Source organism: Chitinophaga sp. (genome assembly GCF_035538455.1).
Lineage (GTDB): Bacteria > Bacteroidota > Bacteroidia > Chitinophagales > Chitinophagaceae > Chitinophaga.
The window spans coordinates 57,672-115,342 of sequence record NZ_DATLKJ010000037.1 but is presented as its reverse complement, the minus strand read 5'-3'; the positions used below and the strand labels follow the sequence as shown (position 1 = coordinate 115,342).

The following is a 57,671-nucleotide window of genomic DNA, read 5'->3' as shown; positions in this document are numbered from 1 at the left end:
TACAGGTATTAGTAGTAACCGTCTGGTTCTACATCGTGTTCTTTTTCATCCCTGATGCGCGTCCCAGGTTTAAACCCGGCATTGTGGGGGCATTGGTAACAGGGATATTGTTTACAGCCGGGAAGCTGCTGCTGCGTATCTTACTGAATTATAGCAGTATCAATACTATTTACGGCGCTTCTGCATCCACGGTGCTCTTGTTGCTCTTCATGTTCTATTCTTCGATGATCTTTTATTTTGGCGCAGCCTTTACACATGCCTGGTCTGCACGAAGGGGAATGCCGGTGGTGCCGCTGCCGAATGCGGGGTACTATGAGGTTACTACGGCTACTGCTGACAGCAATATGCTCAAAGAGAGCTAAAGGCCGGTCAAAGGCCAGTCAAAGGCCAGTTTAAAGCGCACTAAGGATCATTATTCAGGTGAGAAGCCGGTCATAAAAAACTTCCCGGATGGGCTAATCCGGCATATCATTTTCTAATTTTTGTTGTTATTTTTCCATTCTCAACATTATTAGTAGTTTTAGACGGGCATAGCCTACTAACTTATCTACCGGTGAGCAATAAGGAGAAGTATACCATAGCAGAAGTTTATGAACTTTATTGGAAAGAACTGTACATTGCTGCATATCGTCGCCTGCAATCTCCGGCTGACGTGGAAGATGTGCTACATGACCTTTTCCTTGCATTATTGCGCACCCCCGAAGTAATGGAACGGGACGGTTCTATCAGGGCTTATCTGCATCAGTCGCTCAAACACCGGATTATCGATAACTATCGTAAAGCACGGGTAAGACCCCGTCCTGAAGATGATACCGCCATGCAGGAAGAAGTATCGCCCATGAGCAGTGATGCCTCTCTCATTACCCGCGATATGGAAAAACGTGTAATGGAAGAAGTGAACCGGATGCCGGAAAAAATGAAAGAGATCTACCTGCTCAGCCGCCGGGATCATCTTCCTAATAACCAGATTGCCCATCATCTCAATATTTCGCTGCAAACCGTTAAAAACCAGATCAGCAGCGCTTTGAAGCGCGTGAAGACGGTGCTTTCCAATAACGGGTAATAGGCCCCTCAAAATTTTTTTTTCGCTCACATAGTACTCCCTTCTTTTTTCTGCGTGTATCAAGGTAAACGCTTTATAGTGGATGAAACTTTACTGGAGCAACTATTGGCTAAATACCACCAGGGAACTATAACTCCTGAGGAACAGCAACAGCTGGACAACTGGTATGCCTCTTTTGACGAAGTTCCGGCTACGGAGCCTTTCCGTAATGCCCTGGATGAAGTTTCCGCCAAAGAGCGCCTGCAGGCCAGGATTATGCAGTCCGTAGAGGGAGAGCAGCCGGTCGGGATCCGGCGTATGCGCCACCGCTGGCTCTACAGTGCCGCCGCGGTGCTGCTGCTCATTACAGTGAGCATCCCACTATATCGCTGGCTTAACAAACCTCGTACAGTCGCTCCTGTTATATGGCAGGAGGCATCCGCAAAGGCAGGCCGCATGGTGGCCATGACCCTTTCTGATGGCAGCCGCGTATGGCTTAATGCTTCATCATCGCTGCGTTATCCTGCCGCTTTCAGTGATAGCTCCCGTGAAATATGGCTGACGGAAGGAGAGGCATTTTTCGATATTGCACCTGACAACAAGAAGCCATTCATTGTACACAGCGGCAAGCTGGCGGTACAGGTGTTGGGCACTTCCTTTAATGTGTGCGCCTATACACAGCTGAAGCGTGTGAGCATAAGTGTGGCTACTGGTAAGGTACAGGTACAGGAAGCTGCAAAACCGCTGGGAATACTGATTGCCAGCCGGCAGCTGAACTGGGACCGTGAAACCGGCGCCACCGAAATACAAGACTATGATGCTTCCCGCGTTGGCACCTGGAAAGATGGGCTTATCCGACTTGATGGCGCCTCTTTCAGCGAACTGGCTGTAACGCTGAAGAATATATACGGCTACACGCTTACTACATCAGCCAGACGCCTGCAACAGGCTTCCTATACGGCAACTTTTAAGAACACCGGTCATATTACTGACGTTATGAAAATGATATGCAGAATGCAACAAGCTAACTATGAGAAAAAAGACAGTGTTATCGTAATATATTAATCAACCACATATCATCCCGTAAACAGAACAGGAGCTGGTGGCACAGCTCCTGTTGAAAAGTGTTACAGCATTCACCTCTGGTAAAGGTTCATGAATGACTGTGCATTTAAAGGGCCTTTTATTACCATTTAAACTCATCAAATGTATGAAAAAAAACCTTTGGGAATTTACCAGGCAACTTATGAGAGTCTCTACAATTTTCTTGGGAATTATGGTGCTGTCAGCAGGGCTGTTACAGGCGCACACCGGTAATGCCCAGCGGGTAAAAGGCATCCGTTTAAGCATCTCTTTCAACCACCAGTCGCTGGCCGCCGCCATCAGCGCCCTGGAAAAAAATACCCGTTTATCCTTTGCTTACGACAAAAAGAAACTGGAGCAACTGAAAGCGCCGGATACGGCCTTCAGCAACGCTCCGCTGGACCGCATCCTCAACCGGCTGCTGGCCGGAACTGTCTACTCATATGACGTCATCAATGACAATATTACTATCGGCCGCGATTTCAGCAAAGTAATGGAACGGGCCAAACCGGGTCTGCTCACGGGCCGCATCATCGATGCCGCTAATGGTGAAGAGCTCCCCGGCGCCTCTATCCGTTTGAAAGAATCCGGGAAAGGCATCGTTGCAGATGCTTCCGGGAACTACCGGCTGGAAGGTATTGTCCCCGGCAGATACACACTGATTGCCTCTTCTGTGGGATATGAGCCTTATTCGAACACCATCAATGTGGAAGAAGGTGCAGAGTTGACTCTGAATATCCAGATGAAAGTGAAGAATAACCTGACAGAAGTAGTGGTAACGGCACTGGGTCTGAAAAAAGAACAGACCACACTTGCCTATTCTGTAGCTACCGTAAAAGGAGAAGACTTCACCAAGGCGCGTGAGCCGAACGTGGCTTTCAGCTTGGAAGGCAAGGTGGCCGGTGTAAATGTGGTGAAGCCTGTTTCCGGCGCTATGGGCTCCAGCAGGGTTGTGATCCGTGGTAACGGTTCTATCTCAGGTAATAACCAGCCGCTGTATGTAGTGGATGGTGTGCCGCTGGTAAATAATACCTATGGCCAGTCTTCCGTATACTACGGCGGTTCCGATGGTGGTGATGGTATCTCCAGTATCAATCCTGATGATATTGAAACCATGTCGGTACTGAAAGGAGGACCTGCGGCAGCTTTGTACGGCGCCCGCGCAGCCAACGGCGTTATTCTCATTACTACCAAAAGCGGTAAGTCGCGCAAGGGACTAGGCGTGGAATACAATGGCAGCTATACGCTCGACAAACCGCTGTTCTACAATAAGAAAGATTTTCAGTATGAATATGGCCAGGGTACCGGCGGCATTGCTCCTAAAGATGCTGCCACAGCAAGAGCAGTAGGCCCTTACAGCTGGGGTGCACGTCTTGATGGTTCGCCGGTGATGCAGTTTGATGGGGTGGCAAGGCCTTACAGTGCTGTGAAAGACAATGTGAAGAACTTTTACAACAATGCCAATACATTCACCAACAATGTCTCCATCTATGGCGGCAACGAAAAAGTGAATGCGCGCTTTTCTGTAGCAGATCTCAACAACCACGACCTGATGCCTAACTCCAGCCTGCGCCGCCAGAACTATACACTGCACGCCAACGCCGTGCTGGCAGATAAACTCACAATGCAGGTGAACGCCATGTTCGTGCATGAGAAAGTAAGGAACCGTCCCTATTCCGGTGACTTTTCCTGGAACCCTCACATGGCCGTGCAGCTGCTGCCTACTAACCTCGACGTACGTACGCAGAACCGCCGCGTGGATGATAAAGGAAAAGAATACCTTTTTTCAGATAATATCTATTTTGCTAACCCCTACTTTATGGCTTACAACAGGCTCAGTTCTGACATCAAGAACCGCCTGATCGCTTCTGCTGACCTGAAGTACAACATCACCAACGCATTGTATGCCCGCCTGCTTACCGGTACAGATATGGCCTACCGCTATTCTGAAGGCATCAACCCGGAAGGCGGCGCCATCGCACGCCCCAGCATCGGCGTCAGCCAGCGGTTCGATAATGAGTTCAATGCTCAGCTACAGGTTGGATACGATAAAGAGTTCGGTAAGGACATTTCCCTCAGCGCTTTTGTAGGGGGTAATATCATGAAGAATGTGAACAGCACCACCAGTGCCGGTGGTTCAGAGTTTATCGTTCCTGGATTTTATGCAGTGAATAATACGAAGACATTATCCCGCGGATACAGCAGGTATGAAAAGGAATTCAATTCACTGTTCGGATCTGCCGAAATTGGCTTCCGCAAATATCTCTACCTGACTGTAACAGGACGTAACGACTGGTTTTCCACACTTAACCCGAAAACGAACAGCATCTTCTATCCTTCAGTGGGTATGAGTTATGTGTTATCGCAGTCGGTGAAACTACCTTCCTGGGTTACCTATGCCAAGCTGCGTGCTGCATGGGCCAAAACGGGTAACGATGCCGACATCTCGCCTTATTCACAGGCGCTTTCCTATGGCTTCGGCAATACCTACCTGGGACAGCCTACAGCTTATGTATCTTCTTCCGCCATTCCCAATACCAGACTGCAGCCCTCTGTATCACGTTTAGTAGAAGGAGGCTTCGATGCCCGCTTCCTGCAAGACCGCTTAGGACTTCAGTTCACCTGGTATAACCGGTATACTACCAATGACATCCTCACTTCACAGATCAGTATCACTTCCGGCTTTAACAGCGTAAGACTTAACGCCGGCGAGATGCGCAATACTGGTGTGGAAATCATGTTAACCGGAACGCCGGTACGTCATGGTAAACTGAGCTGGGATATGTCTCTCAACCTCGGTTATAATAAAAACAAAATACTGGCACTCGTAGATGGACAATCTTCCATGGTGCTGCAACAGAGCCGCCCAGGCCTGTACAGTGATGGCGGTGTGCCTGCCTATATCGCTGCCAAAGTGGGTGAGCCGTTTGGTATCATCACCGGCACTACCTACAAACGTGATGCAAACGGTAACATAGTCTTCAATGCACAGGGCTATCCTGTGAAAGGTGACATCGTAACACTGGGCAACAGCGTGCCTCCGCTGACAATGGGCCTCAACAACGATTTCCGTTATGGCAGGTTCTTCGCCAGCGTGCTGATAGATGCGAAGTTCGGCGCTAAAATTTCTTCCGGTACCAACAACCTGGCATATGAGAAAGGCTTACTCAAATCAACACTGGAAGGCCGCGAAACTGGTATCACCGGTAAAGGCGTAACAGAAACGGGAGATGTTAACAAAGTGACAGTATCCGCTGAAAGCTATTACAAATGGGTGGCTAACAGTATCGCGGAGGAGTTTGTATACGACGCCAGTTTCGTAAAATTACGCCAGCTGGTGATAGGCGTGAATCTTCCGCACTCCTGGCTGAGCCGTCTCAAGATAAACGATGCCAGCCTCTCCGTTGTTGGCCGTAACCTGTGGACTATCTACAGCAAGGTGCCGCTGGTAGATCCTGAATCCACTTTCCTGAACGGTAACATTCAGGGGCTTGAAATGCTTTCCCTGCCTGCTACCCGCTCTTTTGGTGTGAACCTTAATGTTAAGTTCTAAAAACCAGTGATCATGAAACGCAACTACTTCAAATATATCGTCGCCTGCACTTTGCTGACTACCGGTGTCGCTTGTACGAAAGATCTCGAAGACATCAATAAGAATCCGAATACGCCGGAATATGTAACGCCGGATCCGATTTTTACCACCATACAGATGAACACACCGGGCCTGGAATCTGTAAGACGTGGCAGTATTGGATTTTGTATGATGATGGTACAACAGACCGCTACCATCAAAACCGATGATCTGCAGGGCGACAAATACCTGCAGAGTGATAACGCTGGTACTACTTTCTACGACACCTACAACGCACAGGCCAGGAACCTTTCCACCATTATGGCCGACGTGTCGAAATCGCCGGACAATATCAACCGCTATGCTGCCACCCGCATCTGGCGCGTATTGGTAATGCACCGTCTCACCGATCTCTATGGCGCTATCCCTTACAGCAAAGCCGGAAGAGGATACATTGATAATATCTACACACCTGCATACGATAGTCAGTCAGAGATCTACAGCGATATGCTGAAAGAACTGGATGAAGCGGCCCAGTCTTTTGATGTCAACAAAGCGACCTATGGTACTGCGGATGTGGTATATCAGGGAAAGATACAGCAGTGGAAGCGCCTGGCATACTCACTGATGCTGCGCCTGGGCATGCGCCTTTCTAAAGTAGACGCGAATCTTGCGCAGACATGGGTGAAGAAAGCCATAGCCGGTGGCCTGATGCAGGGTAATGAAGACAACTGCAAGCTGCAACATGAAGGCCCCAACCAAGAGCAATCCAATCCTATCAGTTACTCTTTCTTCAAATTCAAACTGGTGGAACTGGGTGATATCAAAATCAGCAAAACCTTCCTGAACTTCCTGTTGCAAAGCAATGATCCCAGGTTACCGGTGTATATGTCGCTGCCCGGTGGTAACAGTGTTGTAGCGAACCAGAAGGGCCTGCCTAATGGACTCGACGCCAACTCCTTCCAGGCTTATCCCGGTGGCAATGATCTGTCTACTTATTCTACTTTCAACGTGGGTAAGATCTTGCCATTGTCAACGCCTTCTTTCATGCTGACTTATGCAGAAGTGGAACTGATGCTGGCGGAAGCTGCCGTGCGTGGATGGATACCAGACAATGCTGCTGATCACTATAGCAGGGCGGTTACCGCCTCTATGCAACAGCAGAGCGCTTACGGTGTTACCATTGATCAGAATGCTATCAACGGCTATCTGCAGAGTGGCAAACCTTTTCCAGCATCCGGCACAAATGAACAGTTGCGTGTGATCAATGAACAATACTGGGTAGCTACTTTCCTCAATGGTATTGAATCTTATGCAAACTGGCGCAGGAGCGGTTTCCCGGCACTCACACCGGTTAATTATCCGGGTAATGCCACCAGTGGCGTGATACCACGCAGGCTTACCTATCCGCAGAGTGAGTATAGCGATAATGGCAAAAGCGTGAAGGATGCAATAGTAAGACAAGGTGCAGATACCTACCTGACGAGGGTTTGGTGGGACAAACAACAATAACGTACAAACTTTTTATACAGATCAATTCGATACTCCCTATGAAAACTACATTATAACGTGCAAGTAAACACAAACTTAACAACAGAGGCTAATTATCCAGTTAGCCTCTTTTTTATTGGCGTTTTTTATTGCGCCTGTTTAGTGCCGGTGAAAGTGATCACGCTTTTCGGAGGTACTTTCACATCAATAGAGCCATCGGCATTGGCAGATTGCGGAATACCCTGCTGCCAGCGGGAAGCGCCTGTTGCAGTGAGATAAGAATTGAGCGTAGCTGCTTTGAAGCCTTTAAGCTGCAGATGGCATACAGTAGTATCAGCAGTAGTGTTGGTGGCAACGATACTGAAGTTGCTGGTCTGCGGATCTTTGTAGGCGGACAGCATTACATTGCTGCTATTACCGGCAACGTCTATACGAACATAACCCGGACGTACATAACGCGTGTACTGACCCATTACATCATATGTTTTGGGATACTCGAGCGTACCGTCGGCGGCAGTGCAGATCAGCGCTTCGTTGTTGCGGATTGCCAGCATACCTAACCAGTAGATGAAAGCGTTCACATTGCACTCAGCCATGAACTTGTGCATGCTGGTAGCGAATGCGATTCCTTCTGTCATGGTGTTGTTGTACACACCATTGTCGTCGGAGATTTCGGTCATCCATACGGATTTACCGGCGGTGCTGAAGCTCCATGGGGCGGGGCGCTGGTTATAGGTTGGGTTGGAACCGCTAACAATACGGTCTGCAATTTCCAGATAACCGTGGCCTGCGAAGATGTCGGTATTGCTGGAATTGATGCCGGACAGGAAGCTGTTGGCTGTACCCCATGCAGCGTTTTCGCTGGCGATGATCTTGGTGGTGTTGAGGCCTTTGCTATTCAAAGCAGGACGCAGGTTGTTGTTGATGAACTCACCAAGGTGGCCGGAATCCCAGTAGGACGCATCCCAGTCTGATATTATGTTCTCTGGCTCGTTGGTAGGAGAGATGGCATAGAAATTCACACCCTGGTCTTTGTACGCCTTTGCGAAGCCTGCAAGATAGTTAGCAAAGTTAGATGAGCAGCAGTTGAAGTTCAGACCGTTGAACCATTTGGCGTCAACTCTGGGGCTGGTCTTCATGTACAGGGGCGGTGTCCAGCAGCTGGCGATAGTGATGGGTACTTTGTACCTTTCCTGTACCTTCTTCAGGATCCACAGCTGGCCCAATTGTTCTTTCTGATCATCGTTGAGTGCTTTGTAAGTGGCACTGGCAGGATCTACAGTGATGTCAACGTTTGCAGGCTTGATTGTAACAGTGCCTGTCTGTGCATCAAAAGGATAGGTGTGCAGCACTTTGCCGCGAATGATATTGAGCTGCAGACCGCTGTTACCGAAGAGGCGCTCCATAATGGTGTCTCTGTTGGCTGATTCAAAGAACGGAGTGATACGGCCGCCGAACGTACCAAATCCTTCAATACGCTGATAGGTTTTGTCCCAGTCCAGGGTAAGGGTTTGCGTTGGCGCGGCAAGGGCCGTGCCGGCAAGTACAGCGCGGTTTTTGGTCAGGTCTTCGCCTGATTTCGAGCAGCTGGCAGCCATCGTCAGGGCTGCTGCAGCAATGCAGAGTTGCTTCAGGTGTTTTTTCATTTTGTTGGGTTTTATGAAGAGAGTAATGAAAAACTAAATAGGTATTGCACGCGTTAATACTTGTTCACTAGCGTCTGTTCACTGTTTCCGACCTGGGCGCAAGATCAGCTTTTTAAGATTTGTTTAGTGGAATTAATAATTAGTTAACTATGATTTTACATGGGTCAGTATTACAATTGGCCCTATGCTTAGTGTGATGAGTCTGATATGTGATGGCGATATTTCAGGTTGAAATCTTCAATTATAAATTAATCAAAATAATTAACATAAATGCAATTTATCTTCGTTCGTCAACAGAAAAAAGTAAAGTAAATTATATTGCGCTCATCATCATAAAAGTAAAAATATACAGTCATGGAGGATTTAAAGCAAACTGCTGCAAAGGCTGTATTGGCCTATATTACACAGGGGGCCACCATTGGCTTCGGCGCCGGCAGTACTATTGGTTATCTCATCACTTATCTTAAGGAAGAACAGATGCTGGCAGAAAGTATTACTACGGTAACATCTTCCTACAGTACCCGCCAGCTGTTGCTGGAGCATGGTTTCCGCGTGAAAGAGGCGGGTGATGTGGTGCATCTCGATCTCTACTTCGACGGCTGTGATCAGTTTGATACGTCCCTGAATGCTCTTAAAAGTGGCGGTGGTATCCATACCCGCGAAAAGCTATTGGCGGCCATGGCGACGAAGTTTATTATTATCGGCGATGGCGCCAAATATGTACCACAGTTGTATACCACCTTCCCGGTGGTGATAGAGGTGATACCGGAAGCTGTGCCCTTTGTACTTGCGCAAGTGAAGCGTGTGTACCCCGCTGCCAATCCTGTGATCCGCCTGAGCAACAAGAAAGACGGCGCCGTGATCACTGAAAATGGTAACCTGCTGATCGATATCTGGTTTAGTACTTTCCCGCCATTGGAGAGCGTGAACCCGCAGCTGAAGAGTATTCCGGGTGTACTGGAAACATCGCTGTTTTACAAAATGGCACATGCGGCTGTCATTGCAGGAAAGAAAGGCGTGGAGGTAATTACTGCTTAATGTGTAGCCTGCCGCAGCGGATTCATCAGGTATTTTGTACAAGTAGATGAGCAATATCGGCAGGAATAATTTATTTTACAGATACGAACCATCAAACGACGCGTATGAAACAGGCATCTGTTGTATGTTATGGGGAAGTGCTGTGGGATATTTTCCCCGGCTCGGCCAAGCCGGGTGGCGCTCCTATGAATGTGGCATATCACCTGAACAAGCTGGGGCTGCAAAGTCATATGATCAGCAGGGTCGGTAATGATGACCTTGGCAGACAACTATTGCAACAGCTGCAGCACTGGAACATCTCTACCCAATGGTGTCAGCAGGATATTCAGTATCCTACCGGCACTGTACTGGCAACAGAGGGCGCTGATCATGAAATGAGCTACGATATTATTAAGCCGGTAGCCTGGGATTATATTGAATGGAAGGATGAACTGGACCCGTTGCTGAAACATGCGGATGCGCTGGTGTTTGGCAGTCTCGCTACCCGGAATGAAACGTCGTATCATACGTTGTTGTCACTGCTGGAAATTTCGTCTTTCAGAATCTTTGATATCAACATCCGTCCTCCCCACAGTAACATCGATATAATAAAACTTTTACTCGCAGAAACGGACCTGGTGAAGATGAACCTGTCTGAACTGGAGCTGTTGTTGTGTGAAGAAGGTATCTCGGCTGCGAGCATCACCGAAGGGGCACAGAAACTCCTGGAAAAGTATGAATTCTCCGGTATGATTATTACTAAAGGCAGTCAGGGTGCTATGTTCCTTGATAGCACCACTTTCTGTGAACGTCCTGCTTACCAGGTCACGGTAAAAGATACCGTTGGCAGTGGTGATGCTTTTCTTGCCGGCTTTTTGTCCAGGTACCTGCATGGTAATATGGCAGAACCAGCCATGGACTTCGCCACAGGTCTCAGTGCATTTGTAACCACACAGGAAGGGGCTTGTCCTGACTACGAGCCTGCACAGCTGCCACAGTTGTTTGCCTCGTTGGCGTAACACGAATAGTTTGAATTTCGTAACTTCGTTGTATGCCAAAAACAGAAACACTTCAGGAATTCTATCAGCACAAAATGAACTGGCTCCCCGATAATCTCCAGCAGGAGATAGGCCATTTCAATATCTTCCGGATAGGGGACTGCATCAGCTCAGACGGAAGTATGAGAGTGAGCTACAGCCGCCGCGATTTCTATAAAGTTGGCCTGGTAACAGGGCATAACCTGTACCACTATGCCGACAAGTCGGTGGAAATAACAGGCCCTACGCTGACCTTCTTCAGCCCGCTCGTACCTTATGCCTGGGAGCCGCTTTCCACTGATATCAACGGCTATTTTTTTATCTTCCGTGAATCCTTTTTTACACAGGGAGGCCGGAATCATTTTACAGAGCTGCCCATGTTCCAGCCAGGTGGCAAGCCTTTCTATGTGCTGAACGATACGCAGAAAGAAGAATTAAGTCAGTTGTTTGAGAAGATGCTCCTGGAAATAAAAGGGGACTATGCCTATAAATATGACTTGCTACGCAACTACGCGATGGAAGTAATACACTATGCCCTGAAAATGCAACCCTCTGAAACGCTTTACCAGCATGCGAATGCGAATACGCGCCTTACTGCTGTATTCTCAGAGCTGCTGGAACGCCAGTTCCCGATAGAAACGCCGTCACAGCGGCTGGGATTAAAGTCTGCCGGCGACTTTGCCACGAACCTGTCGGTACACGTGAACCACCTCAACAGGGCCGTCCGCGAAACCACCGGTAAAACCACCAGCACCCACATTGCCGAACGTGTGGCTACAGAGGCCAGGGCCTTGTTGAAGCACACCAACTGGAATATCTCCGAGATTAGCTACTGCCTTGGGTTTGAGGAGCCTGCCCATTTTAATAACTTCTTTAAGAAGCATACGCATCAAACACCCTCCGCTTTCCGGGTTGTTTGATTTTTGCAAGTATTGGTTTGAATGGGGTAATAACGGATATGCCTGGTTGCTCTAATTTTGTTGCATCAAAAACAAACAGATTATGAGCACCCAAAAAGTATGGTTTATAACCGGCGCCTCCAGAGGCCTGGGCCGTGACCTTGTACACCAGTTATTATCAGCAGGATACCGCGTAGCCGCCACTTCACGTAATATAGAAGATCTCCGCAAAGTGGCCACCGGCGATAATTTCCTACCGCTGACAGTAGACATTAAAAATGAAGCCAGCGTTGCGAAAGCAATAGACGATACCGTAAAACACTTCGGACAAATAGACGTAGTAGTCAATAATGCAGGCTACGGACTTGTTGGCGCGCTGGAAGAACTCAGTGATAAAGAGTCCCGCGACGACTTCGATGTGAACGTATTCGGTACACTCAACGTTGTCCGCAAAGCAATGCCTTACCTGAGAAAACAGGGTTCCGGGCATATCTTCAACATTGCCTCTATTGCCGGATTTACTGGTAACTTCCCCGGATTCGGTATTTACTGTGCCACCAAATTCGCTGTACACGGGTTTTCTGAGTCCCTCTATGCAGAAGTAAAACCATTCGGAGTACATGTTACCATCGTGTCACCCGGATACTTCCGTACAGACTTCCTCACGTCTCATTCCCTTGTTACGCCTGCAAGTGAGATTGCTGAGTATGCATCAGTACGTGAAGTACAACGCGCACACCAGCTGGAGATCAGCGGCAACCAGGCCGGTGACCCTGTAAAAGCTGCGCTGGCCATGATTAAAACAGCTGAAACTGAAAATCCGCCACTGCACCTGTTCCTGGGCGAAGATGCCTTTAACTTTGCTTTCCAGAAAATGAAAGATGTGACTGCTGACCTGGAAGCGTGGAAGGAAGTGAGTATTTCAACAGCTAATTAGGTTTTAGGTATTAGCCATTAGGAAAATGCAGCGAAGATAATAGTTCATCTTCGCTGCATTTTCCTAAAGGCTAATACCTATTCTAATTCTATATTGAACTCTTTCGTTAGTACCAGTTTCCCGCTCTTTTCCTCTTCACTCCCTGGTATGCGCCAACCTTTGATCCTGGCGGTTTTGCCTTTGGTAAGCAGATCAGCGATCTGTTTGTCGGTGAGTTTTTTCCCCATGATCTCGAAGGGAACTTTGAAGCCACATACTTTGAAGTTGGCGCAGCCATATGCGGTACTACCTTTCTTCAGCTGATGCTCTTTACACTTCGGGCATTGCTGTTCCTCAATTGTTACGGGCGCGGCTTTAGGCTTAGGCTCCTTTTTAGGTTTGACCTCTTCCGGAGGAGTGTCCGGGGTAATGGTAATGGTTTTATAGCTGGCGGTTTTCACTTCTTTGGTGAGATCTACTACCATTTGTATTAACTCGTCCTTGAAGGTGTCCATAGCATACTCGCCTTTTTCAATCAGGCGGAGTTTGCGTTCCCACTGACCGGTGAGTTCCGGGCTTTTAAGCAGTTCGGTCTGGATGGTATCAATGAGGTCCATGCCGGTTTGAGTGGCATAGATATTCTTTTTTTTCTTGTCGATGTATTTACGGCGGAATAGTGTTTCGATGATGTTGGCGCGTGTGGAAGGGCGGCCGATGCCATTGTCTTTCAACAGCTCGCGCATGGCTTCATCGTCTACCTGTTTGCCGGCTGTTTCCATGGCTCTCAGCAGTGAGGCTTCTGTAAAGGGTTTGGGCGGAGTGGTTTTGCCCTGGTGAATACGGGGCGTATGCGGACCGCTTTCTCCGACTACGAAGTCAGGAATAAATTTCTCTTCTTCTTCACCCTCTTTCTTGATGCTGGTATCGTTAGCATACACTTCTTTCCAGCCTGGTTCAATGATCTGCTTACCTGTTACTTTGAAAGGCACTTGCCCTACCTTTCCCAGTACGGTAGTGTTGGAGATCTTACACTCCGGGTAGAAGGCAGCAATGAAGCGGCGTGCTATCAGGTCATAGATGCGTTTCTCCTCGAGCGGGATACCACCGGGATGTACGCCGGTAGGAATGATGGCATGGTGATCCGTTACCTTTTTATCGTCGAAGACGGTTTTGAGTTTGGGAATGGGCTTGGCCAGTACCGGCGCTGTGAGGGCGCTGTAGGGGGCCATGTCCTGTAAGATGCCGGGTATTTTCGGATGCAGATCTTCGGAGAGGTAGGTGGTATCTACGCGGGGGTAGGTGACCAGTTTTTTCTCGTAGAGGTTCTGTACATATTTCAGGGTATCATCGGCAGTGAAGCCGTATTTTTTGTTGGCATCCACCTGTAGGGCGGTGAGGTCGAACAGGCGGGGATTACCTTCTTTGCCGTCTTTCTTTTCGAAGGAAGTGACTTCAAAGGGATGTTCTTTCAGGTAGGCCAGTCCTTTTTGTGCTTTGTCCACACTGCCGAGACGGTCTATCGCGGCGGTGAATTCCGTTTCGCGGTAAATGGTCTTCAGTTCCCAGTAATCTTCTGACACAAATGCGTTGATCTCTTTCTGCCGCTGTACAATCATGGCGAGTGTAGGTGTCTGTACTCTGCCGATGGACAACACGGTTTTCCCAACCGCGAATTTCTTGGTGAACAGCCGCGTAGCGTTCATGCCCAGCAGCCAGTCGCCAATGGCGCGGGCGCTGCCAGCGGCATACAGGTTATTATATTGTTCGCTGTCTTTCAGCTGTTGAAATCCGTTACGTATAGCCTCTTCCGTTAGTGAGGAGATCCAGAGCCGTTTGACAGGGACTGTACATTTGGCTTTCAGCAGTACCCAGCGTTGTATCAGTTCGCCTTCCTGGCCGGCGTCCCCGCAGTTGATCACTTCTTCACATTGTTGTACGAGTTGCTCAATTATCTGGAACTGTTTCTTTACACCATCGTTTTCTATCAGCTTGATACCAAAGCTGGGCGGTATCATCGGCAGGTCTTCCAGGTGCCAGTATTTCCATTGATCGTAGTAATCGTGTGGCTCTTTCAGTGTACAGAAATGTCCGAAAGTCCAGGTTACCTGATAGCCATTGCCCTCATAATAGCCATCCCTGCGCTGTTTAGCGCCGATTATTTCAGCTATATCCCTGGCCACGCTTGGCTTTTCTGCAATGCAAACTTTCATACGGTTTTGAAATCGACTAACAAATATCGGATAAAAATTCAACTGTGATTTCTTTGATTTTTTTGATTATTCTGATGAGCGAAGAATAACACGGATAGTTGCCGGGATCAGTCTTCAAACAGTTCATCCACCCCGCTCTTCGCTCATCAGAATAATCAAAAAAATCAAGGAAATCATAGTTCTGACTTCTATGCTGCCTTGCGAGAAATACGTATCTTGCTGGTTATGTTGTCTGCCAGTGATATTGTCATCGTGGGAGGCGGACTGGCGGGGTTGACGAGTGCAATTCACCTTTCCCGTTCCGGCCTGCGCGTTACACTCATCGAGAAGCACCAGTTTCCTAAGCATAAAGTTTGCGGAGAATATATCTCCAATGAAGTGCTGCCATATCTTCAGTGGTTGGGGGCAGACCCTGCCGTGTTGCATCCGGCGGCGCTGACCCGTGTGGAAGTAAGCGCGGTGAATGGACAGGTACTGTCATCACCGCTGCCGCTGGGTGGTTTCGGGGTGAGCCGGTATACGCTGGATTATTTCCTGATGACGAAAGCAGCTACTGCTGGCGTGACCTGCTTAACAGATACTGTTACGGATATTTTTTATGAAGACGAACAGTTCAGCGTACATACGGGCAACCACGGCGTGCTTACCTCGCGTATTGTACTGGGTGCTTATGGAAAGCGTGCAGCGCTTGACCAGCGGCTTGCAAGGGAGTTTGCCCGGAACAGGTCTCCCTGGTTGGCAGTGAAAGGCCATTATGAAGGTGCGTTCCCGGAAGGCCTGGTAGCACTGCACAACTTTCATGGCGGCTATTGTGGCGTATCCCGGATAGAAGACAATAAACTCAATATCTGCTACCTGGTGAATTATGAAACATTCCGCAGGTATAAGAACATTGAAACCTATCAGGAGGAAGTGCTGTACCAGAATGTGCACCTGAAGCGGATATTCGAGAACAGCCGCCTGTTGTTCGAGGCGCCGCTCACGATCAGTCAGGTGTCTTTCGAAGAAAAAACAAAAGTGACGGATCATATTCTGATGATGGGAGATGCCGCGGGACTGATACATCCGCTTTGCGGCAATGGAATGGCGATGGCTGTTCATAGTGGTAAGATCGCTGCGGAAGGAGTACTACGCTTCTTTAACGCCGATGGCTATACGAGGGCGCAGCTGGAAAATGATTATATTAAAGCCTGGAACCGGCAGTTCAGAACGAGGATGCAGGCAGGCAGGCTGCTGGCAGGCTTGTTCCTGAAAGACCGGTTGTCGGCTTTGCTGGTGCAGGGACTGGCTGCTGTGCCGGGCGTATTGCCTATGATTATCAGGCAGACACATGGTAAGCCAATAAACGTATAAAAAAGCTATGGGACAGGATATAAAAGAGCGGATACTTGTACCGGAGATCATGGACGACTTCGAGATGGAGGGAAGCTTGCTGGAGAATGCGCTGCGGAAGATTGTCCGGATCAACCGGTTGCTGGGGGGCAACCGCATTACGATACGCGGTGTATCTGCATTGATGCGGCAAGCGCCAGACCGGGAAGTAGTGATCACGGATATAGGTTGCGGCAATGGTGATATGTTGCGGGTACTCGCTGACTATGGCCGCCGGAAAGGATGGAAGCTGCGGCTGGTTGGTATAGATGCCAACCGCTTCACCGTACAGTTGGCAACGGCATTGTCTGCCGGTTATCCGGAGATCAGTTATCATTGCATGGATGTGACCAGTGAAGCGTTTGATGATATGCACACAGACATTGCGCTGTTCACGCTCACGCTGCATCATTTCACAGACGACATGATCATCCGCCTGATGCAACGCACGCAGCGGCTGGTACGTATAGGCGTTGTGGTGAATGATTTGCAGCGCAACATGCTGGCTTACCGGCTCTTTCAGCTGATATGTTTCCTGTTCAGGGTCAACAGGATGACGAAGGCCGATGGCCTCGCCTCCATTCTCCGGGGATTCAAAAGAAAAGAATTACTGCTGTTGGCACAACAGCTCAACATACAACATTACAGTCTTCGCTGGCAATGGGCATTCCGTTACCAATGGATAATATCGAATCTATGAGTGTTAAAGTTCAGTCGGTCGCAAAAGCACTGCCAGCCCATACCAGGCATATTGATGAAGTAATGCCCTTTCTTGATTTATGGCTTTATGGCCAGGAAGAGCGTTTTGCGCGCAAAGTGAAGAAGATCTTCGAAAATGCAGGGGTAGACAGGCGTTACTCCATCATGTCACCGGAAGAAATCTTCAACAACGCTTCCTTCGAAGAAAAGAATAATCTCTACATACGGGAAATGACCGTCCTGGGGAAATATTGCCTGGAAGACGCTTTAAAGAAAGCGAATCTGCAACCTGCCGATATTGATTTTATCATCACGGTGAGTTGCACCGGCATCATGATTCCTTCGCTGGATGCTTACCTGATTAATGAGTTGCAGCTGCGCCAGGATATTGTGCGGTTACCGGTTACAGAGATGGGCTGCGCAGCAGGGATCTCGGGGATGATTTATGCATGGCAGTTCCTGAAAGCCAATCCTGGTAAACGCGCCGCCGTTGTGGCGGTAGAGTCGCCCACCGCTACCTTCCAGCAACATGATTACTCGATGGCTAATATTGTGAGTGCTGCTATATTCGGCGATGGCGCTGCTTGCGCCATATTATCATCACATGATACCGATAGCGGGCCGGCCATTACCGGTGCAGAGATGTATCATTTCTATGGCGCCACCCACCTGATGGGCTTTGACCTTACCAATAGCGGCCTGAAGATGGTGCTGGATGTAGAAGTACCGGATAGGATTGCTGAACATTTCCCGGATATTGTGCATCCCTTCCTGGCGCGGCATGGACTAGAGATTGCAGATATTCAGCATCTCATCTTTCATCCCGGGGGAAAGAAGATCATTCAGACGGTGGAAGCGTTGTTCAATGATCTCGGGAAGAATATTGAGGACACCAAGGAAGTATTACGCTTATATGGCAACATGTCGAGCGCCACGGTGTTATATGTATTGGAACGTTTCCTGGACCGGCAGATACCGGAAGGGGACAAAGGGCTGATGCTGAGTTTTGGTCCTGGATTTTCTGCACAAAGAATATTGTTGCAATGGTAAGCGAATTTGCACAACATCATTACTGGGCCGTTATACTGGGCGGCAGCAGTGGCCTTGGGCTCGCGGCAGCACAGAAGCTGGCGGGGCATGGCATGCATCTCTGTATTGTACATCGTGATGCCGGTGTGGAAATGGAAAAGATCAATGCTGCTTTTAACGACCTGCGTATAACAGGCGTGCAGGTAATTACTTTCAATGCGAGCATTGTCAATGAAGAAAAGCGGAACGAGATATTGGAAGAGCTGCGGCAGCACATGGGTAGCCAGGGCAGGGTGCGGTGTCTGTTACACAGCGTGGCGAAAGGCACACTGAAAACGATGGGTGCTGACGATGACGCTTTGCAGACCGATGATATTATGCTCACAATAGAGCACATGGCAGTAAGCCTTTACAGCTGGACACAGGCATTGCTTGCGGCACAGTTGTTTGCGATGGATGCAAGAGTGTTGTCGTTCACCAGTGAAGGCAGCAGCAGGGCATGGAAACACTATGCCGCTGTATCGGCAGCCAAGGCTGCATTGGAAGCGATCACCCGCAGTATGGCACTGGAGCTGGCTCCGCATGGCATACGTGCCAACTGCATACAGGCTGGTATTACAGACACGCGCTCCATGCGTATGATACCCGGCAGCGAGCAGCTGGTGGAGTTTGGGCAGCAGCGCAATCCTTTTCAGCGCCTCACCACACCCGAAGATGTGGCGGATATTGTATACCTTTTATGCAAAGACGAAGCCGCATGGGTGAACGGCGCGGTTATTCCCGTAGACGGCGGAACACATATCAGCTAAATGATGACAGCAACAGCCATACTGGAGCGCCTGCCCTACAGCCATCCTTTCCTGTTTGTGGACGGGCTGGATCATGTTGATGCAGATAAAGTAACGGGGCATTTCACTTTCAGGAAAGACATGGAAGTATACAATGGGCACTTCAGGGATTATCCCGTTACACCAGGCGTATTGCTCACAGAAACGATGGCGCAGATAGGTGTGGTATGCCTGGGTATTTATCTGATGGGCGATGATATGCCGCATCATGCCTTTGCGCTGACATCTACTGAAGTGGAATTTTTACTTCCGGTATTACCGGGGGAGAAAGTAACCGTAACAGGTGAGAAAATATATTTTCGTTTTGGTAAACTGAAGTGCAGGGTGATGATGCAAAATGAAGCCGGAGAGGAAGTTTGCAGTGGTATCATTGCCGGTATGATCATAAACAGAAAAGATGCATAGCAGGGTAGTTATAACAGGACTGGGTGTGGTAGCGCCTAACGGCACGGGGTTGGAAGCATTCCGTGATGCCCTGCAACAGGGCGTTTCAGGTGTGCGTCATGACCCGCGGATGGAGGCATTGCAGTTTGCCTGCCAGATAGCCGGAGAGCCACAGGTACCTGAATCATTGCAGCAGCAATACTTTGATGCGTTGGAGCTGCGCGGCTTCAACAGCGGGGCGATACTGTACGGTGTTATCGCCGGTATGGAAGCGTGGACTCACGCGGGGTTACCGGTATCGGCCACTCCTGACTGGGATACCGGTGTTATCTTCGGCACGGGTTCTTCCGGTGTGGATAAACTGAGAGAAGCTATTTACAAGGTAGATGAAGGACAGATACGTCGTTTAGGTAGTACCGTTGTGGCCCAAACGATGGCCAGTGGTATCAGTGCCTGGCTGGGAGGCCGGCTGGGAGCGGGTAACCAGGTGACGACCAATTCATCTGCCTGTACCACCGGTGCAGAAAGTGTGCTGATGGCATACGACCGCGTAAAGGCAGGCAAGGCAACGCGTATACTGGCTGGCAGCACTACGGATGGCGGTCCGTATATCTGGGGCGGCTTTGATGCTATGAAGGTATGTACATACAAAAGTAATCATGATCCTGCGGCAGGTTCCCGTCCGATGAGCGCGTCAGCGGGCGGCTTTGTGCCAGGCAGCGGCGCCGGCGCTATGGTGGTGGAATCACTGGAGAGCGCCTTGTCGCGCAATGCGGTTATCTATGCAGAGATTGCAGGTGGTCATATCAATTCCGGCGGGCAACGCGATGAAGGCAGCATGACGGCGCCCAACAGCATTGCCGTACAGCGCTGTATACGCGAGGCTATCCGCGAGGCAGGCATTGCGCCGGAAGATGTAGACGCTATCAATGGCCACCTTACGGCCACCGGTAAAGATGCTACTGAGATTATCAACTGGAGTGAAGCATTGGGGCGCAGTGGTATCAACTTCCCTTATGTGAATGCCCTGAAATGTATGATAGGGCATTGTTTAAGCGCCTCCGGCAGTATAGAGCTGGTGGCGGCAGTACTACAGCTTCATGAAAACTTCCTGTTTCCCAACATCAACTGTGAAGACCTGCACCCTGAGATATTGCAGGTGATAGATTCCTCCCGGATACCACAGCAGCTGCGATACACAACGCTGAATGTCATCGCAAAGGCGAGCTTTGGGTTTGGCGATGTAAATGCCTGCGTGATATTGAAGAAATATGTGCCCTGATAATACCGGCAATACGACAAACAGGAAATCTTATCTTGTAAGGTTGCTCATACGCTTATAACTGGCCTTTGACCACGCTTTGGTTACCATTTAAGTGCGCTTTTAATACCTATGAGAATCGACTGACAAGCGAAGGAGAAGCCTGAGAAAGCACCCTGTTAAAAACTTGGCGCCTTTAGGTAATATTGGTAAATTGGTATAAGACGTTGTTGTTTAAACCCTTATCCCATGGCAAAGATAGATTTAGACGTCAGACCGCCCTTTATAGGGACTGTTGGCATTCTCTGTATCTACGAGATGCATGGGAGATATTATATGCGCGTAAAAAGCGCTCTTACCGGCAAAAGGGTAAAGAAAGACCCGGCTTTCCGCAAAACAATGGAGAATGCCGGTTTATTGGGTGTAGCGTCGAAAATGGCTTCGGGTGTATACCGGCAGTTGCCTCAACAACAAAAGATACATGCCTTATACCGGCAACTTACCGGAAGAGCCTTTCAGCTGCTGCGGGAAGGTATACACAACGATGTTATTATTGCAGAGCTGTTGAAAATGTGCCAGCCGGTAACACCTGTAAAACAGGTATGTAAATCAACTACCCGTTGTAAGCCATTACCTGCCTTATGGCGATGTGGTAATGAGGTGGCTGGTTTCCGCTGCGGAGACAGACGTATGGTGCGTATGCGGATACTGGAATTGTCCAGTAACAAATCAGGCTATTTACAAAGGATAACAGATGATACGTAGTGATTAAGTTTATTTACGTTGACGTCTTATCTGCTGCTTCTTTTGGTTTTAAATGGAGGATCGATATGCTTTATACTATCGAACCTCAATTACTATGATATTAAGTTGTTCTTATTGTTTGTAACCTTAATGAATAACCTGTTTATTTTTTACAGAAGAAAGTTAATTTTACCCCTGAGATTGTGTGACCATTGTTTTAACATCAACCCGATTGTCTCATCTCCATAGATTATCAACATTATATTTTATTTTCAAATTAACATCATGAAAAAATTACTATTTATCTCCTTTATCCTTGTAGCTTATCTGCCTTCATTTTCCCAGAAATGGGGTATAGATAGTTCCCGCACGGAAACCCGCGATGATGCCAGTCTGCAAGGCAATGCCGGCGCTGTTTCCGGCTTCTTTCAGACGCTCAATCCTATGAATTATCCGCCGGGAGCTAACGGCTGGTGGCATCTGCTGGATGTGCGCCATAGCAATGCGGCCAGTAATTTCAGTATGCAATTTGCTGGCAGTTTTTTTGATCAGAATCTGTATTTCAGGAAAATTGCGAATAATCCTGCGCAGAAATGGTCGAGGATATTGTTAGAAACAGATGGAAAAATGGGCATCGGGACTACTGTTCTCCGCGCACAACTGGACATGAAATTTACAAACGCCAATGTTCTTTCCAGTATACTGGGAAGAGTTGCGGAAGGAGATGCCGATGGCGATGGTACCTACCTGGGTGTTCGTACATTGAATACACAACCGGTGGATGTTGGTACCTTTTCTATTGAGCATGGATTTTATGGAATGGTGAACAACGCCATCACCTTTCACCGTGGTCTTGCTAAGCAGGGGGGCTTCATGAGCTTTTCCACCAATAATGGTACTGAACAGATGCGTATTGACCCCTGGGGCAATGTGGGCATTGGTACTAAAAAGACAAACGGCTACAAATTGGCTGTTGAAGGTGCTATCGGTGCACGCAGGGTAAGAGTGACGCAGGAGTCATGGGCGGATTACGTTTTCGATCATACCTACCAGTTGCCTTCTTTACAGGAAGTGGAAGCTTATGTGAAAACAGAAAAACACCTGCCAGGTATTCCTTCTCAAACAGAGATCAGTCGTGATGGTCTTGATCTTGGCGATATGCAGAAGTTGCAGATGCAGAAGATAGAAGAACTGACACTGTATGTAATAGAATTGAATAAAAAACTGGAAGCGCAGCAACAGTTGGTTGCTATACAGGCAAAGGAATTGAAGAAACTGAAAGAGAAACGTTGATAGGAGGCCGCGAATGTTTTCAAAGTACCGCATATTACGGTACTTTTTTTATGCGCACATTCAGTGTGCATGGCATCATTAATTTGCTTCTAGTTGTTTATAACCTAAATGAATGTCTATGATAGTAGTAAAAATTGATGACTTGCGTACTACTGCAGGAACCTCCGGAGCCACCTGTGATGTGCTCGGGTATTATCTGGCAGAAGATGGTGGCGGTGGCCATTTTTATTGGGATGCCAATTCCACGGAAGCTGATAACAACGGTACGGTTATTAGTGGTCCCGGTGGAACCGGGAGATGGAAAAGAATATATACCGGGCCGGTGAATGTGAAATGGTTTGGCGCTAAAGGAGATGATACCTTCGATAACTATTCCGTGTTTCAATATGTTTTCAATCATTTCGGGAATGTAATTGTACCGGCAGGAGCTTATGCCGTGAAGAATACCGTTGTAATAGGAATTAACCTGGATGTGAGAGGAGAGCGGGGAACGGTTATCTCGCGGCGATTCGAAGATAAAACTAACGGTTCACCGGTATTTCAGAATGCAGGTAAAGTAAGTATTACGCTGGATAATATAGGCTTTAACGGAAACAGAAACCGTGGTACAGATGAATGGCTTGTTACAAAGGATTTTCAGGGGAAGAGCAATTTAATTATTAAGTATGGGTATTACTTTATTTACTTTAATGATACAAATGTAATAACGATCACTAACTGCCGCTTTAGTGAAATCAACGGGACTGCCTGCACATTGATGAAAGCCCGCAAGATCTATGTAAGCAATTCTATATTCGAAGGATGCGACCGTACCGGTGTGCAGGTACTTGCTGGCGAGCCTGCTCCTGGGGATATTTACGGCAGTAATGAGCATGTTGAAGTAACAGGATGTACGTTTGCGAACATTGGTTATCTCCCCAATACATTTACAATAAGAAAAGAACTTGATAATGGTCAGGTAACAACAGAAGTCGTCTCTTTTAACGGCCCGGAGCAATACCATCATCAATTTGGTGACGGTTTCTACGGCGATGGGATCAGTATATTTGTCAATAACAATACCTTCCTGAACATCAGCAGAGGGGCCATCGTGTGTGAGCGCACATGGCCGGAATATCAGGCCAGGTACATCGTTTCGGATAATTATATAGAGCATGATCATCCTAACCTCAGATGTAACAATCCATCAGCGTCCATCTGGTGTGAATGGCAAAACAGTGCTACTATTCATAATAACAGGATGGTATATAAAAGACGCTCGGATAAAGAATATGGCTATGGTATTATGATCGCGCAAACTCCTTCGAATCCTTACAAGGTTCCTAAGGTGATTCCGGACAGAAGCCTGAATGAGTGCTTTAACAATGAAATTGATGCTATCCAATATAACAATACGCTTTCGGCGGGAATTGTAGATTTGTCTAACGACTATAAATATTCCTATATAAAGGGAAATGTTGTGACCGGTGATGTGCAGGTCGCTATTTATCTTACTAATTTTGAAGATGGATATGGTGAAGAGCTGGCTGTATGCCAGAATAACATCAATGTAAAAGGTGTTTCTACAAGTGGTTACTGGGGAATATTCTTCAGTAAGTATAAAGACCTGGCGCACCATTACAAGCTGATGGATATATCAGGCAACAATATTTCCCTTCCTTCCAATGCCAACGCTGGTATATCTTTCACGGATATTCTGGCGAACCCTGATTCTTCGGTCATCATAAAGGATAATGTGCTGAACAACCAGCATATATATTTAGGCCGTGATCCGGTTAAGCAATTATTTGTGCACAACAATACAGGATGTAACCGCTTATACAGAGGGAATGCGCTGCAGAATGGGGACTATGTGGAAATAACAGGTAATACCTGTAATTCAATTGAGATCCTGGGCTCACCTGCTTCTGCTGCCACTGCTCTTACCGGTATTATCAGCCGCAACAAGGTTAATGGCGAAATCAGCGTTGGGGCTTGCCGTAATTTCAACATATCAGACAATCACATTCTCTGTAAAGTGAATGGCATTACTATCAATCCAACCATTGTGGATATAGAGAACCTGGCTGTTGCCAATAACAACATCCGGCTGGATAGTGATAATGCCAATGGTATCAATATGTTTGTTGGCCCCTCCGGTCATAATGTGAACGGCTGCACAATAACGGGCAACGTCATTTCCAATCAGTACAACAGTAAGTTTGCCAATACAACCGGTATCCGCTGGGCTACTGCTTCGGGGAATACCAATGCTGTACTGGTGGCTGGTAACCGGTTCCTGCAGTTGCAGAATAATGAATGGAACAGAATACTGAATGTTTAAATACGTGAGCTCCTGCCATATTTTGTTATGGCAGGCGCTCTTATTTTACATGGAGCCATTTACTCAATTAGACGGCAGCGTAGTGAGGTCTACAGTTGGAGGTACGCCGGTAGCGGGGCGTGTGTAGGTTTGTCCTACGCTGTTGCCTACCTGTCTGAAGCCGCCGCTGAACATATAGAATATGTTATTCTCCACACCGCCGCCTATGTCGTACCGTTGATGTGCGGCATCGCTGGCGGTGGTGGTGAAGGAGGCACGGTTCAGTTCTATCCAGGTACCCTTAACGGTGCGCACCCACTGATTACCGTAGCGGGCTTTGAAGAAATCGTTGCCGTTATCGGAGAAGTTTTCTACAAAGGAGTAGAGGCCACCGAGCAGCTGACCGTTGGTCTTGGATTTATCCCATTGTGCGATGAGCCGCAGTTGCCATTTTCCGGCGCATAGTACCATGCGGTGAAGATGGTATGTGTGCCGGAAGCTACGGCGTTCACCAGCATCCGGTAGGTATTACCGGTGACCCAGGGGAACTTGAGATAGCTCTGTCCGCCGGAGCCTTCGCCGCCGAATGGATTGGCGGTAACGCCTGCGCCTTTTTTAACGAGCGTTACAGCGTAGTCGGATGGTATCTGGTTGGGATCGTTGGTGTTGTAATTGCTCCAGATGGAGAAGAGGATGCGTCTTTCGGTAGGGCTGTTTACTTGTATGCCGAAGTAGCCATCCCAGAAGCCGTTGGTCATGTAGTAGGCGTAGAGTGGATCTGCGCCGGCTGGAACGGTGATCTCATTGTAGAACCAGGCGATAGCGCTGTCTTTTGGCGCGGGGTAGGACAAATGCGTAGCTGGTGCGCCGCGGTACTGGCTCTTATTATATTTCAGGTTCAGCGAGCTGTTGACAACTACTGACTGTACATCGGGGAGGTAGGTGCCGTTTTTGGAAGCGGCCCTGATCTCGAGGCAATGATATTGTGCAGAAGATACGTTGAAGGTACCGACGTTCAGTGTTACATATTTCGTTGTTTTATTGACGGTAACATTATAGCTGGCGCCGGAGCTGTCGAGCCGTATCTTCAGTGTGTTGGTATTAGCTGCCTTAACGCGGATGGAGACGGTGATCTGGCCGGTGGCCTGTGGATAGAAGAACACACGCGTAAAGCCGCTGGAATCCGTCCAGGCTCCCAGCCCTGAAGTGGAGATGGTACCGTAGCCGTTGCTTTGATCTTTCGGATATACGTATCCGTTACTGTACAGTGTGACGGTATCGGTTTGTTGCACAAGTGCGGCAAGATCGATCCCGTTTTTGTCGGCGCCGGATTTCTTAAGGAGTTCACTGTTGTTGAATTTTGCGCATGCGCCCAGGGTGAGGAGGCAGAGCAAAATCATCGGATATTTTTTCATGAGAATTGTGGATTTTGGTTAGCATTATATAAAAGGCTCCATGTGCTGTGGGAATCTGCTCATTGTTCTGCTGAAACCGGAATGACAGGCTATCGTTGTCTGATGTACTATTGACGGGTACAATGTTATTAAAGGTACTTTTTACATTTTATTTCTTCAAGTACTATTCTTTTTATGTAGAATAAATGACATTATATGATAACGATGTATAGAGAAGGATATGATAAGGAATGGATGAATAGCCTTGAAGTTGTTTGCTGGTGAAGATGATGGCCTGTTGACAGAGTGGTGACGGAGATATTTTTAACAGCGTCATGGCACTACGTAAATACAATGCATAGTGCCCTGTTATCTTTGGTTTACATTGTTGATACAATTGTTTGTTAGCCCTGATTTGTTAACCCTTAATTTTTCTTTTCACAGGCTGATCGAATAAAAGATGGTTGATAATCCCCGATAATTCCTGTAAACTTGTAGCCATAAAGCAACTCCGTATATATGGATAAACCAGATCTGATAGCGGCCATCAAGGAAGTGGTACGCCCTTATGCAAAGAACCAGGAAGCACTGGAGAGCATCAATGAAAGCACTGACTTTATCAAAGATCTGAAGATCAACTCCGCAAACCTTGTGGATGTAGTGCTGGATGTGGAGGAGAAATTCAATATTGTGATCGATAATGAATCCATGGAACGCATGCTCACTGTGCAGGCAGCAATGGACGTAGTGGAAAGTAAGCTCGCAGAAAAATAGGACAGCGGATATTTAAAACGGGAGGATGAAATATTGCCGCCGAAGTATGCTGGAGTATGCTTAAGATGGCAGATGAAGATAACGGATTACAGATAACAACGGATTGCAGATAATACATAACAGGTATTGATTTGCTGTACACGTGAACCTCCGATGCAAATAACGGGTAACGACATTATAGATCTGCAGCTGGCGGCCGCAGAAAATAACTGGCGCCGTCGTGGCTACCTCGACAAAATATATACTCCTGCGGAACAAGAGCTGATTGCCTCCGCTACGGCGCCTGACATCATGGTATGGTTGCTCTGGAGCTGTAAGGAAGCGGTCTATAAAATCGTAAACCGGTCTTCCGGTGCCAGGTCTTATGCGCCGCAACAATTCGATTGCCTTCCGCAAACCTGTAATCCATATATGCACAATGCTGTTAGTCAGCCGCCACAGCTCAACACTGTGGCAGACGGCCTTACAACAATATATGCGCCTGCAAATATTACCGGTAGCAGCTATACCGGTAAAGTATTTCATAATGGTAACGTATATATTTTCAATAGCATCGTTACTCATGCATATATTCATACCGTGGCCGTAACGCAGCATCCTCCCGAAAGCGCATATATCAATAGTCTATTTCCCCACTCAATTATTATCAACATATCTTCCAATACAAAAGAGGAAATGTATAACGTTGACAACTACACGCAGATACTACAATCTTCCGGTATTATCGCAGCACAACAACAAGTACAAAAAGACCCGCAAGATCTTCCTGTTATCTACGACACGATTACCCAACAAGTGACGTCCGTTACTATTAGCCACCACGGCCGTTATCTGGCTATCTGTTGTTGAAGACGGCTATCGGAGCATTTGGGTTACAGGCTACCCGGCTTGCGTTTCCTGATGAGTGCAAACGAGCACCAATTACAGCTGGTATTATAAGAGAAGATACACTTTACGCACTCTCGCACAATCAAAAGCTATAATATGTTATAATGTTTTATCTGTATTATGTTACGTGTAAAGAGTCATTTCAGGTCTTACGCAGGACTGGTCCGTTTTCTGTAGTTTGAAAGCCGCTGACATTATGATAGCTTATTATTAAGATCAGTATCGGGTTAATTTTATTCCCCTTATTCCCCTTATTCAATAGTTGTATGACATAGATATATCCCGTACACTGTATCTGTTTTTGGTTTTTACTGTAGACTATATTAGAAGCGAGTACTGCACACTAGTTACAAGTATATTCGGAGAGTCCTATCAACAAGGGGCATTAAAAGTCACTTATCAATGAGAGCAATGAGAAAAGGCAACCTACTGTACACGTTACTTTTATTTTTTATTCATTTTAACTCCTATTAACAGACAGGCAATAGCATTGGAATAGGCACTGTTGCACCGGATTCATCTGCTGCACTGGACATTGTATCAAATACCAAAGGGCTATTGACGCCCAGGTTAAGATTGACAGATGTAAGATTGGCTGCCCCTGTTGTGAATCCCGCAGAGGGATTATTGGTTTACTCGTTATCAGCACCTACAGGAGGTAGCGGTACAGGTTACTACTACTGGCAAACCAGTTCCTGGATACCAGTTAAACCCCAGGATCTCTACTGGAGTAAGAATGGTAATGCTGGCATTGATGCAAGAACAAACTTTCTTGGCACTACAGATGGCAACGACCTGGTGATGAGAACATTCGGGAACCGGATACTGCATTTGACGGCCAATGCAAAAGTTGGTGTGCTGATGTCTCCTGATGATAGATCCGGTCATGGATTGCAGCTGGGCACCAACGTCAGGTTTGGGCAATGGTCCTTAGGTAGTAACCAGCATTTCAGCATTGCCATGGCACCGGGGGACTTTTCAGCTGATGTATTAGCCAGGAAGCTCGCATATACGCTGATCTCCGGGAATTCCTTTATGGACCGGGGAGAGTTGTTATTAGGCGGTAGCACAAATTTCAACAATGAATGGGCTGTGCAGAATATTATATTCTTCACCAATCCAACCAACCAGGTACCCGGTATTGAACGGATGCGGTTGGATAGAACAGGTAACCTGATAATAGGTGGAGCAGGGAGGACAGCAGCGAGAAGACTTGAATTAGCTACAGATGACGTAAGCGCCCCGCCTATGAGATTGTCACTTCAGACCGCGTCAGCAGCTGCTACACATACCGATGGCAGTCAGACAAAAGTAATGATCGTTGATGTTAACGGTGACGTGCGTACCAAGGTTTATGAAAAAAGATATTCCATAAACGGGGGAGGAAATACGCTTCCATTTCCCGGTGGAAGGCCTACCGTACCTTATACGTTACCTCCGGATGCTACTTCGTTTGAACAGAGTGATGGTAATTGGGCGGGGAACGGACAATCCAACACAACATTAGTTGACTTTATCTTACCGAGGGTTTCGGATGCAATTGCTGCCGGGCATAAGATTGGAGATATTTTAGCCATTGATAAACTTAGTACCTACAATATGGTAATTGGTCCGGATAATACCAACATGACCTCTAATCTGGTGTTAAGTTCAGGACATACTTGTGTTTTTTTTATTATGGGGTCAGATAGATGGTATAAGCTTAATTGAGAAAGTAAAGAGATGTCTATGCCTTCATAGCATTTGGGTAAGGACAGCCTGCCGCACTGTACCTTTACGCCGTGAAATGTGTGGAGACCAAATCGACGCCGTTCTTTGATGCAGTGCGGCAAAGCGGTGGATGCCATGCGGATTAACGTGTGGATATAAATGCTGTGATGCCGCTTACTAATTCCGGTTGTAACGGAAGATCAGGTTTGTTGTATGTGGCGAGATTGGCAGCCTTGTCCATGGGAGCTGTTTTTAGCACATGGTTCATACCATCGATCTTTTTAAGGATGGCTTTGGGCGCAGCCTGTTTAAGTAGTTCTGCATCATGGATCGTCACCTGAAGGTCTGTAGTGCCTTGCAGGATCAGTACAGGGGTATGCAGCTTTTTGATTTCCTGTTGCGGATTGTATTTCATGATGGAGATCATGTATGGCTGAACAGAGTTACGGAAATACATAGCAAGATTGTCGGGACAATGAACTGTATGCCCGCTGGCGAGGCTATCGATCAGTGTGGCGGAAATGGCGCTTTGGGAAGGTGGTAACAGTTGCTGGACTTGTCTTTTTAGTGTTGTACTGAAAGGCTCTCCCATACCGGCGACAGATATATATCCATCCACAGGTTCGCGCTGTGCGGCTATCATACCAATCAATGATCCTTCACTATGTCCTGCGATATACACTTTTGAAAAACGGTTGTCTGCCTTGAGCAATTTGACCAGCGCAACGGCGTCATTAATCAGGTCTTCAAAGGACAGATCTGCTTCGCTGTGCATGCCGGCTGCACTCTTGCCGATGCCGCGTTTATCATAGCGTAAGCTGGCGATACCATGCTGTTGCAAAGAGTCCGCGAGTAACTTATAGGTATTGGAGGCAAGGCCTACCGCGCTGTTGCCATTGCGGTCAGTGGGACCAGAACCGGCAATGATCAGTACTACCGGTTGTTTGTTGTTATTAGCAGCGAGTGTTAGCGTACCATGAATATCTCCCGAAATGATGTTATCTTCTTCTTTGTTGTTGCCGCCTGGTGATGAATAAGGCATAAACTGCAATCCCTCTAATTGGTTGTCTTTATTGAGCGCCAGTATGACGGTGAGGGTGGTCTTATCAAAATCACCTTTGAAGCTGGTGTAGGCGGCAGCTTTCGTCTGTGGGATCAGTGTTTTTAAGGAGCCGAACTGACTGCGCATCATGCTGAGCATTTGCGTTGTTTTATCCAGTGGCAGCGCGGTTTTAACGCTGGCTGCATACATACTGAAAAGGCTGTCTGCCTGGTTGTTGTTGTAATAACGCATGAACTTACCGGCTGCCGTTACGTAATCTGACTGGGCCAGCAGATACGTTGGCATAAAGATATGCAGCGCTAACAATAGATTTTTCATAAACAGTTATTTATTGATTTGAAGAAAGTTGCAGAGGATAATTGAAATGACTTCTGCTATGAGCAATGTAGTGATGAATACCATTGTGCCTTTAGCGCCTCTGATGTTGCAGGATACGCGGAAGGCATTGTACATAAGGGCTACCATCCAGATACTTAATACCACGCTCACAAAGGCGACTACGATTATATCTGTGCTGATCCGGTGTAAATCAATTCTTGGGGGCATCGCGAAGTTGATGAGTGCAACGAATATCATCGGGGCCCTGGCTAATGCGATGGTACCGGCAATGTCAATGAAGCGGATTGCGGAGGTGGAAAATATTTTGCCGGCAAAGAAGAACAGCAGTGCCGGACATCCCCAGGCGATCAGTTGTGCCAGCAGGTACCCTGCTGGAAGGGCCATTGTTCCTATTTGTGCACCAAGGGTGCTATTGAAAAGTGTGTGACTGAAAAAGGCGATGAAGGCAGTAAGTAGCATGATCGCCCATCCGACCAGCAATGATCTCGCTCCTGCGATGTAGGTAAAAGGGTTGTAAAACCATATTGTTGTCATCTTAAAGGATTTACTTTTTCTCAATTTTTTCAATCTTCTGAATAATATCATCAAGTAGATTACGCACGGTTGGATAGCTTAATCCCAGTTGTTGCGCCATTACTTTCAAACTTCCGCTGCTTTTTACGAAGTCTATCACAAACTGGAGGTCTTCTGCTGAAAGCCTTGCCAACAGTGGTAATTCAAATGATCCGGATACAACGGTTTCACATGCTTCACAGGCTAGTGAAGTTACTTTCAGTGGTGAAGAACAACTTGGACAATTACAGGGAAGTGTTTTCTTAACTTGTTTCATAGTTGAACAAAGTTAAGATATTTTTTAATAAAATTGATTTTTTGATAAATAAAATTAATTTCAGGGATGGTAAGAAGAAGCGGAGCTGTTTATTCTGCCCTGAGATTATTGACGGGATTATTCAGTGCAGCTTTTACTGTTTGTGTACATACCATGACGAGTGCAATGACGAATGCCACGCCGCCCGCAGCGGCAAATATCCACCAGGGTAATGTTACATGCCAGACATAGCCATTGAGCCAGGTGTGCATAATCCACCAGGATGCCGGGATGGCGATCAGGAAGGAAAGGAATAGCAGGAATACAAATTCTTTGGAGAGCAGGGTGAATAATTGCAGATTGTTGGCGCCGAGTATTTTCCTGATCCCTGTTTCCTTGGTGCGTTGTTGTGTGGAAAACATGGCCAGCCCCAGTAAGCCCAGACAGGATATGATAATAGCCAGTATCGCGAAAGCATGGCTTAGCTGCATCACTGTTTGTTCATTGCGGTAGAGCCGCTCATAATCTTCGTCGGCAAAAGAATACCGGAAAGGAAACGCCGGGTTTATTTTTTTGCAGAGTTGTTCCAGTGAGGCGAGTGACTGAGGTATTTTATCAGGTGCTGTTTTTACGATGATGTTACCCCAGCCTGCCTGTTCTCCGAAAAGTATGATAACCGGATCAAAAGCGTATTGCAGAGACGAAGTGTGGAAGTCCCTTACTACTCCGATGATAGGGCGTTTGCTACCATCTTCCATGGTGAGTAGCTGACCTATGGGATTACTGAAACCAGTTTTTTTCGCTGTGGTTTGATTCACGATAACTGCATTGGTATCTGTCGGAAAATCTGTGGAGAAGTCCCTGCCAGCTATCAGCTGAAGCCCGGAAGTTTTGATATAATCGTACCCGGCGGTGACCATCTGAAAGGTGGGGCGGTAGTCAGGTTGTTTACCTGCCCAGGTGATACCGTCGTCAGAGTTGTTAGTGCCGGTAAGGGAGCCGGTCATGACCGTAACATTGAGGACGCCGGGCGTATTCAGCGCTGCCTGCTTGAATGCGCTGTAATGTTGTATTAATGCACCTTCAACAGGAATGTTGATAAGATGTTCTTTGTCATATCCGGGGCTTTTGGTTCTGATATAGTTCACCTGTCGTGATACCGTGATAGCAGCGGTGATCAGCAAAAAAGAAATGACAAACTGGAAGACAACCAGTCCTTTTCTGAGGCTGATTTCACCCTTGCCATGTTGTACGACGCCTTTCAGTACTGTTACCGGCTGAAAGCCTGATAAATAAAAAGCGGGATAGCTGCCAGCGATGAGACCTGTACTGACAATGATCACCATTAGCTGCATCCAGAACAGCGGTTGTGAAACAGGAAGCGTGACCTGCTTATGTGTAATGGTATTGAAGGCCGGCAGTAATGCAAACACGAGCAGCAACGCAACAGCTACAGCCAGGATTACCAACACCAGGGCCTCTGTGATGAACTGCCTGATCAGTGCGCCACGAAGGGCGCCGGATGCTTTGCGGATACCTATTTCTTTTGCGCGTTTTACAGAACGTGCGGTGGTTAGGTTCATGAAGTTGATACAGGCAATCAGCAGGATGAAGCCTGCTACGAGGCTGAATAATCTTACATATTCAATGCGGCCTCCACTGGGGATACCGTTGCTGAATCTGTTATGGAGGTATTGATCTGCAAATGGTTGCAGGTCCAGTTCCTGGTGCAGACCGGGCCCCTGGTTGATATAATAGCTATCCAGGAAATTGCGGATCTTGTTTTTTACTGCGGTTGCACTGGCTTCTCTGCGTAGTTGTACCACGGTGTGTACGCCCGTACTGCTCCAGGTGGCAGCCCAGGTGAACTTTTTCACAAATGCGTACCAGTTGATCAGATAATCGAACTGAAAGGATGAACTGGCTGGCATATCTGCATATACTGCAGTAACCGTAAATTGGTTCTGATTGTTATTATATCGCAATACCTGCCCCATTGCTGCAGCGGGGCTTCCAAAGAGTGTAGTGGCCATAGATGCGGAAACGGCAATGCTGCCTGGCATTTTCAGGGCCGTCGCTGGTTGACCTATTACCAGGGGAAAACTTAACATTGTAAAGAAATCCCCTCCCGCGTATCCACCCTGTTTGCGTATTACCTTATCGCCTGCACAGAATACGCCGCCGTCATAAGTGTATGCTGCCGCATATTGTATTTCGGGGACCATCTTCTTTAATTCTTCTGACAACATTCCCGGCGTACCGTAGCTGGAGCCTGTTTCGCCGATGGTAATTTCATGCTGTATTACATTGTAGAGCTGTGGATTATTGACATGGAAATGATCGATCTGGTATTCGTGTTGTACCCAGAGGAGTATAAGCAGGCTGCAGGCTACACCCAGTGAGAGACCTGTGATGTTGATAAATGAGAAGGCCTTGTTCCTCCACAGATTTCTCCAGGCGATGGTGAGATAGCTTTTGATCATAACCGGCGGTGTTGAATAGCAGACGATGACACCAAGATAATGCCTCTTTAGTTGTTATTGAAAATCAGTTTATTGCCTATGGGTTTATTGTCCGGTAATAAGATTAAATGTTCATTAATGAACAGTGAGGATTTTTGTGGTTTGTTTGATTATGCGGATATTTGAAAAACGAGCATGTTGTTTGAGGAAAAACCTGTAACATATCCTGATCTCACTATTATTATCTTTCTCACATCGGGATAATCCTTTTCATCACAAAAACTACGGTATGTCTATTGAAGAAAAAAGCATCAATACTATCCGTTGTCTTGCAATGGATGCCGTCCAGAAAGCCAATTCGGGTCATCCAGGTACGCCGATGGCACTGGCGCCGGCCGCTTATGTTTTGTGGATGGAGCATCTGCGGTATAATCCGCAGAATCCCAAATGGTTCAACCGTGACCGCTTTGTATTGTCTAACGGTCATGCTTCCATGTTGCAATATGCTATGTTGCATCTCACAGGATATAATGTTTCCCTGGAAGACATAAAGCAGTTCAGGCAGTGGGAAAGCATTACGCCGGGGCATCCTGAGGCTGGCATGACACCTGGCATTGAAACCACTACGGGGCCGCTGGGACAGGGGATTATGACAGCGGTGGGTATGGCTATGGCGGAAGCCCACCTGGCAGGTGTTTTCAATCGTGAAGAAAAGATCATCGATCATTATACTTATGTGTTTTGCAGTGATGGCGACCTGATGGAAGGCGCTTCGCATGAAGCTGCTTCCGTGGCAGGGCACCTTGGCCTGGGCAAACTTATATGCCTGTACGATAACAACCACATTACTATAGAAGGCAATACTTCGCTTACTTACTCCGATGACGTGGGCAAGCGCTTTGAAGCCTATCACTGGCATGTCATCGATCTGGGTGACCGGGGTAATGACCTGGCTGCGATATCCGGTGCGTTTGCACAGGCGAGAGAAGTAACAGACAAACCCACCATGATATTGTTGCGTACGCACATCGGTTATGGATCACCCAACAAACAGGATACACCGGAAGCGCATGGTTCGCCGCTTGGTGCGGAGGAAATCCGGCTTACCAAAGCATTCTATGGCTGGCCGGAAGATGCGCAGTTCCTTGTACCGGAAGATGTGCAGACACATATGCACCAGGCTGTACAAAAGGGCCGTCACCTGGAAGATGACTGGAATGCCTTGCTGAAGAAATATCAGTCTGTGCATCCGGAGTTGTTTTCCTTACTGGAGCAATACCGTACGAAATCATTGCCGGCAGGTTGGGATAAAGCGTTGCCTGCATATACACCGGATAAAGGGCCTAAAGCTACCAGGGAAATATCTTCCGCTTTTCTCAACGCTGTGGCAGATAAGCTGCCCTGGCTTGTTGGCGGCAGCGGGGACCTGGAGCCTTCCACCCTCACGCTGATTAAATCGTCCGGCTATTTTGCAAAGGGCATGTACGATCAGCGCAATATTGCGTGGGGCATACGTGAGCACGTAATGTGTGCTGCCAGCTCGGGCATTACGCTGCATGGCGGGCTGCGGGCTTATGCAGCGACGTTCTTTATCTTCACGGATTATGCGAGGCCGGCCATCAGGCTGGCCGCTATTATGGAGTTACCGGTGATTTATGTGATGACGCATGACAGTATCGGGTTGGGAGAAGATGGCACCACACATCAGCCTATAGAGCAGCTGGCTTCACTGCGCGCTATGCCGCATCTCTGCCTCATACGGCCCGCTGATGCCAACGAGGCTATATGGGCCTGGAAAATTGCCATCATGCGAAATGAAGGCCCTACGATGCTGGTTCTCACCAGACAGAAGCTGCCTATATTCGATGCCGGTCAGGTGGCTTCCGCTGAAGGTGTGACCAAAGGCGCCTATATCATTTCAAAAGAGCAGGGCGCACAACCCGCGGCTATCCTTATTGCAACCGGTTCTGAAGTGTACCTTGCGATGGAGGCGCAGCAGCAGTTGCGTAAAGAAAGCATAGATGTGCGGGTGGTTAGCATGCCTAGTTGGGATCTTTTCCGTGGGCAGCCGCCTGCTTATCGTGAAGAGGTATTGCCTGCCAGCGTAAAGGCGCGTGTGGCTATAGAAGCGGCCGCACCGGAAGGATGGCACGAATGGGTAGGAGATAAGGGCGTTATCATCGGTATCAATAAATTCGGCGCCAGTGCTCCTGCCAAAGATCTTTTTATGCATTATGGCTTTACTGTGGAGAATATCGTGGCAAAGGTGAAGGGGGCAATAGCTGAATAAAAATTTCAATGGCATTTTGATAAAGATAGTTGTAGCTTTACATATTGTAAATTTTTTGATTTATCAATCTAAAGCTCTCTTATGAAAAACTTATTGCGTATAGCCGTACCAGTTATCGGGCTGTTCGTGTTGAATGTTTCCCGCGCCCAGGCGCAGGTAGACCTGGGTGTAAAAGCCGGGTTAAGTATTCCCAACCTCACTTCCGGAAACTCTAACAACCCGCTGAGCAGCGGCTACAATTCCAGGTTAGGGCTGGATGCAGGTATACACGCGGAGTTTCACCTGACAAAGAAATTCTCTATTCAACCTGAGTTGCGTTATTCTTCACAAGGTGGTAAGAAAAACGGTAATCAGGCTTTTGTGCCGGATCCGACTCAGTTCCCTGCAGGTACGCCGCTGCCTCCACTTTTGTATGCCGACTACAAGAGCGTAGCCAAACTCAATTACCTGATGCTGCCTGTACTGGCGAAGTATCATTTCCTGAACAATCCTAAATGGGATCTGTATGCAGCTGTAGGTCCTTTTGTGAGCCTGTTGTTATCTGCAAAAAATGAAACCAGTGGTAGCAGCATTATTTATGCTGATGAACAGCATAAACAGCCACTGCCTCTTGGAGCAGTATCTTTCGACAGGAAAGAGGACATCAAAGACAAGTTGAATTCTACCAATTTTGGTATTGATGGCCATGTAGGTATTGCTTACAAACTTAATCAGCGCAGCAGTATATTCCTGGAAGGTGGCGGCCACTATGGCTTTATCACTATTCAGAAAGATGAAGCTAACGGTAAAAACCGCACTGGCGCCGGTGTAGTTACAGCCGGTTATGCATTCCGCATCTGCAAGTAATCATGTTCATGAACTTTCCGGATCTGCCGCTATTGGGATTTTGAGTACAAAAGCAGTATCTTTCTGCTTCATCCACGTATCCAGGTCCGGAAATTCTGAGTAATGAAATATATATTTACCTGTCTATTTGTACTTATGCTGACGTTGTCACTGTCAGCACAATCTTTGAAGTTATGGTATGCGCATCCTGCCGATGCTACCGTTCCCGACGGTATGCGGGGTACGGCTGATGATGCGGAATGGCTGAAAGCCCTGCCTCTCGGCAATGGTAACATAGGCGCGATGGTTTTCGGAGACGTAAACCGGGAACGCGTACAGTTGAACGAAAAAACATTATGGAGCGGCAGCAATGATGATAATGATAACCCCGACGCCGCAAAATATCTGCCCGAAATACGCCAGCTTTTATTCCAGGGAAAATTTAAAGAAGCTACCACACTTACCAACAGGACACAGATCTGCAAAGGTGTTGGCTCCAGCGGAGGCAATGGCGCCAATGCGCCCTTTGGTTGTTTCCAGACATTGGGCGATCTGCGCATCAACTTCGGGAAAAGCAGCAGCTATACCAACTACCGCCGTACCCTCGATCTGAATGAAGCGATAGCTACCGTCAGTTATGAACAGGATGGCGTTCAGTATAAACGGGAGTATTTTATCAGTGCGCCCGCCAATGCGTTGATCATCAGAATCACTTCCAACAGGAAGGGGGCCGTTTCTTTCACTGCTACATTGGACCGCCCGGAACGTTTCACCACCCAGGCTTCCGGTGATGAATTGATTATGACTGGCCGGCTCAATAATGGTAAAGGCGGCGAAGGCATGGGATATATGGCCCGGCTAAAAGCAGCTGTGAAAGATGGCAAACTGTTGTACCGCAACAATGAGCTGGTGATTGAGAAGGCTGATGAAGTGACCTTATATCTTACTGCATCCACCAGCTATATGCCTGTATATCCCAACTATACCGGAAGAAATTATGCACAGCTTACAAAGGAAGCGCTGAACAAAGCTGCGGCTAAGCCTTACATTACGCTGAAACAGGAGCATGTAAAGGATTTCCAGCGTTATTTTTCCCGCGTTGATTTTACTATTTCGGATGATAAAACAGGGGATGATATTCCGACAGATGAAAGACTGAATAATGTAAAAAAGACGGGGAACGACAACTATCTCACCCAGCTTTACTTTCAATACGGCCGTTATCTGCTGATCACGTCAGCAAGGGAAAATACATTGCCTGCCAACCTGCAGGGGATCTGGGCCAACAGAATACAGACACCCTGGAACGGCGATTATCACACCGATATCAATGTACAGATGAACTACTGGCTGGCGGAAAATACCAATCTTGGCGAGCTGCATCTTTCGCTCACTGATTTTATCCGGAGCATTGAGCAGCCCGCAACAAAATCGGCCACAGTGCAGTTTCATGCAAAAGGCTGGAGCATCAATCCTATTGTAAATGTATGGGGATACACTTCTCCCGGTGAGCATCCGTCGTGGGGACTTGCGCCGTCTGCCAGTGCCTGGATATGTGAGCATCTCTGGGAACATTATGCGTTTACACTCGACAAGTCTTATCTTCAACGTGTTTACCCCACATTGAAGAATGCTGCCCGTTTTTATCTCGACTGGCTGGTAACAGATTCCACTACAGGTAAGCTGGTATCGGGTCCGGCTTCTTCGCCTGAAAATGGATTCCGTGCGCCTGACGGCAGCAATGGATCTATCAGCATGGGACCTAGTCATGAACAGGAAGTAATAGGGGAGCTGTTCACCAATGTACTAGCCGGAGCGGCTATACTGGATGATAAAGATGAACTGATTGCAAAAGTAGCTACTGCAAAAAGCAGGATGCTGGCGCCTAAAATCGGCGCCGACGGCCGCATCCAGGAGTGGGCACAACCCTACGAAGAGCTGGAGCCGGGGCACAGGCATATGTCGCATCTTTACGCCTTATATCCCGGCCACGCTTTTAACGAAAACGAATCGCCGGAGTATGTGGCAGCTGCGCGCAAATCGCTGGAGTACCGTTTGCAGCATGGCGGCGGACATACCGGCTGGAGTGCGGCCTGGGTTACTAACCTGTGGGCGCGACTCAAAAGCGGTAATGATGCACTCAAGGCATTTAACGCCATCCTTATAAAAAAATCGGCGGACAATCTTTTCGATCTGCATCCGCCTTTCCAGATAGATGGCAACTTTGGCGCCACCGCCGGTATTGCGGAAATGCTGCTGCAAAGCCATGCGGGCGCTATCGAGTTACTGCCTGCCTTGCCGGATGCCTGGAAGAATGGCTCCGTGAAGGGGCTCTGCGCAAGAGGTGCATTCGTTGCCGATATACAATGGGCCAACGGTAAGGTAACCGCTGCAAAGATCTTCTCCAAGGCAGGAGGTACATGCACCGTGAAGTATAATGGTCTCACAAAAACCATTCGTACGATTGCCGGGAAATCGTATGCTCTTTAACGTTATAATCCCTTTTGCAGGTTATCATCTGTCAGGGTGTGCATAAAAGCCACGAGCGCTTTGATCTCATCCTGTGATAGCTGCAGAGGATCAGGGGCGAGCGTCTGGTTGGGCAGATGAATGCCATAACCGGCCGCTCCTCCTTTATTGTAGAATTCCATCACTTCCTCCAGCGTGCTGTAAGCCCCATTGTGCATGTAAGGCGCCGTCAGTGCAATATTGCGTAAGGTCGGTATCTTGAATGCATACTTCAGCTCTTCCATTTCTGTATGTATATATCTTCCCTGGTCTTTATCCAGGATAGGTTTTCCGGGTTGCTGCAAGACGCCCAGTACTTCTGACTCTGTATTAGAAAAGGCGGGTGCGGCGGTGCCGTTGAACAGCGGCACAAAATGGCATGTGGCACAACGCCCCTTACCCATGAAGAGGTTGAAGCCCTTCACCTCCTGTGTGCTCATCGCGGTTGTGTTGCCCTGCATGTATTTGTCGAATGCAGATCTGAATGGTTGCAATGACCGGATATAGCCAGCAATGGCTGTGATCACCTGCCTGGATCTGATACTGTCCTGCATGCCCGGAAATACTCTCCGGAAGCACTCCGGCATACCTGGCATTGTGTTCAGCCAGGCGGCTACTTTCTGTGGAGAAGAATGCATTTCATCTTTATTGCTCAGTACATCCAGCGCCTGGTTTTCCAGCGTAGGAGAGCGCATATCGTAGAACTGTGCATGCTGGAATCCCGCATACAGTAGTGTGGGCGTATTCCGTAGCAGCCGTGCGCCACCGCTGAGTGTGAGCGGCTGGTTCATGCCGTCTGTAAAGGCTTTATCCGGCTGGTGACAGCTCTGACAACTACGTTTACCGTTGCCGGAGAGCTGTGCGTTTTCAAAAAGCTCTTTGCCCAGTGTTGTCATTTCCGGCGTAGGTATGGCATCCGGAGCATGCACAAAATACCGGATGTTCAATAGCGAAGTGTCGAAAAGTGTGCGTGCGTCATTGCGCAGGGCCGTCTGATCTTTTACCAGCGGCAGCTTTTCCTGTTGATACCACTGCATCATGACTGTAGTAAGCGGATTTAGCTGAGCGGTGATAAATGCTGCATAGTCGAAGTTATGCGGATGTTGTGATTGTCTGCCGATGGCAATGGCATGATTGAAACGTTGCTGAAGGCTGTCGGGGATGCCTGTCATCATACATATCTTCATCACTGCTTCCAGTGATGTGGCAGATTCCTTAATACCCAGACCGCACAGAGGCGTATCAAATCCGCTGATGCCAAGTGCGGCTACCCTGAACACTTCCAGTTTGCATGCTTCAAAAACATGCGCTGTATCGAAATGCATGTTCTCTATGGCATCTCTGAGGCCAATGACGGCTGATTTAAAGGACCTGATTTCTTTTACCAGCTCTATAGTGTTGGCGCTATCATAGGGATATAGCAACGCTTCTATTACCTGTAGCCCGGACGGGGGCGCTGTGATGCGGTGTTCTTCGGTTTCTATTTCGGGTAACGGCGGGCCATTCAGCATGCGTGCAGTAGCTGGTGCATAGTATTCGCTGAACCATTCCAGTTGTTTATAGTACTTCCTGCAACCGGTGAATGCCTGTTGTAAGGATGCTTCGCCCACCTTCCTGTTGCTGAGCTGTAGCAGGCTGTCGGTCATCGTTTCGAGAGAGTCGGCATGCGTAGCGAGCCAGGCGTGGATTTGATGATCGAATGTGTTGCCTGTGCTTATGTTGCGACAGGAAGTAAAGCTGATTACACAGCTTAACAGGCATATAAAGAGGATGCGACTGCGTTTTGCCATAGATGGTGTATATGCAAAAAGTTTCCCCCGCAGGGGGGAAACTTCTATGTTGATAAAACAGGCCGGTTTACTTTTCAACACCGGTGACGATCACGGTTTGTCCGCCTTCGGTATGACCTGCAGCCGGATCGGTGTTCAGGCCGCTGCCATCTGCATCTTTAAACTTGTCATCTCTCCATGTATGCGGATGGATGTTTACTACAAAAGTATTAGGCTTGCCAATGAGATCAGAGATGTCGTACATCGCGCCATATTCCCATGAGCTCAGGCGCTGATCGTTGGAAGGATTGTATTTGCCGTTGAAGGTAGCATCTGAGCGGCGGTGGTTCATTTCCAGCATAGGCTTGATCGCTTTGGTAGCGATGTTATACTGCCAGATGCGGCCATCGTGTTTGTTGTCTTTATAGAAAGAATCGCCATCTTCCTGGATGTACACGTAGTTCTGTGTAACGCAGAGGTTATCCGGGTTTACGATGCTATTACCCGGATCAACGTTACCGTCAATCAGCGGCGTGAGTTTGCCTTTCAGCGGAGTTGCCGGATCGAGTTCCAGGCGGTATACGCGGCCCCACATCGTAAAGCCTTCTACAGGTGTTGACTTGTCTGACTGGCTTACACCGGTAGCAGTAAAGTACAGTTTACGGTTGTTTTCAGCAGAACCTTTACCGTAGTCGAGATCTTCCACGCGGGCAAACTGGATGGCTTTCTTGTCAACCGTCTGTGTTGCGAGCTGATCGCCGGTGCTGGTTTTTACGTTATCATATTCTACGAATTCTACGTCGTAGGTAGTGCCAACTTTCATGTCTGTTTCAACTGTGTTGAGGTCTGTTCTGCGCAGCATGTACAGTTTACCGTCGTTCACATCGCCCACGGTGTTGGAGAGATAGAGATTAACCTGGCCTTTGCCGTCATCTTCGCCGATGAAGATAGCAGTTTTACCGGGGTAAGCATTTTTATTCAGAGGCACTGCATTCTCAGCGCTGCATTTGCCCAGTGCGGCGAGTGTTCTGTTGCTTCTTTTTTCGGTGGTACTGGCAAGGGGATTGATGCCGTGAATCATGGACTCCGCACCGCTTTCGCCGGCAGTGAAGAACAGCGGGCCGAAGCCATGTTCAGCAGGAGTAGCCATGGTGGCAGAGCAGAGACGTTTCTGCATACCGCCGTATTTGTCTACGATATATTCACCTTTCTGCGGCTTCAGGTTTTTATCGAGATACACGCGTGATACAGAGCAAAGTATTTCGTGGTTGTTGATCATAATGTATCCGTCACCTGCCGGATCTTTGATTATACCGGCGCCATCAGGCTGTGCACCGTAAATAAAATCAGGGGAACCAGCCAGTTTGTCGTCGCTGCTGATGAGCGGGAAAATCTGCAATGCATCGTATCCTGAGAGGGTCTTTACCAGTGAAGGCGTTACCGACTGTGTTTTCAGTTCAATGCCTGAAGCAGGAGGGGGCGTCTCCTGCTTATCATCGTTCTTATTACAGGCAATGATCATAGCTCCTGCCAGCAACGGGCAGATAAGGGAGGCTTTCGCGTACAGTTTCATCATATAAGTTTGCCCCAAAAATCAATTTCTCATGTTTTCGGAATATTAACACAAGGTTAAGCTTGTATGAAGAAATTCATTCTGCGAAAAGACATCACTCTTCTGTTCCTTTATTCTTCATCTGGCCTAATACAGCATATGCGCCCTTTATCACTAGTTTCTGATTTTGTAATGCCTGGCCGTCGCCGGTCAGCTGCACAAATTTATTTTCTCTCCGGCCGGTGGTCACCGGAATAAGTGTGAATTGTTTTTCATCATTTGTTGCGAAAACATATTCTTTTCCCATATAGCGTACTACGGCTTCTTCCGGTACGGCTACTGCCATTTCATTGTCCATATCAAAGGTGGCGTTGAGGAACATGCCCGGCAGCAGGTCGTGGCCTGCATTTTCGAAGTGACAGTGTATCAGTCCGCTACGGTTATCGTTTACGTTCTTTGTCACGAGGATCACTTCGATGTCGTATGTTTTATCCGGTTTATCGGCGAGTGAAACTGTACCATGCAATCCCTTGCTGAATGCGGGGAGGTCTTTCTCAAAAACGGTAACGGAGGCGTGTATATCTTCCGGGTTGACCAGCTCAAACAGTACGTCAGTAGGCATTACATACTTACCGATGTTTACATTCACTTTGGTGACATATCCATTGATGGGAGAGTAGAGTGGTACAGTGGAGGAGATATTACCGACAGATAATTTAGCAGGGTTGATGTTGACGATGCGCAGTTTTTCGCCAAGTGATTTCAGGGAGATTTCTGCGTTTTTATATTCATTGAGTATCTGTTGGTATTTCTTTTTACTGATGGCGTCGGCTTCGCTCAGTGTTTTTTGGCGCTGCATGTCTGCTGAGAGGTATTCCATGTTAGACCTGGCTGTCAGGTAATCCTGTTGCAGCTGCACGAAGCTCTGGTCTTCCATGATACCGATCACCTCTCCTTTATTTACCGGAGATCCGGGGAGAAGGGTCGTGCTTTTGAGATAGCCTCCCAGCGGGAAGCTGATGGAGATGAGGTTTTGTGGAGGCACGTCTACCACACCGCTTGCCCTGATCACGTTGTGCATGGGCATGTGGCGGATGGTATCATAGGTGAGGCCGGCGTTCTTTTTTTGCAGGCTGTCGAGCATTACTGTGTTGCCGTTTGTGTTAGTCTCATCTGTTTCAGCGGGTGCTGGTTTGCTTTTGCAGGCATACAGCAGCGCGATGAAAGCGGTATATATGAATATCCGGTGCATATTATTTCTGATTGGATTGAAGTAAGTATTCCAGTTCTGTTTTGCTTGTATTGAGTTCTTTCAGTACGTCGATATATTGGCTTTGCAGGCTGATGGCATTGCTGATAAGCGTGCTCCATTCAATATAACCTATTTCCCCATTCCGATAACTGAGATTGGCTGTTTTGATGATAATGCCAGATTGCGGTAATGCCGACTGCTGATAGTATTGCACTGCCTTCTGGTATTTCGTGTAGTCGTTCCAGTGTTGCTCCAGCTGTGTATATAGTTTGGTGGCGGCCAGCTCTGCAGCTGTGACGGCAGATGCCTGCATTTGTTCAGCAGCGCGGATCTTCGCCTTTTGTGCGGAGGTGAAGATGGGGATTCCTACGCCTACCTGCGCCAGTGAGAAACGTCTGCCGCCGCCGTAGTACTGTTCTTCCCGGTTTTTGGCGGTCTGCCATCCAATGATGGATTGATTGGAATAACCCAGTAACCAATCGGGCAGCAGTCTGGCCTTTTCCAGGCGGGTAACGCTGCCGGATATACGTTCCTGTTGACGGAAAGTTTCGAGATAGGGGTGCTGCTGTAATGTGGTGCTATCAAACAGGACAGCGGTGTTGCTGAGGCTATCCGTTGCATCGATGGCGGCATTGCGCTCATTCAGCAACATGGCCAGTGCAGTGGATGCAGTCTTATTGTCGTCCTGCAACAATTCCAGCTGCATCTGTACCTGCCGGGCCTGGTTCTCCAGGGAGGCTTTCTCCAGCAGGTTGCTTTCGCCATTATCATGACGGAGTTTTGCCACGCGTGCGTAGTTGGCGAAGATGCTGTCTGTTTGTTGTAACAAGTGTTTTCTCGCTTTCAGGTATTGGAGCTGCAGATAGGCCAGTTTCACGAGCCGCTGCACTTCTGCCTGTTGCAGATTAGTTTGCAGCTGTGCGCCTTTCCACTCCTGCTCAAATACGGTGCGCTGGCGCTTGTATAGTACCGGCATTGCGAAGCTCTGCGTGAGGGTGAATTTATTATCGAATGCGCTACTGTTGATATTTCCCAACTCAGCGCTGAGCTGTGTTTTGGGAAGGTCTGCGTGTGTGCGGGTAAGCGCTTCAAAGTAGGCTGCCTGCTGGTTGCTCAGTTTCAGCTGGAGGTTCTGTTGCTGCGCTGTGTGCAGCGCTTCCTGCATGGTCATGGGCTTAGTGCCTTGTGCATGGAGCAGGGAAGGTAACGCCAGCAGCGGGATGATAAACATTGCAGCATGGGGTTTCCGTTTCCAGCCACCTTCAAAGAGGAGGAAGAGAGCGGGCAGTACCAGCAGCGTGAGCAGCGTAGCTGTAACAAGGCCGCCGATTACCACGGTGGCCAGCGGACGCTGTACCTCTGCTCCGGCGCCGTTACTCAGCGCCATAGGCAGGAAGCCGAGTGAAGCTACTGTGGCTGTCATGAGCACCGGCCGTAATCTGTCGTGCGTAGCCTGTAGAATGATCTGCCTGAGATCTGTCATACCATCTTTTTTTAACTGGTTCATTTCACCGATCAATACAATTCCATTTAACACCGCTACGCCAAAGAGCGCGATGAACCCAACGCCTGCGGATATACTGAAAGGCATGCCGCGCAGCCACAAGGTGATCACGCCGCCAATGGCTGACAACGGAATAGCGGAGAATATCAGTAAGCAATATTTGAGCTTGCGGAATGCAAAGAACAGCATCAGGAATATCAGCAGCAGGGCTACGGGCAAGGCTATACTAAGACGGCGGGTTGCATGCTGGAGGTTTTCGTATTGTCCGCCGTAGGTGACGTAGTATCCCGGCGGGAACTTCAGGTGTTTGCCGACCTTTTGTTGCAGTTCGTTGACAATGCTTTGTACGTCGCGGCCACGGACATTGAATCCTACGGTGATGCGGCGGCGCGCATCCTCGCGTTGTATCTGGTAAGGGCCGTCCTGTATAGCTATGGAGGCCAGGGTATTCAGTGGTACTTGTCCACCGCCTGGTAATTCTACCGGCAGGTTTTCTATTTCGCTGAGGTCTTTTTTCTGTAGCTCATTCATCCTGATCACGAGGTCGTATCTTTTATCGCCTTCAAATACGAGCCCGGCTACAGCACCGGCATAGGCGGACTGAATGGTATTATTCACATCGGTGATGGAGGCGCCGTAACGGGCTATCGCTTCGCGGTTGTAGTTGACCACCAGCTGTGGGATGCCTGTTACTGTTTCTGTGTAAAGGTCTTTGGCGCCGCTTACGGATTGTATGATGCGGGTCAGCTTATCAGCATATAGCGCCAGTGTGTCGAGATCATCGCCGAAGATCTTGCATACCACGTCCTGGCGTGCACCTGTCATCAGTTCGTTGAAGCGCATTTGTACCGGAAACTGGAAGCCGGTGGTGATGCCGGGAATTTCGTGGAGGGCCTTGCTCATTTTGCCGGCCAGCTCGGGGAAGCTCTCTGCGGTGGTCCAGTCTTTTTTAGGTTTGAGGATTACCATGAGGTCAGCCGCTTCCATGGGCATGGGATCGGTAGGGATTTCGCCGGAACCTATTTTAGTGACTACTTTCTCCACTTCCGGGAATTTCTTCAACAGTACGTGTGCAGCCTGTTGCGTGGTATTGATGGTAGTGGTGAGCGAGGAACCGGTGAGCAGCCGGGTGTCTATTGCAAAATCTCCTTCTTCCAGCTGCGGTATAAACTCGCCGCCTAATGTGGTGAGGATAAACACGGCTATGCCAAACAGCAGGAAAGCGCCTGCCACCACCAGTTTAGGGATTTGCAGTGTTCTCTTTAATACCGGGTCATACCATTGCTTGACCTTTGTCATCATCTTATCGGCGAAGCTCTCTTTGTGACTGAGTTTTTTATTTAGGAACAATGCGCCCATCATCGGCACATAGGTGACGGAAAGCAGGCAGGCGCCGAGGATGGCGAAGGATACGGTTTCAGCCATCGGGCGGAACATCTTGCCTTCAATGCCGCTGAGGGAGAGGATCGGCAGGTATACGATGAGGATGATAATCTGACCGAAGGCTGCGCTGTTCATCATTGATTTAGCAGAGCTTTCCACTTCATTGTCCATCTGTTCCTGTGTGATGCGGTTTACCCCGCGGAGAGTGGCGCCTTGTGTGAGTTTGTGCATCACTGCTTCAATGATGATCACTGCACCGTCTACCAACAGGCCGAAGTCCAGTGCGCCAAGGCTCATCAGGTTACCGCTTACGCCGAAGATGTTCATCATGATCAGTGCAAAGAGCATGGCCAGCGGTATTACGGAAGCTACGATGAGGCCTGCACGGATATTACCCATGAAGACCACGAGCACAAATATCACGATCAGGGCGCCTTCTACCAGGTTGCGTTCTACGGTGGAGATGGCGTTGTCAACCATTTTGGTTCTGTCAAGGAAAGCTTCTATGGCTACGCCTTCGGGGAGTGTTTTTTCTATTTCGGCGATCTTTTTTTTGACATTTAGGATCACTTTATTGCTGTTCCCGCCTTTGAGCATCATCACTACCGCGCCGGCTACTTCGCCCTGGTCGTTGAACAGCATGGCGCCATAGCGTATAGTCTTTCCCGTTTGTACTGTCGCGATGTCACGGACCAATACCGGTACGGTACCATTTACCCGTTTTACAGCAATACTGCCGATGTCCTGGATATTCTGCACGAGACCTTCACTGCGGATAAAGAGCACATTAGGTCCTTTTTCAATGTAGGCGCCGCCGGTGTTCTGGTTATTTTCCCGGAGGCTTTTGTATACATCTGAGATGGTGAGCTGGAAGCTTTTCAGCTTCTCAGGATTGATGGCCACTTCATATTGTTTGACGGAGCCGCCGAAGCTGCTGACATCGGCTATCCCTTCGGTACCGAGTAATTGCCTGCGCACGATCCAGTCCTGTATATCTCTGAGGGCGGTGAGATCATATTTGCCTTCGTAGCCGGGTTTAGGCCGTACTACATACTGGAAAACTTCGCCAAGGCCGGTGGTTACGGGGGCCAGTTCTGGTTCCGTCATGCCGGGGGGGATCTGTTGCCGCACCTGCATCAGCTTTTCGCTTACCTGCTGCCGGGCCCAGTATACATCTGTCTTGTCGTCGAAAACGATTGTTACCAGGCTGAGGCCGAAGCGGGAGAAGCTGCGTTGTTCAATAATACCGGGGATATTGCGTGTAGCCAGTTCTATAGGTACGGTAATGAAGCGTTCCACATCGGGGGCACCCAGGCTGGGGGCGGATGATATGACCAGTACCTGGTTGTTGGTGATGTCGGGCACTGCATCTATCGGCAGCTGGGTAACAGAATAACTTCCCCATCCTATCAGCGCCAGTATGAAAAGGCCAATGATCAGCTTGTTCTTTATCGAGAAATGAATGATCCGGTTTAACATGTATTGCTGTTAAAGAGTAAAAAAGGACACTATACCGTGTAACGTTGACGGTAACAGCATGTAGTGGCAGTTTGTTGTGCCGCAATACGGCGGCTTGTTCTTCGTCAGAAAAACACTACTGCCCGCATAAGATGAAATAGTTCATGCCATGGGGTACGCGGCACTATCGCGCACAGCATTTATTTATCAATAGATAAATAAAATAACGGTTTATGGCTTACAAAAATAATGATCTATGCTTTGGGAGGCTGGAAGATATTACCGGGAAAACTGTGTAAAGGCGTACAATCGTTCATGACAATATAACTCTCCTTCGGCAGTTCCAGTAGGGGTACATATAAGGTTACCGGTACAGGAACAAGCGTGGGAAGGGATATACACAAGACGTCGGGGGATTTGAAAGGCAGCTGCATATCCTGTAGATAGTCGCTGTCGAAAGGCTGTTCATCGATATAATGCATCTTCAGGAAAGCCGCCAGTGTAAGATCTGCATTCTCGCACTTATGCTTTTCGTAATGTTTCACCAGCAGCGGTAGCCTCAGTATCTGGCAGGCATCCGTAGAGCCGAACAGATATAGAAAGAGTAAAAATATCGCTGTAGCTTTCTTCATTTATCGATGATAGAGATTTGACTTGCGCAAATTTAGGTATTTTGAGATTTACGAATGCAGGAATTTTGAAATGCGGGAGAGATTATAACAAATGTTAGCTAATTATAGTATTGTATTTAAAAATTCCTACATTCGAAAATCTCAAAATCCGAATTTCTCTCATGGATCATCAACATAACGAACAGCATTTTACCGGGTCAGCATTATTGAGAGATATTGTTATTGGCATGTCGGATGGTCTTACGGTGCCTTTCGCGCTGGCGGCGGGGTTGAGCGGCGCTGTGAAAGATGTGAATCTGATTGTGATAGCGGGGTTGGCGGAAATAGCAGCAGGTTCCATCGCTATGGGGCTGGGTGGTTATCTGGCAGGAAAAACAGAACAGGACCATTATGAAAGTGAACTGAAGCGCGAATATGCAGAAATAGAAGCGGTTCCAGAGAAGGAGCGGGAAGAGGTGGAAACCTTCTTTGCAGAACTGGGTCTCAGCCGTGAGCTGCAACAACGCGCCGCTGCAGAGTTGATTACAGACAAAGACCGCTGGGCCGATTTCATGATGAAATATGAACTGGGTCTGGAGAAGCCTGACGCGAGGCGGGCTACAAAGAGCGCGCTCAACATTGGGGTATCCTATATTATAGGAGGACTGATACCGTTGCTGCCCTATTTCTTTGTAAACGAAGGCCTCTCCGGATTGAAGATCTCGGCAGTGATCACTATTATCTGTCTCTTTGTTTTTGGTTATATCAAGAGCAAACTTACCGGTCTTAATCCGGTTTCCGGTGGCCTGCGTGTAGCCGTGATTGGTACTATTGCAGCTGGTTGCGCGTTTGCTATTGCAAGGTTGATAAGTGGCTGAGGTAACCGGGGAATTTTTGTTTAGTTACCGTTTACGAAAACATAACGTGAACGATAAAGCCCACTGCAGTAAATAGCAGTTAAGTTCCGAAAAAATGGGCTATATTTCGGGCTATGAAACCGAAAAAAGTTTTTCCGTCCGCTATAACCATCTTTGGTGCAAAAGGAGACCTTACCAGGCGTAAGCTGATACCTGCCCTGTATAATCTTTACATTGAGAACCGGCTACCCGAAGCTTTTACTATTTACTGTGTGGATTTTCTGACCGTAGATATGGATGCTTTCCGTAATGATCTGCTTGGAGGCATTAATGAATTCAGCCGTAACGGCAAGGCTGATCCCAAACAATGGGAAACATTTGCGGAGAGGATCTGTTACCTGCAGGGAGATTTTACACACCCGGATACTTATACACAGCTGAAATCGAAGCTCGATGAATTTGATATGAAAACGGAGAAGCGCGGCATACGCATGTTCTATTTTGCCGTAGCACCCCGTTTTATTGAAGTGATTGCAGAAGCACTGTATACACATAAGCTGTGCAATAAAGCCGCGCTGGATCGCATCGTGGTGGAGAAGCCTTTCGGCTCTGATCTCAATACTGCTAAGAAGCTTAATCGTTTCCTTGCAAAACGTTTCGCAGAAAAACAGATTTACCGTATTGATCATTATCTCGGGAAGGAAACCGTGCAGAATATCATGGCGTTCCGCTTTGCCAACTATGTATTTGAACCACTGTGGAATAAAAAATATATTGATCACGTACAGATCAGTGTGGCAGAACAGGTAGGGGTGGGAAAACGCGGCGGCTACTATGACAGCAGCGGCGCCCTGCGCGACATGATCCAGAACCACCTGATGCAGCTGCTCTGCATCGTTGCAATGGAATGTCCCGGCGCTTATGACGCAGAAAAGATACGTGATGCCAAAACAAAAGTGATGAAGGATGTGAGACCGTTCACACCAACAGATGTTTTTAAAAATGTGATCCGTGCTCAATATACTGCCGGTGAAGTGAATAGTGCCGTTGTGCCTTCGTACCGCGAAGAAGCGCAGGTGTCTTCCAAATCAAATACGGAGACTTTTGCCGCTATGCGCCTGTTCATTGACAACGAACGTTGGGAAGGTGTACCTTTCTTCATGCGCACAGGTAAATCGATGACCCGGCAATCTTCTGTGATCGTCATCCAGTTCAAGGATTCTCCGCATAAGATCTTTAAGGATGACGTAGTACCCAACCGGCTGCTCATCAGTATTCAGCCGGAACTGGAAATAAGCCTGCTGTTTGAGAGTAAGGTGCCTGGTCTGGATATGAAGCTGCTGCCGGTAGAAATGGACTTCATGTACCAGGATGCCTACAAGGAGTCATTGCCGGAAGCATATGAAGCGTTGCTGCTGGATGTGCTGGAAGGAGATGCTACCTTATTCATGCGTGCAGATCAGGTGGAAGCTGCCTGGAAAGTAGTTATGCCGATTATTGATACCTGGAAGAAATATCCTGCCAAACAACTTCGCTTATACAAGGCTGGTACCTGGGGTCCAGATGCTGCCACTACGCTGCTGAAGCCATATGCGAAGGATTGGTTCAGATTGAGCAATTAAGATTTGTTTATGTATTTATGTTGTTATTTGGTTATTTAAGTATAGTAAGAGATTTATTACCGTACTTAAATAACCAAATTGCAACATAATCAAATAGCTACATATGACTGACTGGAACTGGTTTTTCAGTTCATTCTGCCAGAGCGCCGCTGCGTTGATCGGTATTATTGCTGCTTTTCTGATCTCCAGGCTGATAGGGCTGAATGAAAAAGTGAATGCGATTCTGTCGGTTTTTGAAGAGCTGATGATCGAGCGAGACAAACTGATACACAGCTTCGGACAACGCAGGTTCCGCTGGTACAACTCCACCCTGATGCGTTGCAGCGAAGCCCTGCGCGATGAGATAAAACGCGGCGCCTTCCATGACCTCAGCGATATCGACATCCTAGAGAAAATATATTCAGAAGACGACCGTCTGTTCAAAGCCAACGATGTGGTGCTGAAAACCTTCCGCGAACTGCAGGAGAAATACCAGCGCAATGGCTTTACCGAAGAAGCGGTTCCGCACGAGGTGCAGGATCATCTTCAGCGTGAAAGAATGTTTATCGATCATCTTGAAACAGATACCCGCAAACTCATTCAGCTATTCCGCAAGAATGAACAGGAATTGAGAGTATTCCGGGAGACCTTCAAGCCTGTCAGCAATATCATTATTGTGCTGATCATCGCTTTTCCGATCACAGTTATCTATCCATTGCATTTTATGCCGGTACAGGTTGGGCATACTCCCGCGGAAGCCATGAGTTTACCGGCGATGTGGAGCACCCTTACGAGTCTCAAAGGCTTTTTGCTAACGGCTTTCTTCATCACTATAGAAGGGATTTTCGTCTACTTCCTTACATTAAATGACAAAATGCGGAAAGACATCGGGAAAGGAATTGCCAGGCATTCTCCCGATTATCAGAAGATGCATTATTACTCGCCTTATCTGGAATTGTAGTTTCTCGCAAAGGTGCAAAGGGAGCAAAGGATATTTTTAAGTTAATTAAGACTATTTAGTAGTCCCCAAAATATACTCGGACTATAAAACAGTTCTTTGCTAACTTAAAAATATCCTTTGCTCCCTTTGCACCTTTGCGAGAAACTACAGTTGCTCCCTTACCAGTTTGCGGATTGTCAGGCAAGTAGGCAGGGTAATGGCGGCGCCATTGTTGGCGATGAAGGTAAACACAAAGCCCGTGATTTTTTTGGAGCGGTTGATCCAGGGATGACTACCAAATGCGCCAGGACTGCTGTTCTCCATGAGCGTGCCATCGGCAGTGGTGAGATCGCGCCAGTTGCCGATACCGTAGAAATGAGGTGTGTTGAGGATATTGAGCGGATAGGGAGAATAAGCTACCGTCACGTTGCCGGTCATACTTTGTTCCATCGCATCTACTGCTATGTTGGTGAGCACACGTTTACCGTCAGTGGTTACGCCTTTGTTCATCAGCATGTCCAGGAAGCGCATATAATCTGCCGGTGTGCTGCGCGCGCCGCCTGCAATGATAGGATTGGAGGTCAGACCGTAGTCTGTGTCTGTCATGCCGCATGGACTGAATATTTTTTGCTGTGCGAGGTCACCCCAGCTTTTTCCACTAACGACTTCGCATATACGACCTGCTATTTGCATGCTTATGCCGCCGTAGTAGAAGCGGGTTCCAGGCTGACTTTCCAACGCTACATTTTTTGCGATGTTGTCCACTGCCTGGGTCAGCGTGAGTGTTACGTCTGATTCATAGCCTTGTGAAGAATTGCCGGGGAAGCCGGATGTATGGGAGAACAGTTGTGCGATGGAGATTTTTCCTTTGCCATAAGTGGTGAAGATGGGAAGAAATTTTCCGACAGAATCTGTGAGTTTCAGCTTTCCTTCATCCACGAGGCTCATGAGCACTGCGGCCGACAGCCATTTGGAACAGGACGCAATGAGGAGGCGCGTACTGGCATTGTAACCGCCGGCCTGCCGGGAGTACACGGTTTTTCCATTCACATGAATCTCTACATAGCAACGGCCGTTGAACCGTGTGGGAACGGAATCGTTCAGTACTTTATCCACTGCACTGAAAGCAGGGGAAGTGTGCGTTTCATCCTTTTTACAGGCGCAGAAAATAATTCCTGCTGATAATAATAACAGTGGCAGTTTTTTCATCGGAGAGGGAAGGTGTTTCCTGCAAGATAAGATTTTAGCAGTTAGAGACTAACTGCTAAAATCTTATTCCACTCCTCAAAGCGCTTGTATATGCAGATGGTCCAGTGCATCTGCAAACAGGTACCTGATGTTCGCACCCCTGCTCTGTGCGTTGCTGATGGCTGTACGCAGTACATTACGGGATGTTTCATTGGTGATATGATTCAGGTCTGTGGCTGTGCTACCGGTAGGAGAGTGTTCATTCCAGCGGTTGGGCAGGAAGAAGTTGCCGGTAGTGGGCAGGTCCTGGTACTGTGGTAACAGGGTTGGCGGATGTGTATTGTTATAAACGGTGATGTGACCGTTATAGGTAGTAAAGTCATGATCTGCACCTGCTCCGTCTGCATAGGGGGGCCTTGGCAGTCCCAATGCATAGGCGCCCGGCGCCAGGTTATTGATGGCTACTACCACTGCATCCAGGCATTGCTGCTGATTACGCACATCGATACGTTTGCCGTCGATGTGGGTGATATCTACTGCGGTGCCGTTGGAGTGATGAGATGATGCCGGGCGGATATAACTTAATATACCGAATGCCGGATTGGCACTCCTGTTATGGTCCAGTGAGAAATAGAGTATTTGTGCGATACTTTGCAGCAGTGGCAGCGAAGGCACAAAGGTTGTACCGTTCAGCGTGTAGTTGCCATTGGTTCTGATAGATTCCAGCTGCTGGCGTATGGCCTGCGGAATGGCTACACGGCCTGGGTTGGAGAGGATGTCACCGGCAAATTCCTGTACGGTGCTGCTGTTGGCGCCGGATACACCTGGCGCTGCCGGAGCCCCCGGTGTTGCAGGAGCAGCAGCTGGTGTATCGAAGCGGGTCAGATTGTTATGATCGATGATCTGTATGAGGCTGGTGGCGTAATTGGGATCAGTAGCATAACCAGCCCGTGCGATCTCTCTGGCAAACTGGCGTGCATCGTCGGTATGGTTGAAGGCTTCGTGATACCTGCTGTTGCGGACGAGGAAATTGCCATGATCGGTGAAACTGTCCGTAGCGCTGGCATATGCTCTGAAGTAGTCTTTTACACGCCAGCGATAGCGGGTGTTGCCACTGCCGTCGGTGAATTGTTCGATAGATATTATTTCCGGATATGGATGCCTGCTGCGGTCATTGTCGCTGTGTACTTCTGTAGTGGTGAGCAGCTGTCGTTCTCCGCTCCAGGAGGACCCTGCTTTGATACCGAAGAAATTGAAGCGTGGTGCATGTCTGCCCCAGCCAGACTCCAGTGCGGCCTGTGCGAGGGTAACGGAAGCGGGTACACGCGTTTGCCGCATGCTATCTACGGCATTCTGTCCATATTGCTGGATAAAGTCTTCCTGTACGGTGAAATCAGCAGCAAAGCCATCGTTGATGTCAAAGGAGAAGGACTGGGCACCGCTGCCGGAGACGGCCCTATTGAACAGCTCTATCTCCGCATTGCGGCGGTTGATAAGTCCCTGGGAGTCTACCAGCTGACCATTGCGGCGTACTTTCACCCACTTGCGCATTTCGGTGGGGACAGCGCCGTAGTTGCCCTGGTTGAGTAAGCGCAGTAGTGTAGATCTCCTGAAGTTTTCTGTACCGACGTTGTACACGAAACTCACCAGTGCGTCAAACTGGTTCTGGTTGAGCGTTACGGTTACGCGGCTGTTGACGGCTTCCTGGAAGGTGGTTAGTCTTTCCTGGAGCAGCTGGGTGGCGCGTTGTTCTGTGATACCGCCGGCGTATGGTTGTTCAGATGCGTCGCCATTGCAGTTGCCTTTATGTAATAATGTTCCGTAGCCGATGGTACAGTGACCTGCCTGGTCGTTGTACTTTTGTGCGCGGAAGCCTTCCAGTCTTTTGATGAGGTCTACGCCGGCGGTGGAAACGGTGCTCATTTGTTCCGAAACACCGTTGAAGGAAAGAGAGCGGGCTACAGAAACACCGGTGGGCCAGTGTACGATCTGTATCCTGCCGTCCCATGCAGTACTCACGCGTACCTCTCTTTCAAATTTCACGAGGAAGTCAGCAAATCTTTCCTGGTAGGTGTTTCCGGCTGCGGGATCAATGATGGTAAGTTGTGTGCCTTCGGGTGTACCGTCGCCACGGATAGCAGTCATGATGCGGGCGTGAATACCGAAGTTGGCATCAGAACCTTCAGCGGTAGTGATCCAGATGGGGCCATAGTTGCGCATCATCTGTTCCCAGCCGGCAATGGTGAGGCTTTGCGGGTATTCGAATTGTAATCCGGCTGTGCGCAGGAACGGGATCTTTTCGGAAGCGAGGAGTCCCTGGTTGTTCCTGAATTTATTGAGATAGGTGGCGCCGATATTGCCAATAACGGTTTCTATGGAAGATGATTGCTGGTTTTTCCATCCTACCATCATGGTGGTAACGGTGGCCCAGCATACCATGCCGGAGGGTTGGCGCAAGGGCGCTACAATGCCGGGCACTGCATAGTTAACCGCATCAAATGAGTTGGCGAATCTTTCCACAATGGATGCAGCTTCCGTATATCCGTTAGACCCGCGCTTGCCGGTGCTCAGCTGTTTGCTTACTTCAAAGAAACGATTTTCCATTTTTGATAAAGATTGATTATCTGAAGAATATTAGATTACTTTTCCCAGCTCGAAGTGCATACCGTCTTTATGTCCGCGGAAGTGGCCGCCCCAGAAGAATCCGTGCTGGTTGGCGATGGCCACCAGTTCTCTTACGCAGCCGCGTTGTCCCATTTGCGCGGGTTCCTGACCAAATCCGTTCTGTGAAGCATTGATGTCGAAGGCAGTGCCCCAGGAGTGGTTACTGAGCGGCCGCGGGTTGCGTCCTTCGGTGTGCCTGATGAACCGTGCGGCATAGCCGCCTTCAAAGGTGAGTACTCTGTCGAGCAGGCCGGCGGCTTCCCAGGCGGCCCAGAGGCGGCGAAGCCTTTCGGCACCGGCGCGATGGAAGTTGATGCTGCCATGTTGGATAGGACGTCCGCCCTGGAGCTTACCGTTCAATTGAGGGATGTCAACACTCGTGATATTATCTCGCATCCAGTTGTCTGTGACACGTATACCGTCGCCGCCGAAAGTAGACGGGTCGGGTACAAAGGCGAAGGCGCCAAATTCATTTGCGCGTTCCTGAGAGGTCAGCGGACGCAGGTTGGTGGGACGGGGTGGAAAGTCTGCAGGTGGGCTCATCTGCGTGCTGGGTGCAGGTTGCGCTTCTACAGTAGCTGCAGGCTGCTGACTTTGCCCTTGTTTATGTATTTCATCCAGGTCATGCATAAATTCTGCCGGATCAAAATCCTCCTGCTCACTCATTTTCTGTGGTGCGGCAGTAACTGTATTGCTTGTATTTTTGGGGGAAGATGAAGGCCGTGATGGCGGCGCTTCCTGCACCCTGTCAAACTCATTGAAGCGGTTGTTCAGTTCTTCTGTGTCTACCTGTATGGTGCCCAGGTTATATGCATTGGCGAACTTCATGTTCTGGGCTATGCGGTCGAAGATGGCGTGTTCATTTTTGGCGCCGGGATCATTGCCGGCGGTGTGACCGTTGCTGTTGCCGTTGTCGCTCACAGACTGGGCTTTGCCCAGTTCATCGCGGCTCACCATAGACTTGCTCTGTGCGTCGTATACTTTTTTG

At 48.3% G+C, this 57,671-nt stretch carries 41 protein-coding genes and 1 pseudogene (2 of these 42 cut by a window edge); 27 read left to right on the top strand and 15 right to left on the bottom strand.

All coding sequences use genetic code 11. From position 1 onward, the window contains the following. The 5 genes from VM802_RS04160 to VM802_RS04140 all read left to right on the top strand — a co-directional run. A protein-coding gene (locus VM802_RS04160; RefSeq protein ID WP_325528280.1) for a YihY/virulence factor BrkB family protein crosses the window boundary here: on the top strand, window positions 1–362 show its 3' end. It extends 592 nt beyond the left edge of the window; 362 of the gene's 954 nt are visible here — the last part of the coding sequence; its start codon lies off the left edge, out of view; its stop codon occupies window positions 360–362. Window positions 363–553: 191 nt separating this feature from the next. Continuing rightward, window positions 554–1,063 carry an RNA polymerase sigma factor gene (locus tag VM802_RS04155; RefSeq protein WP_325528279.1) on the top strand — a complete coding sequence of 170 codons (510 nt, stop codon included), beginning with the start codon at window positions 554–556 and terminating at the stop codon, window positions 1,061–1,063. Between the two features lie 78 nt (window positions 1,064–1,141). Further along, window positions 1,142–2,107, top strand: a complete 966-nt coding sequence (locus tag VM802_RS04150) for a FecR family protein (RefSeq protein ID WP_325528277.1) — start codon at window positions 1,142–1,144, stop codon at window positions 2,105–2,107. A gap of 145 nt (window positions 2,108–2,252) precedes the next feature. After that, on the top strand, window positions 2,253–5,678 hold the full coding sequence (locus VM802_RS04145) for a SusC/RagA family TonB-linked outer membrane protein (RefSeq protein WP_325528276.1): 3,426 nt from the start codon (window positions 2,253–2,255) through the stop codon (window positions 5,676–5,678). Window positions 5,679–5,690: 12 nt separating this feature from the next. Then, the gene (locus VM802_RS04140) at window positions 5,691–7,208 is read left to right on the top strand and encodes a SusD/RagB family nutrient-binding outer membrane lipoprotein (RefSeq protein ID WP_325528274.1); all 1,518 of its coding nucleotides are present in this window, start codon (window positions 5,691–5,693) and stop codon (window positions 7,206–7,208) included. A gap of 125 nt (window positions 7,209–7,333) precedes the next feature. Here the strand turns inward: VM802_RS04140 and VM802_RS04135 are convergent, their stop codons facing one another. Next, entirely contained in the window at window positions 7,334–8,833 is a 1,500-nt protein-coding gene (locus tag VM802_RS04135) for a glycoside hydrolase (RefSeq protein ID WP_325528272.1), read from the bottom strand. Between the two features lie 354 nt (window positions 8,834–9,187). Here VM802_RS04135 and rpiA point away from each other — a divergent pair, with 354 nt between their 5' ends. The 4 genes from rpiA (at window position 9,188) to VM802_RS04115 (ending at window position 12,723) form a co-directional block, all read left to right on the top strand. Further along, window positions 9,188–9,871 carry a ribose 5-phosphate isomerase A gene (rpiA, locus tag VM802_RS04130; protein ID WP_325528270.1) on the top strand — a complete coding sequence of 228 codons (684 nt, stop codon included), beginning with the start codon at window positions 9,188–9,190 and terminating at the stop codon, window positions 9,869–9,871. Window positions 9,872–9,975: 104 nt separating this feature from the next. Beyond that, entirely contained in the window at window positions 9,976–10,869 is an 894-nt protein-coding gene (locus tag VM802_RS04125; RefSeq protein ID WP_325528268.1) for a carbohydrate kinase family protein, read from the top strand. A gap of 32 nt (window positions 10,870–10,901) precedes the next feature. Beyond that, complete coding sequence (locus tag VM802_RS04120; protein ID WP_325528266.1) at window positions 10,902–11,807, top strand: helix-turn-helix domain-containing protein; 906 nt, start codon at window positions 10,902–10,904, stop codon at window positions 11,805–11,807. A gap of 82 nt (window positions 11,808–11,889) precedes the next feature. Beyond that, window positions 11,890–12,723 carry an oxidoreductase gene (locus VM802_RS04115; protein ID WP_325528264.1) on the top strand — a complete coding sequence of 278 codons (834 nt, stop codon included), beginning with the start codon at window positions 11,890–11,892 and terminating at the stop codon, window positions 12,721–12,723. Window positions 12,724–12,800: 77 nt separating this feature from the next. Here VM802_RS04115 and VM802_RS04110 read toward each other — a convergent pair whose 3' ends face one another. Then, window positions 12,801–14,912, bottom strand: a complete 2,112-nt coding sequence (locus tag VM802_RS04110; RefSeq protein ID WP_325528262.1) for a type IA DNA topoisomerase — start codon at window positions 14,910–14,912, stop codon at window positions 12,801–12,803. Window positions 14,913–15,137: 225 nt separating this feature from the next. On the opposite strand from VM802_RS04110, the gene VM802_RS04105 reads away from it, so the two are divergent. The 9 genes from VM802_RS04105 to VM802_RS04065 all read left to right on the top strand — a co-directional run bounded on the left by VM802_RS04105 (window position 15,138) and on the right by VM802_RS04065 (window position 24,864). Then, the gene (locus tag VM802_RS04105; protein ID WP_325528260.1) at window positions 15,138–16,265 is read left to right on the top strand and encodes an NAD(P)/FAD-dependent oxidoreductase; all 1,128 of its coding nucleotides are present in this window, start codon (window positions 15,138–15,140) and stop codon (window positions 16,263–16,265) included. A 7-nt stretch (window positions 16,266–16,272) separates the two neighbouring features. Then, window positions 16,273–16,983: a methyltransferase domain-containing protein gene (locus tag VM802_RS04100; protein WP_325528258.1), complete on the top strand. Its 711-nt coding sequence runs from the start codon at window positions 16,273–16,275 to the stop codon at window positions 16,981–16,983. Beyond that, a complete protein-coding gene (locus VM802_RS04095) occupies window positions 16,980–18,032 on the top strand; it encodes a type III polyketide synthase (protein ID WP_325528256.1) in 1,053 nt (350 codons plus the stop codon). Before VM802_RS04100 ends, VM802_RS04095 begins: the two co-directional genes overlap by 4 nt. Beyond that, window positions 18,026–18,820: an SDR family oxidoreductase gene (locus VM802_RS04090; protein ID WP_325528254.1), complete on the top strand. Its 795-nt coding sequence runs from the start codon at window positions 18,026–18,028 to the stop codon at window positions 18,818–18,820. The genes VM802_RS04095 and VM802_RS04090 overlap by 7 nt, the downstream gene beginning before the upstream one ends. Further along, window positions 18,821–19,264 (top strand): 3-hydroxyacyl-ACP dehydratase FabZ family protein, encoded by a 444-nt coding sequence (locus VM802_RS04085; protein WP_325528252.1) that lies wholly within the window; start codon window positions 18,821–18,823, stop codon window positions 19,262–19,264. Then, window positions 19,257–20,525 (top strand): beta-ketoacyl-[acyl-carrier-protein] synthase family protein, encoded by a 1,269-nt coding sequence (locus VM802_RS04080; protein WP_325528250.1) that lies wholly within the window; start codon window positions 19,257–19,259, stop codon window positions 20,523–20,525. The genes VM802_RS04085 and VM802_RS04080 overlap by 8 nt, the downstream gene beginning before the upstream one ends. A 228-nt stretch (window positions 20,526–20,753) precedes the next feature. After that, window positions 20,754–21,269, top strand: a complete 516-nt coding sequence (locus tag VM802_RS04075; RefSeq protein ID WP_325528248.1) for a hypothetical protein — start codon at window positions 20,754–20,756, stop codon at window positions 21,267–21,269. A 264-nt stretch (window positions 21,270–21,533) separates the two neighbouring features. After that, a complete protein-coding gene (locus VM802_RS04070) occupies window positions 21,534–22,541 on the top strand; it encodes a hypothetical protein (RefSeq protein WP_325528246.1) in 1,008 nt (335 codons plus the stop codon). 118 nt (window positions 22,542–22,659) lie between these two features. Beyond that, the gene (locus VM802_RS04065) at window positions 22,660–24,864 is read left to right on the top strand and encodes a putative phage tail protein (RefSeq protein ID WP_325528244.1); all 2,205 of its coding nucleotides are present in this window, start codon (window positions 22,660–22,662) and stop codon (window positions 24,862–24,864) included. A gap of 63 nt (window positions 24,865–24,927) precedes the next feature. On the opposite strand, the pseudogene VM802_RS04055 reads toward VM802_RS04065, so the two are convergent. Beyond that, window positions 24,928–26,243 (bottom strand): annotated as a pseudogene (locus VM802_RS04055) (DUF3472 domain-containing protein). Between the two features lie 513 nt (window positions 26,244–26,756). On the opposite strand from VM802_RS04055, the gene VM802_RS04050 reads away from it, so the two are divergent. The 3 genes from VM802_RS04050 (at window position 26,757) to VM802_RS04040 (ending at window position 29,609) form a co-directional block, all read left to right on the top strand. Continuing rightward, window positions 26,757–27,011 (top strand): acyl carrier protein, encoded by a 255-nt coding sequence (locus VM802_RS04050; RefSeq protein WP_325528238.1) that lies wholly within the window; start codon window positions 26,757–26,759, stop codon window positions 27,009–27,011. Window positions 27,012–27,164: 153 nt separating this feature from the next. Further along, window positions 27,165–27,860: a 4'-phosphopantetheinyl transferase family protein gene (locus tag VM802_RS04045; RefSeq protein ID WP_325528236.1), complete on the top strand. Its 696-nt coding sequence runs from the start codon at window positions 27,165–27,167 to the stop codon at window positions 27,858–27,860. 528 nt (window positions 27,861–28,388) lie between these two features. After that, on the top strand, window positions 28,389–29,609 hold the full coding sequence (locus VM802_RS04040; protein WP_524537091.1) for a phage tail-like protein: 1,221 nt from the start codon (window positions 28,389–28,391) through the stop codon (window positions 29,607–29,609). A 142-nt stretch (window positions 29,610–29,751) separates the two neighbouring features. On the opposite strand, the gene VM802_RS04035 is transcribed toward VM802_RS04040, so the two are convergent. From VM802_RS04035 to VM802_RS04020, 4 genes are all read right to left on the bottom strand, one after another. Continuing rightward, the gene (locus VM802_RS04035; RefSeq protein ID WP_325528232.1) at window positions 29,752–30,990 is read right to left on the bottom strand and encodes an alpha/beta fold hydrolase; all 1,239 of its coding nucleotides are present in this window, start codon (window positions 30,988–30,990) and stop codon (window positions 29,752–29,754) included. 6 nt (window positions 30,991–30,996) lie between these two features. Then, entirely contained in the window at window positions 30,997–31,545 is a 549-nt protein-coding gene (locus tag VM802_RS04030; protein ID WP_325528230.1) for a YIP1 family protein, read from the bottom strand. Between the two features lie 10 nt (window positions 31,546–31,555). After that, window positions 31,556–31,840, bottom strand: a complete 285-nt coding sequence (locus VM802_RS04025) for a DUF2089 family protein (RefSeq protein WP_325528228.1) — start codon at window positions 31,838–31,840, stop codon at window positions 31,556–31,558. A gap of 89 nt (window positions 31,841–31,929) precedes the next feature. After that, window positions 31,930–34,302, bottom strand: a complete 2,373-nt coding sequence (locus tag VM802_RS04020; protein ID WP_325528226.1) for an ABC transporter permease — start codon at window positions 34,300–34,302, stop codon at window positions 31,930–31,932. A 268-nt stretch (window positions 34,303–34,570) separates the two neighbouring features. Here VM802_RS04020 and tkt point away from each other — a divergent pair, with 268 nt between their 5' ends. The 3 genes from tkt to VM802_RS04005 all read left to right on the top strand — a co-directional run bounded on the left by tkt (window position 34,571) and on the right by VM802_RS04005 (window position 39,886). Beyond that, a complete protein-coding gene (tkt, locus tag VM802_RS04015; protein WP_325528224.1) occupies window positions 34,571–36,571 on the top strand; it encodes a transketolase in 2,001 nt (666 codons plus the stop codon). Between the two features lie 81 nt (window positions 36,572–36,652). Beyond that, window positions 36,653–37,417, top strand: coding sequence for a porin family protein (locus VM802_RS04010; RefSeq protein WP_325528222.1), 765 nt, complete (start codon window positions 36,653–36,655; stop codon window positions 37,415–37,417). A 102-nt stretch (window positions 37,418–37,519) separates the two neighbouring features. Next, complete coding sequence (locus VM802_RS04005) at window positions 37,520–39,886, top strand: glycoside hydrolase family 95 protein (protein WP_325528220.1); 2,367 nt, start codon at window positions 37,520–37,522, stop codon at window positions 39,884–39,886. A 2-nt stretch (window positions 39,887–39,888) separates the two neighbouring features. Here the strand turns inward: VM802_RS04005 and VM802_RS04000 are convergent, their stop codons facing one another. The 5 genes from VM802_RS04000 to VM802_RS03980 all read right to left on the bottom strand — a co-directional run bounded on the left by VM802_RS04000 (window position 39,889) and on the right by VM802_RS03980 (window position 49,454). Continuing rightward, on the bottom strand, window positions 39,889–41,694 hold the full coding sequence (locus VM802_RS04000; protein ID WP_325528217.1) for a cytochrome-c peroxidase: 1,806 nt from the start codon (window positions 41,692–41,694) through the stop codon (window positions 39,889–39,891). Between the two features lie 67 nt (window positions 41,695–41,761). Next, window positions 41,762–43,249, bottom strand: coding sequence for a PhoX family protein (locus tag VM802_RS03995; protein WP_325528215.1), 1,488 nt, complete (start codon window positions 43,247–43,249; stop codon window positions 41,762–41,764). A gap of 91 nt (window positions 43,250–43,340) precedes the next feature. Beyond that, window positions 43,341–44,477, bottom strand: a complete 1,137-nt coding sequence (locus tag VM802_RS03990) for an efflux RND transporter periplasmic adaptor subunit (protein WP_325528213.1) — start codon at window positions 44,475–44,477, stop codon at window positions 43,341–43,343. 1 nt (window position 44,478) lies between these two features. Further along, window positions 44,479–48,843, bottom strand: coding sequence for a CusA/CzcA family heavy metal efflux RND transporter (locus tag VM802_RS03985; protein WP_325528211.1), 4,365 nt, complete (start codon window positions 48,841–48,843; stop codon window positions 44,479–44,481). Window positions 48,844–49,076: 233 nt separating this feature from the next. After that, the gene (locus tag VM802_RS03980) at window positions 49,077–49,454 is read right to left on the bottom strand and encodes a hypothetical protein (RefSeq protein WP_325528209.1); all 378 of its coding nucleotides are present in this window, start codon (window positions 49,452–49,454) and stop codon (window positions 49,077–49,079) included. A 161-nt stretch (window positions 49,455–49,615) separates the two neighbouring features. On the opposite strand from VM802_RS03980, the gene VM802_RS03975 reads away from it, so the two are divergent. The 3 genes from VM802_RS03975 (at window position 49,616) to VM802_RS03965 (ending at window position 52,852) form a co-directional block, all read left to right on the top strand. After that, complete coding sequence (locus VM802_RS03975; RefSeq protein WP_325528207.1) at window positions 49,616–50,311, top strand: VIT1/CCC1 transporter family protein; 696 nt, start codon at window positions 49,616–49,618, stop codon at window positions 50,309–50,311. A 113-nt stretch (window positions 50,312–50,424) separates the two neighbouring features. Beyond that, window positions 50,425–51,912 carry a glucose-6-phosphate dehydrogenase gene (gene zwf / locus VM802_RS03970; RefSeq protein ID WP_325528205.1) on the top strand — a complete coding sequence of 496 codons (1,488 nt, stop codon included), beginning with the start codon at window positions 50,425–50,427 and terminating at the stop codon, window positions 51,910–51,912. A 103-nt stretch (window positions 51,913–52,015) separates the two neighbouring features. Next, complete coding sequence (locus VM802_RS03965; protein WP_325528203.1) at window positions 52,016–52,852, top strand: hypothetical protein; 837 nt, start codon at window positions 52,016–52,018, stop codon at window positions 52,850–52,852. A 144-nt stretch (window positions 52,853–52,996) separates the two neighbouring features. Here the strand turns inward: VM802_RS03965 and VM802_RS03960 are convergent, their stop codons facing one another. The 3 genes from VM802_RS03960 to VM802_RS03950 all read right to left on the bottom strand — a co-directional run. Beyond that, window positions 52,997–54,040: a serine hydrolase domain-containing protein gene (locus tag VM802_RS03960; protein WP_325528201.1), complete on the bottom strand. Its 1,044-nt coding sequence runs from the start codon at window positions 54,038–54,040 to the stop codon at window positions 52,997–52,999. Between the two features lie 75 nt (window positions 54,041–54,115). Further along, a complete protein-coding gene (locus tag VM802_RS03955; RefSeq protein ID WP_325528199.1) occupies window positions 54,116–56,623 on the bottom strand; it encodes a glycoside hydrolase family protein in 2,508 nt (835 codons plus the stop codon). Window positions 56,624–56,653: 30 nt separating this feature from the next. Beyond that, window positions 56,654–57,671 carry the 3' portion of a M15 family metallopeptidase gene (locus tag VM802_RS03950; protein WP_325528197.1) on the bottom strand. 662 nt of this gene lie beyond the right edge of the window, so 1,018 of the gene's 1,680 nt are visible here — the last part of the coding sequence; its start codon lies beyond the right edge, outside the window — the gene reads right to left on this strand; its stop codon occupies window positions 56,654–56,656.

Coding starts and splice junctions, on each gene's coding strand:
- VM802_RS04000 (WP_325528217.1), bottom strand. CDS start 41,694: ATGGCAAAACGCAGTCGCATCCTCTTTATATGCCTGTTAAGCTGTGTA.
- VM802_RS04145 (WP_325528276.1), top strand. CDS start 2,253: ATGAAAAAAAACCTTTGGGAATTTACCAGGCAACTTATGAGAGTCTCT.
- VM802_RS03990 (WP_325528213.1), bottom strand. CDS start 44,477: ATGCACCGGATATTCATATATACCGCTTTCATCGCGCTGCTGTATGCC.
- VM802_RS04125 (WP_325528268.1), top strand. CDS start 9,976: ATGAAACAGGCATCTGTTGTATGTTATGGGGAAGTGCTGTGGGATATT.
- VM802_RS04090 (WP_325528254.1), top strand. CDS start 18,026: ATGGTAAGCGAATTTGCACAACATCATTACTGGGCCGTTATACTGGGC.
- VM802_RS03965 (WP_325528203.1), top strand. CDS start 52,016: ATGACTGACTGGAACTGGTTTTTCAGTTCATTCTGCCAGAGCGCCGCT.
- VM802_RS04020 (WP_325528226.1), bottom strand. CDS start 34,302: ATGATCAAAAGCTATCTCACCATCGCCTGGAGAAATCTGTGGAGGAAC.
- VM802_RS04025 (WP_325528228.1), bottom strand. CDS start 31,840: ATGAAACAAGTTAAGAAAACACTTCCCTGTAATTGTCCAAGTTGTTCT.
- VM802_RS03975 (WP_325528207.1), top strand. CDS start 49,616: ATGGATCATCAACATAACGAACAGCATTTTACCGGGTCAGCATTATTG.
- VM802_RS04100 (WP_325528258.1), top strand. CDS start 16,273: ATGGGACAGGATATAAAAGAGCGGATACTTGTACCGGAGATCATGGAC.
- tkt (WP_325528224.1), top strand. CDS start 34,571: ATGTCTATTGAAGAAAAAAGCATCAATACTATCCGTTGTCTTGCAATG.
- VM802_RS04065 (WP_325528244.1), top strand. CDS start 22,660: ATGATAGTAGTAAAAATTGATGACTTGCGTACTACTGCAGGAACCTCC.
- VM802_RS04045 (WP_325528236.1), top strand. CDS start 27,165: ATGCAAATAACGGGTAACGACATTATAGATCTGCAGCTGGCGGCCGCA.
- VM802_RS04030 (WP_325528230.1), bottom strand. CDS start 31,545: ATGACAACAATATGGTTTTACAACCCTTTTACCTACATCGCAGGAGCG.
- VM802_RS04105 (WP_325528260.1), top strand. CDS start 15,138: ATGTTGTCTGCCAGTGATATTGTCATCGTGGGAGGCGGACTGGCGGGG.
- rpiA (WP_325528270.1), top strand. CDS start 9,188: ATGGAGGATTTAAAGCAAACTGCTGCAAAGGCTGTATTGGCCTATATT.
- VM802_RS04120 (WP_325528266.1), top strand. CDS start 10,902: ATGCCAAAAACAGAAACACTTCAGGAATTCTATCAGCACAAAATGAAC.
- VM802_RS03960 (WP_325528201.1), bottom strand. CDS start 54,040: ATGAAAAAACTGCCACTGTTATTATTATCAGCAGGAATTATTTTCTGC.
- VM802_RS04085 (WP_325528252.1), top strand. CDS start 18,821: ATGATGACAGCAACAGCCATACTGGAGCGCCTGCCCTACAGCCATCCT.
- VM802_RS03995 (WP_325528215.1), bottom strand. CDS start 43,249: ATGATGAAACTGTACGCGAAAGCCTCCCTTATCTGCCCGTTGCTGGCA.
- VM802_RS04135 (WP_325528272.1), bottom strand. CDS start 8,833: ATGAAAAAACACCTGAAGCAACTCTGCATTGCTGCAGCAGCCCTGACG.
- VM802_RS04110 (WP_325528262.1), bottom strand. CDS start 14,912: ATGAAAGTTTGCATTGCAGAAAAGCCAAGCGTGGCCAGGGATATAGCT.
- VM802_RS04140 (WP_325528274.1), top strand. CDS start 5,691: ATGAAACGCAACTACTTCAAATATATCGTCGCCTGCACTTTGCTGACT.
- VM802_RS04035 (WP_325528232.1), bottom strand. CDS start 30,990: ATGAAAAATCTATTGTTAGCGCTGCATATCTTTATGCCAACGTATCTG.
- VM802_RS04010 (WP_325528222.1), top strand. CDS start 36,653: ATGAAAAACTTATTGCGTATAGCCGTACCAGTTATCGGGCTGTTCGTG.
- zwf (WP_325528205.1), top strand. CDS start 50,425: ATGAAACCGAAAAAAGTTTTTCCGTCCGCTATAACCATCTTTGGTGCA.
- VM802_RS03980 (WP_325528209.1), bottom strand. CDS start 49,454: ATGAAGAAAGCTACAGCGATATTTTTACTCTTTCTATATCTGTTCGGC.
- VM802_RS04075 (WP_325528248.1), top strand. CDS start 20,754: ATGGCAAAGATAGATTTAGACGTCAGACCGCCCTTTATAGGGACTGTT.
- VM802_RS03985 (WP_325528211.1), bottom strand. CDS start 48,843: ATGTTAAACCGGATCATTCATTTCTCGATAAAGAACAAGCTGATCATT.
- VM802_RS04080 (WP_325528250.1), top strand. CDS start 19,257: ATGCATAGCAGGGTAGTTATAACAGGACTGGGTGTGGTAGCGCCTAAC.
- VM802_RS04005 (WP_325528220.1), top strand. CDS start 37,520: ATGAAATATATATTTACCTGTCTATTTGTACTTATGCTGACGTTGTCA.
- VM802_RS04095 (WP_325528256.1), top strand. CDS start 16,980: ATGAGTGTTAAAGTTCAGTCGGTCGCAAAAGCACTGCCAGCCCATACC.
- VM802_RS04050 (WP_325528238.1), top strand. CDS start 26,757: ATGGATAAACCAGATCTGATAGCGGCCATCAAGGAAGTGGTACGCCCT.
- VM802_RS04115 (WP_325528264.1), top strand. CDS start 11,890: ATGAGCACCCAAAAAGTATGGTTTATAACCGGCGCCTCCAGAGGCCTG.
- VM802_RS03955 (WP_325528199.1), bottom strand. CDS start 56,623: ATGGAAAATCGTTTCTTTGAAGTAAGCAAACAGCTGAGCACCGGCAAG.
- VM802_RS04070 (WP_325528246.1), top strand. CDS start 21,534: ATGAAAAAATTACTATTTATCTCCTTTATCCTTGTAGCTTATCTGCCT.